At 62.6% G+C, this 48,727-nt stretch carries 39 protein-coding genes and 1 pseudogene (1 of these 40 running past the window's edge); 18 read left to right on the top strand and 22 right to left on the bottom strand.

Annotated elements, in window-relative coordinates:
• On the bottom strand, positions 1 to 834 hold the 5' portion of the coding sequence (gene prpB / locus ACTJJX_RS19000; protein ID WP_003085630.1) for a methylisocitrate lyase. 63 nt of this gene lie to the left of the window's left edge; only the first 834 of its 897 coding nucleotides appear in the window; its start codon is at positions 832 to 834; the stop codon falls past the left edge of the window.
• A gap of 10 nt (positions 835 to 844) precedes the next feature.
• Entirely contained in the window at positions 845 to 1,567 is a 723-nt protein-coding gene (locus ACTJJX_RS19005) for a GntR family transcriptional regulator (protein WP_003085635.1), read from the bottom strand.
• Positions 1,568 to 1,684: 117 nt separating this feature from the next.
• On the opposite strand from ACTJJX_RS19005, the gene ACTJJX_RS19010 reads away from it, so the two are divergent.
• A complete protein-coding gene (locus ACTJJX_RS19010) occupies positions 1,685 to 2,335 on the top strand; it encodes a class I SAM-dependent methyltransferase (protein ID WP_003118644.1) in 651 nt (216 codons plus the stop codon).
• Between the two features lie 13 nt (positions 2,336 to 2,348).
• On the opposite strand, the gene ACTJJX_RS19015 is transcribed toward ACTJJX_RS19010, so the two are convergent.
• Positions 2,349 to 4,340 (bottom strand): DEAD/DEAH box helicase, encoded by a 1,992-nt coding sequence (locus tag ACTJJX_RS19015; RefSeq protein ID WP_004353123.1) that lies wholly within the window; start codon positions 4,338 to 4,340, stop codon positions 2,349 to 2,351.
• A gap of 655 nt (positions 4,341 to 4,995) precedes the next feature.
• On the opposite strand from ACTJJX_RS19015, the gene ACTJJX_RS19020 reads away from it, so the two are divergent.
• The 5 genes from ACTJJX_RS19020 (at position 4,996) to ACTJJX_RS19040 (ending at position 8,511) form a co-directional block, all read left to right on the top strand.
• On the top strand, positions 4,996 to 5,292 hold the full coding sequence (locus ACTJJX_RS19020) for a DUF3649 domain-containing protein (RefSeq protein ID WP_003085639.1): 297 nt from the start codon (positions 4,996 to 4,998) through the stop codon (positions 5,290 to 5,292).
• Positions 5,289 to 6,809 carry a PepSY-associated TM helix domain-containing protein gene (locus tag ACTJJX_RS19025; RefSeq protein ID WP_003103038.1) on the top strand — a complete coding sequence of 507 codons (1,521 nt, stop codon included), beginning with the start codon at positions 5,289 to 5,291 and terminating at the stop codon, positions 6,807 to 6,809. Before ACTJJX_RS19020 ends, ACTJJX_RS19025 begins: the two co-directional genes overlap by 4 nt.
• A complete protein-coding gene (locus ACTJJX_RS19030; RefSeq protein WP_003103035.1) occupies positions 6,809 to 7,132 on the top strand; it encodes a DUF3325 domain-containing protein in 324 nt (107 codons plus the stop codon). The genes ACTJJX_RS19025 and ACTJJX_RS19030 overlap by 1 nt, the downstream gene beginning before the upstream one ends.
• An 85-nt stretch (positions 7,133 to 7,217) precedes the next feature.
• Positions 7,218 to 7,658: a VOC family protein gene (locus ACTJJX_RS19035; RefSeq protein ID WP_003085641.1), complete on the top strand. Its 441-nt coding sequence runs from the start codon at positions 7,218 to 7,220 to the stop codon at positions 7,656 to 7,658.
• A gap of 31 nt (positions 7,659 to 7,689) precedes the next feature.
• The gene (locus tag ACTJJX_RS19040; RefSeq protein ID WP_003123018.1) at positions 7,690 to 8,511 is read left to right on the top strand and encodes an aldo/keto reductase; all 822 of its coding nucleotides are present in this window, start codon (positions 7,690 to 7,692) and stop codon (positions 8,509 to 8,511) included.
• A 209-nt stretch (positions 8,512 to 8,720) separates the two neighbouring features.
• On the opposite strand, the gene ACTJJX_RS19045 is transcribed toward ACTJJX_RS19040, so the two are convergent.
• A complete protein-coding gene (locus ACTJJX_RS19045; RefSeq protein WP_003085644.1) occupies positions 8,721 to 8,948 on the bottom strand; it encodes a hypothetical protein in 228 nt (75 codons plus the stop codon).
• Between the two features lie 560 nt (positions 8,949 to 9,508).
• Here ACTJJX_RS19045 and ACTJJX_RS19050 point away from each other — a divergent pair.
• The 3 genes from ACTJJX_RS19050 to ACTJJX_RS19060 all read left to right on the top strand — a co-directional run bounded on the left by ACTJJX_RS19050 (position 9,509) and on the right by ACTJJX_RS19060 (position 11,840).
• Positions 9,509 to 9,904: a DoxX family protein gene (locus tag ACTJJX_RS19050; RefSeq protein WP_003106627.1), complete on the top strand. Its 396-nt coding sequence runs from the start codon at positions 9,509 to 9,511 to the stop codon at positions 9,902 to 9,904.
• Between the two features lie 626 nt (positions 9,905 to 10,530).
• Positions 10,531 to 11,298 carry an N-acetylmuramoyl-L-alanine amidase AmpDh3 gene (gene ampDh3, locus ACTJJX_RS19055; RefSeq protein ID WP_003106625.1) on the top strand — a complete coding sequence of 256 codons (768 nt, stop codon included), beginning with the start codon at positions 10,531 to 10,533 and terminating at the stop codon, positions 11,296 to 11,298.
• A gap of 68 nt (positions 11,299 to 11,366) precedes the next feature.
• A complete protein-coding gene (locus tag ACTJJX_RS19060; protein WP_003085649.1) occupies positions 11,367 to 11,840 on the top strand; it encodes an SRPBCC family protein in 474 nt (157 codons plus the stop codon).
• Between the two features lie 51 nt (positions 11,841 to 11,891).
• On the opposite strand, the gene ACTJJX_RS19065 is transcribed toward ACTJJX_RS19060, so the two are convergent.
• The 6 genes from ACTJJX_RS19065 to ACTJJX_RS19090 all read right to left on the bottom strand — a co-directional run bounded on the left by ACTJJX_RS19065 (position 11,892) and on the right by ACTJJX_RS19090 (position 18,553).
• Positions 11,892 to 13,208 (bottom strand): Nramp family divalent metal transporter, encoded by a 1,317-nt coding sequence (locus ACTJJX_RS19065; protein ID WP_016851957.1) that lies wholly within the window; start codon positions 13,206 to 13,208, stop codon positions 11,892 to 11,894.
• Positions 13,209 to 13,314: 106 nt separating this feature from the next.
• Positions 13,315 to 14,016 (bottom strand): haloacid dehalogenase type II, encoded by a 702-nt coding sequence (locus ACTJJX_RS19070; protein WP_003106623.1) that lies wholly within the window; start codon positions 14,014 to 14,016, stop codon positions 13,315 to 13,317.
• A 30-nt stretch (positions 14,017 to 14,046) separates the two neighbouring features.
• Positions 14,047 to 15,294, bottom strand: a complete 1,248-nt coding sequence (locus ACTJJX_RS19075; RefSeq protein WP_016851956.1) for an MFS transporter — start codon at positions 15,292 to 15,294, stop codon at positions 14,047 to 14,049.
• Positions 15,291 to 16,586 (bottom strand): 3-keto-5-aminohexanoate cleavage protein, encoded by a 1,296-nt coding sequence (locus tag ACTJJX_RS19080; RefSeq protein ID WP_003124233.1) that lies wholly within the window; start codon positions 16,584 to 16,586, stop codon positions 15,291 to 15,293. Before ACTJJX_RS19080 ends, ACTJJX_RS19075 begins: the two co-directional genes overlap by 4 nt.
• Before the next feature lie 288 nt (positions 16,587 to 16,874).
• Positions 16,875 to 18,122, bottom strand: coding sequence for an aminotransferase class V-fold PLP-dependent enzyme (locus ACTJJX_RS19085; RefSeq protein WP_012614471.1), 1,248 nt, complete (start codon positions 18,120 to 18,122; stop codon positions 16,875 to 16,877).
• Positions 18,119 to 18,553: a RidA family protein gene (locus ACTJJX_RS19090; protein ID WP_003116494.1), complete on the bottom strand. Its 435-nt coding sequence runs from the start codon at positions 18,551 to 18,553 to the stop codon at positions 18,119 to 18,121. The genes ACTJJX_RS19085 and ACTJJX_RS19090 overlap by 4 nt, the downstream gene beginning before the upstream one ends.
• 220 nt (positions 18,554 to 18,773) lie before the next feature.
• Between ACTJJX_RS19090 and ACTJJX_RS19095 the strand changes: the two genes are divergently transcribed.
• Entirely contained in the window at positions 18,774 to 19,727 is a 954-nt protein-coding gene (locus tag ACTJJX_RS19095) for a LysR family transcriptional regulator (RefSeq protein WP_003085661.1), read from the top strand.
• Here the strand turns inward: ACTJJX_RS19095 and ACTJJX_RS19100 are convergent.
• Entirely contained in the window at positions 19,700 to 20,584 is an 885-nt protein-coding gene (locus ACTJJX_RS19100) for a LysR family transcriptional regulator (RefSeq protein ID WP_003111828.1), read from the bottom strand. The genes ACTJJX_RS19095 and ACTJJX_RS19100 overlap by 28 nt on opposite strands.
• 100 nt (positions 20,585 to 20,684) lie before the next feature.
• Here ACTJJX_RS19100 and ACTJJX_RS19105 point away from each other — a divergent pair, with 100 nt between their 5' ends.
• Positions 20,685 to 21,110: a VOC family protein gene (locus ACTJJX_RS19105; protein ID WP_003158599.1), complete on the top strand. Its 426-nt coding sequence runs from the start codon at positions 20,685 to 20,687 to the stop codon at positions 21,108 to 21,110.
• A 30-nt stretch (positions 21,111 to 21,140) separates the two neighbouring features.
• Here the strand turns inward: ACTJJX_RS19105 and ACTJJX_RS19110 are convergent, their stop codons facing one another.
• The gene (locus ACTJJX_RS19110) at positions 21,141 to 21,413 is read right to left on the bottom strand and encodes a hypothetical protein (protein ID WP_003123013.1); all 273 of its coding nucleotides are present in this window, start codon (positions 21,411 to 21,413) and stop codon (positions 21,141 to 21,143) included.
• Positions 21,414 to 21,619: 206 nt separating this feature from the next.
• Here ACTJJX_RS19110 and ACTJJX_RS19115 point away from each other — a divergent pair, with 206 nt between their 5' ends.
• Positions 21,620 to 21,880 (top strand): hypothetical protein, encoded by a 261-nt coding sequence (locus tag ACTJJX_RS19115; RefSeq protein WP_049353825.1) that lies wholly within the window; start codon positions 21,620 to 21,622, stop codon positions 21,878 to 21,880.
• Positions 21,881 to 22,186: 306 nt separating this feature from the next.
• On the opposite strand, the gene ACTJJX_RS19120 is transcribed toward ACTJJX_RS19115, so the two are convergent.
• The 5 genes from ACTJJX_RS19120 to ACTJJX_RS19140 form a co-directional block, all read right to left on the bottom strand.
• Positions 22,187 to 23,029 (bottom strand): hypothetical protein, encoded by an 843-nt coding sequence (locus ACTJJX_RS19120; protein ID WP_023082737.1) that lies wholly within the window; start codon positions 23,027 to 23,029, stop codon positions 22,187 to 22,189.
• Between the two features lie 9 nt (positions 23,030 to 23,038).
• Positions 23,039 to 23,674, bottom strand: a complete 636-nt coding sequence (locus ACTJJX_RS19125; RefSeq protein WP_023082736.1) for a hypothetical protein — start codon at positions 23,672 to 23,674, stop codon at positions 23,039 to 23,041.
• Positions 23,675 to 23,686: 12 nt separating this feature from the next.
• On the bottom strand, positions 23,687 to 24,478 hold the full coding sequence (locus ACTJJX_RS19130) for a TIGR04255 family protein (RefSeq protein WP_016851929.1): 792 nt from the start codon (positions 24,476 to 24,478) through the stop codon (positions 23,687 to 23,689).
• A 215-nt stretch (positions 24,479 to 24,693) separates the two neighbouring features.
• Positions 24,694 to 26,529 (bottom strand): site-specific integrase, encoded by a 1,836-nt coding sequence (locus ACTJJX_RS19135; protein WP_023082735.1) that lies wholly within the window; start codon positions 26,527 to 26,529, stop codon positions 24,694 to 24,696.
• Between the two features lie 250 nt (positions 26,530 to 26,779).
• Positions 26,780 to 27,448: a hypothetical protein gene (locus ACTJJX_RS19140; protein ID WP_023082734.1), complete on the bottom strand. Its 669-nt coding sequence runs from the start codon at positions 27,446 to 27,448 to the stop codon at positions 26,780 to 26,782.
• 206 nt (positions 27,449 to 27,654) lie between these two features.
• On the opposite strand from ACTJJX_RS19140, the gene ACTJJX_RS19145 reads away from it, so the two are divergent.
• From ACTJJX_RS19145 to ACTJJX_RS19155, 3 genes are all read left to right on the top strand, one after another.
• A complete protein-coding gene (locus tag ACTJJX_RS19145) occupies positions 27,655 to 29,172 on the top strand; it encodes a hypothetical protein (RefSeq protein ID WP_023082733.1) in 1,518 nt (505 codons plus the stop codon).
• A gap of 48 nt (positions 29,173 to 29,220) precedes the next feature.
• Positions 29,221 to 29,448, top strand: a complete 228-nt coding sequence (locus tag ACTJJX_RS19150) for a helix-turn-helix transcriptional regulator (protein WP_023082732.1) — start codon at positions 29,221 to 29,223, stop codon at positions 29,446 to 29,448.
• Between the two features lie 765 nt (positions 29,449 to 30,213).
• On the top strand, positions 30,214 to 31,164 hold the full coding sequence (locus ACTJJX_RS19155; protein ID WP_023082731.1) for a YagK/YfjJ domain-containing protein: 951 nt from the start codon (positions 30,214 to 30,216) through the stop codon (positions 31,162 to 31,164).
• A gap of 150 nt (positions 31,165 to 31,314) precedes the next feature.
• On the opposite strand, the gene ACTJJX_RS19160 is transcribed toward ACTJJX_RS19155, so the two are convergent.
• From ACTJJX_RS19160 to ACTJJX_RS19175, 4 genes and pseudogenes are all read right to left on the bottom strand, one after another.
• The gene (locus tag ACTJJX_RS19160; RefSeq protein WP_178082933.1) at positions 31,315 to 33,567 is read right to left on the bottom strand and encodes an ATP-dependent helicase; all 2,253 of its coding nucleotides are present in this window, start codon (positions 33,565 to 33,567) and stop codon (positions 31,315 to 31,317) included.
• 218 nt (positions 33,568 to 33,785) lie between these two features.
• Complete coding sequence (locus ACTJJX_RS19165; RefSeq protein WP_003150525.1) at positions 33,786 to 34,592, bottom strand: hypothetical protein; 807 nt, start codon at positions 34,590 to 34,592, stop codon at positions 33,786 to 33,788.
• Positions 34,593 to 34,736: 144 nt separating this feature from the next.
• Positions 34,737 to 34,883, bottom strand: a pseudogene (locus ACTJJX_RS19170) (DUF4236 domain-containing protein); the annotation flags it as partial.
• Between the two features lie 103 nt (positions 34,884 to 34,986).
• A complete protein-coding gene (locus tag ACTJJX_RS19175) occupies positions 34,987 to 41,652 on the bottom strand; it encodes a DUF3320 domain-containing protein (RefSeq protein WP_023082728.1) in 6,666 nt (2,221 codons plus the stop codon).
• A gap of 357 nt (positions 41,653 to 42,009) precedes the next feature.
• On the opposite strand from ACTJJX_RS19175, the gene ACTJJX_RS19180 reads away from it, so the two are divergent.
• A complete protein-coding gene (locus tag ACTJJX_RS19180) occupies positions 42,010 to 44,166 on the top strand; it encodes a hypothetical protein (RefSeq protein ID WP_023082727.1) in 2,157 nt (718 codons plus the stop codon).
• Between the two features lie 127 nt (positions 44,167 to 44,293).
• Here ACTJJX_RS19180 and ACTJJX_RS19185 read toward each other — a convergent pair whose 3' ends face one another.
• Positions 44,294 to 46,183 (bottom strand): hypothetical protein, encoded by a 1,890-nt coding sequence (locus tag ACTJJX_RS19185; protein ID WP_440782015.1) that lies wholly within the window; start codon positions 46,181 to 46,183, stop codon positions 44,294 to 44,296.
• A gap of 128 nt (positions 46,184 to 46,311) precedes the next feature.
• Between ACTJJX_RS19185 and istA the strand changes: the two genes are divergently transcribed.
• Together istA and istB are read left to right on the top strand one after the other, a co-directional pair.
• Entirely contained in the window at positions 46,312 to 47,826 is a 1,515-nt protein-coding gene (gene istA / locus ACTJJX_RS19190; protein ID WP_146537839.1) for an IS21 family transposase, read from the top strand.
• A gap of 17 nt (positions 47,827 to 47,843) precedes the next feature.
• A complete protein-coding gene (istB, locus tag ACTJJX_RS19195) occupies positions 47,844 to 48,599 on the top strand; it encodes an IS21-like element ISPpu7 family helper ATPase IstB (RefSeq protein ID WP_045107743.1) in 756 nt (251 codons plus the stop codon).
• Positions 48,600 to 48,727 lie beyond the last annotated feature (128 nt).

Consider the following 48,727-nt stretch of genomic DNA (forward strand, 5'->3'; position numbering starts at 1 on the left):
GCGATCGTACAGCTCCATGCGGGTCTGCATGGTATCGATCACATTCTTCTGGGTGCCGTCGCGACGGATCGCGGTGTAGACGTTCTCCGCCGCCTTGTTCATGGCGCGGAAGGCCGACAGCGGGTAGAGCACCAGGGACACGTCGGCGGAGGCCAGTTCGTCGGTGGTGAACAGCGGGGTGGCGCCGAACTCGGTGATGTTGGCCAGCACCGGCACCTTCACCGCGGCGGCGAACTCCTTGTACATGGCCAGTTCGGTCATGGCTTCCGGGAAGATCATGTCGGCGCCGGCCTCGACGCAGGCGCAGGCGCGGTCGATGGCGGCCTGCAGGCCTTCCACGGCCAGCGCGTCGGTGCGCGCCATGATCACGAAGGAGTCGTCGTTGCGGGCATCGACGGCGGCCTTGATGCGGTCGACCATCTCCTGCTGCGAGACGATCTCCTTGTTCGGCCTATGGCCGCAGCGCTTGGCGCCGACCTGGTCCTCGATATGCATCGCGGCGGCGCCGAACTTGATCATCGACTTCACCGTGCGGGCGACGTTGAACGCCGAGGAGCCGAAGCCGGTGTCGACGTCCACCAGCAGCGGCAGGTCGCAGACGTCGGTGATCCGGCGCACGTCGGTGAGCACGTCGTCGAGGCCGCTGATGCCCAGGTCCGGCAGGCCCAGGGAACCGGCGGCGACGCCGCCGCCGGACAGGTAGATGGCCTTGAAGCCGGCGCGCTTGGCCAGCAGGGCGTGGTTGGCGTTGATGGTGCCGACCACCTGCAGCGGGTGCTCGGTGGCCACGGCTTCGCGGAAGCGCTGGCCGGGGGTAAGGGACGTCTGGCTCATCACGGACCTCTTAGACGGTGGAGGAAGCGGAGGCGAGCTTCGCCGGCTGGGGTTCCAGCTGGCGCTCGATATTGCGGCGCGACGCACTGATGTGGCGGCGCATCAGCAGCTCGGCCAGTTCGCCGTCACGGTCGGCGATGGCGTCGAGAATGCGGTGGTGTTCGGCGAAGGCCTGGCGCGGCCGGTTCGGTGTGGTCGAGTACTGGATGCGGTACATCCGCACCAGTTGGTAGAGCTCGCCGCAGAGCATGCGGGTGAGGGTGGCGTTGCCGCTGCCCTGGATGATCCGGTAGTGGAAGTCGTAGTCGCCTTCCTGCTGGTAATAGCCGCGCCCGGCCTGGAACGCCTCGTCGCGCTCGTGGGTGTCGAGCACCCGGCGCAGTTCGTCGATCTCGGCCTGGCTCATGCGCTCGGCGGCCAGTCGGCAGGCCATGCCTTCCAGGGACTCGCGGATCTCGTAGAGCTCGATCAGCTCGGCGTGGCTCAGCGACACCACCCGCGCCCCGACATGCGGCACCCGCACCAGCAGGCGCAGGCCTTCCAGGCGGTGGATCGCCTCGCGCAGCGGGCCGCGGCTGATGCCGTAGGTGCGCGCCAGCTCCGGCTCGGAGATCTTGCTGCCCGGCGCGATCTCGCCGCTGACGATGGCGCTCTGGATCTTGCGGAAGACGTGTTCCGACAAGGTCTCGCCGTCGTCATGGGCAATCTCGAGAGGGGGCGGGTTCTGGGTCATGGTACTGGCTGTCCGGGTCGATGTGTCGACAATGTTTGCGAAAGCTACCGCCTGGATTGCGTGGGGTCAATCATTCGTCGCTTGATTGTCGACAATCGTCTAATGCATCGCTGGTCTATGCTTTCCCCTCCAGCCGCTGTGCCAGGAGAGAGTTTCGTGGGCATCTATGACCGTTACGTGTTGCCGCGCCTGATCGACTTCGCCTGCGGCATGGGCGACGTGATGAAGCAGCGTTCGCTGCTGGTGCCGCGCGCCCATGGGCGGGTGCTGGAGATCGGTCTGGGCACCGGGCTCAACCTGGGCTTCTACGACGCGGCGAAGGTGTCGGCGATCGTCGGCGTCGACCCGGCCGCGCAAATGCAGGCGCTGGCCCGCGAGCGCGCGGCGCAAATCGGCATCCCGGTGGAAATGGTCGCCCTCGAGCTTGGCGAGATCCGCGCCGAGGCGGAAAGCTTCGACACCATCGTCTGCACTTTCACCCTTTGCTCCATCGCCGCGCCGCTGCCGGCGCTGGGCGAGATGCGCCGGGTGCTGAAGCGTGGCGGCGAATTGCTGTTCTGCGAGCACGGCCGCGCGCCGGACGCCTCGGTGCTGGCCTGGCAACGACGCCTGACGCCCTGGTGGAAACCGCTGGCCGGCGGTTGCCACCTGGACCGCGACATGCCGGCCTTGCTGCGCGAGGCTGGCTTTCGCATCGACGAGCTGGAGCAAGGCTACCTGCCGGGGCCGCGGCCGATGACCTACGTCTACCGCGGCGTCGCGCGCTGAATCCGGGCGGCGCTCAGAGCGCCTTGGGCAAGGGCGCGAACAGCGCGTCGATATCGGCCTCGTCGAGCTTCCAGCCGTCGCCGTTGCCTTCGCTGAACAGGCCGTCGGCGAGGGCGGCCTTTTCCTGCTGCAAGTGCTGGATCTTCTCTTCCACCGTGCCGCGGGCGATCAGCCGGTAGACGAACACCGGCTTGTCCTGGCCGATGCGGTAGGCGCGGTCGCTGGCCTGGTTCTCCACCGCCGGGTTCCACCAGGGATCGTAGTGGATCACGGTGTCCGCCGCGGTCAGGTTGAGGCCGACCCCGCCTGCCTTCAAGCTGATCAGGAACACCGGCACCTTGCCGCTCTGGAAGCGCTGTACCGGGGCGCGGCGGTCGCGGGTCTCGCCGGTCAGCAGGACGTAGTCGACGCCGCGCTGGCGCAGGGCGTCCTCGATCAGCGCGAGCATCGAGGTGAACTGCGAGAACAGCAGGACCCGGCGACCCTCGGCGATCAGTTCGTCGAGCATGTCGAGCAGGTAGGCCAGCTTGCCCGAGCTGAGCGCCCGGCCGCTGCGCGCGCCGTCTTCCTGGCGTTGCAGCAGGCGCGTGTCGCAGCAGACCTGGCGCAGCTTGAGCAGCGCCTCGAGGATCACGATGCGGCTGCGCGCCAGGCCGCGCCGGGCGATCTCCTCGCGGACCTTGCGGTCCAGCGCCAGGCGCACGGTCTCGTAGAGTTCGCGTTGCGCCTCGCTGAGTTCGACGAACTGGGTGAACTCGCTCTTCGGCGGCAGTTCCGAGGCCACCTGTTCCTTGGTCCGTCGCAGCAGGAACGGCCGCAGGCGCGCGGCCAGGTGGCTGAGGCGTGCCTCGTCGCCGTGCTTCTCGATCGGCGTGCGGTAGTCCTGGGCGAACTGGCGGGCGTCGCCGAGCCAGCCGGGCATCAGGAAATGGAACAGCGACCAGAGTTCGCCGAGGTGGTTCTCCAGCGGCGTGCCGGTCAGGCACAGGCGATGCCGTGCCGCCAGCTCGCGGGCGGCGACGGCGGCCTTGGTGGTGGCGTTCTTGATGTTCTGCGCCTCGTCGAGGATCAGCAGGTGGAACCGCCGCTTGCCCAGCTCGGCGGCGTCGCGTGGCAGCAGGGCATAGGTGGTCAGCACCAGGTCGTGCTCGTCGATGTGGGCGAAGTCACGGCGCCGGCCGGCGCCGTGCAGGGCCAGCACGCGCAGATCGGGGGCGAAGCGCTCGGCCTCGTCCAGCCAGTTGGGGATCAGGCTGGTGGGCATCACCACCAGCGCCGGCGTGTCGAGCCGCCCGGCCTGCTTTTCCAGGAGCACGTGGGCCAGCGACTGCAAGGTCTTGCCCAGCCCCATGTCGTCGGCCAGCACGCCGCCGCTGTCGAGTTCGCGCAGGGTCTGCATCCAGCTCAGGCCTTCGAGCTGGTAGGGCCGCAGTTCGGCGCGCAGGCCTTGCGGCGGGGTCGCCGGACGAGCCTGGAAACTGCGTAGGCGGCGGGCGAAGTCGCGCAGGTTGTCGCCGCCTTCCCAGGCCAGCGGCAACTCGTCGAGATCGGCCAGGCGCGCCGCGTCCGGCGCGCCCAGGCGCAGCTTGCGCTGCGGTTCGGGGTCGCCCAGGTAGAAGTCGGAAAGCGTCGCCAGCACCGGCTTCAGGCGGCCGAAGGGCAGCGCCACGCGCAGCGGCGGGTTGAGTTCCAGGCGCAGCACCAGTTGCTCTTCGTCGGCGTGCCGGGCGAGGGCGCGCGGATCGAGCAGGGCCGGACTGCGGCGGATCAGCTCGGTCAGCGCCGGCAGCAGGCTGACCCGCTGGCCGGCGACCTGGATGCCCAGTTCCAGCTCGAACCACTGGCGGTCGTCGGCTTCCTCGACCTCGGCGTACCAGGCGTCGATGGGCGTCAGGTCGTAGGCGAAGTCGGCGCGGATGTCGATGAACCAGCCCTGCTGACGCAGGCGCGGCAGGTCGTCCTGCATGAAGTGCAGCCAGGCGTTGTCGCCGGGCAGTTCGAACATCTCGCCGGCGCTTTCCTCGAGCGCGTCGCTGCGCCGAGTCGCCGGCTTGAAGCCGAGGCGGCGCAGGGTCTCGCGGTATTCCTGCTCGTGCGCCGGACGCCGTTCGATACGCCGCTGGGCCTCCCGTGGCTCGCTGCCGGGACGCCCGGAAACCGCCTCGCCGGCATAGATGAAGGCCAGCGCCGCACGGTGCCGGGAAATGCTCTGCATGCGTCCGCTGCGCAGGTCGTAGCCGCTGTGCACGTGGCTGCCGAGGGTCAGCCGCGCATACGGCCGGGCCGGGTCGATGGCCAGGCTGAGCTGGGTGTCTGGGGCGGAGGGTGAAGTCATCCGGTATGTCCTTCGGCGAAACCAGCCGAAACCGCAAACAGCCGATATTACCAAGCTCGGCGCGCTTGCGCAGAGCGGAGATGGACGTATGGCGCGGCGGACGAATGCGACGGGATACGACCCGCACTCGTCGGACCCCGGCAATCCCTGGCGCGACGCGACCTGGCGGTCGTCCGGAGTAAGTACAAATGCGAACGTAATTGAGATACAGTCGCAAACCTTCCGAATCGACGACCGCCTCGCCACCCGCGAGCGCGGCGTCGCCGTGCCAGCCAGACGAGGTAGCGACGATGCAAGGCCCTGTTTCCACCCGGGACGCCACCCCATGACCAGCCAGGCCCTGGCCGGCGGACTGTCCGTCACCGGCCGCATCCTCGTCGCGGTCCTGCTTGGCTACGCGCTGGCCTATGCGGTCACCGCCTGCCTGAGCATCTACCTGCCGCTGCCGCGTCCCGACCGGGTCTCGTTCGGCAGCCTCGGCTGCTTCGCCGTGTGGGTCGCGGCCATCGTCTACGCCTTCGCCGCGCGCAGCGCCTGGCGCGCCTGCTGGGTGCTGGCGCTGGCCAGCCTGGCGCTGGGCGGCCTGGCCTGGCTCGGCCTCGACTACGGAGCGCGTCCATGAACCTGCGTCAATCGATGTCCGGCCTGCATACCTGGTCGGGGCTGCTGGTCAGCTGGCTGCTGTTCGTCATCGTCTTCGCCGGCAGCCTGGCCAGCTTCGACAAGGAGCTGACCCGCTGGATGCAGCCGGACCTGCACCTGCCCGGCGCGCAGTCGCTGGGCGCCGACCAGGTGCGCGACTGGTTGCGCCAGCGCGCCCCCGATGCCCATGCCTGGTGGATGCTGCCGCCGAGCGAGCGGGCGCCCTACTGGAACGCCGGCTGGGAGCCGCGCGACGGCAGCGAGTTCAAGGTCTTTCAGCTGGACGCGGTGAGCGGCCAGCCGCTGCCGAAGACAGTCGGCGGCGAGTTCTTCTTCACCCTGCACTACGACCTGCACGCCGGCATGGTCGGCCTGTACATCGTCGGCATCGCCGGGATGCTGATGCTGGTGGCGCTGGTCAGCGGGACCATCGTGCACCGGCGGATCTTCAAGGACTTCTTCACCCTGCGCCCGCAGGCGGCGCGGCAGCGCGCCTGGCTCGACGCGCACAACGTGCTGGGGGTGATCGGCCTGCCGTTCCACCTGATGATCGCCTACACCGGCCTGGTGATCTTCATCGTCTACTACATGCAGGCGGGCCTGCAGGTGGTCTACCAGAACGATGGCGAGCGCTTCTTCCATGAAGTGCAGGGCTCCTACGAACGCGAGGAAGTCGGCCGCCCGGCGGGGCCGCCGGCGTCCATCGACGGCCTGATCGTCGAGGCCGGCAAGGTCTGGGGCGACGGCGGCGCGCCGGGCTGGATCAGCGTCCACCATCCCTATGACGAGGCGGCCACCGTGGACATCCGCCGGCGCGACGCCTCGCGCATCCTCGACGACCAGCGCACGGTCAACTTCGATGCCTCCAGCGGCGAACTGCTGCATGCCCAGCCGTCCTATGCGCCCGGCTACGCCACCTACGGCTGGCTGACCGGCCTGCACATGATCCAGTGGGGCGGCCAGTTGGTGCGCTGGATGTACCTGTTGCTCGGGCTGTCCGGGGCGATGATGATCTTCGGCGGGTTGCAGGTCTGGCTGGCCAAGCGCGAGGTCCGCGGCAGTCGTGGCGTTGGTCTGGTGCGGGCGCTGAACCTGGCGGTCTGCGGCGGCCTGCCGCTGGCCAGCCTGGCGCTGCTGTGGGGCAACCGCCTGCTGCCGACGCAACTGGCCGGCCGCGACACCTGGGAGATCCGCGTGTTTTGCGCCAGTTGGGCGCTGGTCGCGCTGTGGGCCATCGTCCGCCGCAACAGCGGGACCCTCGGTCGCACGCAACTGCGCCTCGCCGCCGTGCTGGCGCTGGGCCTGCCGCTGCTCGGCCTGCTGCGTAGCCCGGAAGGCAACCTGTTGGCCAGCCTGCAGCGCGGCGACTGGGTGCTGGCCGGCGTCGACCTCAGCCTGCTGGGCCTCGGCCTGCTCTGCGCCTGGCTAGGTTGGCGACGTCGGCAAGCGTCGAGCAAGCCCGTCCGGCGACGCCTGAACGTCCAGGAGGTGGCCTGATGCTGCTGGTCTTCGGCCTCAACCTGCTGGCTTTCACCGCTCTCTGCCTGGCCATGAACCGCCACCACAAGAACCTCCTCGGCCACGAGCCGTCGGCTTCCCGGGTGCTTCTGCTACGCGGCGTGGCGCTGCTCGACCTGGGCCTGGCACTGGCCTTCTCGATCCACCGGCAGGGCGTGGAGATCGGCATCGTCTTCTGGTCCTGCCTGCTGATGCTGGCGGCCGGCACGCTGGTCCTGCTGCTCGCCTGGCGGCCACGCTGGGCATTGCCTTGCGCCGCCGGAGTGCCGTTGCTCGGCGGGGTGCTGGCGCTGCTGCGCTGAAGGGCGCGCCGCCCATCCGTGCCTCGGGGGCGGTCCGGTCCAGCGTCTATGCTGGTGGTCGTGCTTTCCCCCGGAGGTATGCGCCATGCACACGCCCGCCAGCAACACCGTCGCCAGCGTCATTCCCTGCCTGCGTTACCGCGATGCGCCGGCCGCCATCGACTGGCTGTGCCGGACCTTTGGCTTCCAGCGCAAGCTGGTGGTGCCCGGCGAGGACGGACAGGTGCTCCACGCCGAGTTGACCTACGCCAGCCCGAACGGCGCCAACGGCATGCTGATGCTCGGCTCGAGCGTCCGCGACAACGCCTACGGTCGGCTGATGCGGCACGTCGACGAAGCCGGCGGCAATACCCAGAGCCTCTACCTGGTGGTCGCCGATCCCGACGCCCTGTTCCGCAGCGCCCAGGCCGCCGGCGCCGAGATCGTCATCGACATCAAGGACGAGGACTACGGCGGTCGCGGCTTCACTTGCCGCGATCCAGAGGGCCACGTCTGGAGCTTCGGCAGCTATGATCCCTGGGCATGAGGCCCCGTCCATTCACCACAGGAGACGCTGCATGAAAACGCTCACGCTGATCGATGGCCAGGAGGTCGCCGCCATCGGCCAGGGTACCTGGCATATCGGCGAGCAGCCCGGAGAACGCAAGCGCGAGGTCGCGGCGCTGCGCGAAGGCATCGAGCTGGGGATGACGCTGATCGATACCGCCGAGATGTACGCCGAGGGCGGCGCCGAAGACGTGGTCGGCGCGGCTATCGCGGGACGCCGCGAAGAGGTCTTCCTGGTCAGCAAGGTCTACCCGCACAACGCCAGCCGCAAGGGTCTGCCGGCGGCCTGCGAGCGCAGCCTGCGCCGGCTCGGTTGCGAAACCATCGACCTCTACCTGCTGCACTGGCAGGGCCGGTATCCGCTGGAGGAAACCATCGAAGCCTTCGAGCGGTTGCGCGACCAGGGCAAGATCCTGCGCTGGGGCGTGTCCAACTTCGACCTGGGCGACATGTACGAACTGGACGGCAGCGCCTGTGCCGCCAACCAGGTGATGTACAACCTGGAGGAACGCGGTATCGAATACGACCTGCTGCCCTGGTGCCAGGAGCGCGGCATGCCGGTGATGGCCTACTGTCCGGTGGGGCAGGGCGGCAGGCTGCTACGGCACCCGGCGCTCGGCGAGATCGCCGCGCGCCACGACGCCAGCAGCGCCCAGGTCGCCCTGGCCTGGCTACTGGAGCAGGGGGTGATCGCGATCCCGAAGGCGGTGACGTCCGCTCACATTCGCCTGAATGCAGCGGCGGCCGACCTGGAACTGAGCGCCGATGACCTGCGGGCGCTCGACCAGGCGTTTCCGCCGCCTACCCGCAAGCGAAACCTGGCGATCGTCTGAGTGGAGTACGGGAGAAACGGCCTGCGCTTGTTTCCCCTGGCCGCGGGAATATGACGAAGTTGGCGAGGAAATATTTAAAAAGGAATAAGTAAATATTTATTTCCTGCGTAGGAACTTTCTTCAACTTAACCTGTACTTTTCGCTGTCCCACAAAAAAGCCCCGTCGGGGACGGGGCTTTTCCTTGCATTCGCGCTGATGCTTGCATGATTCAGGCAGCCAGTGTTTTCTTGCGAACTCGATTGATCACTTCTTCCATTTTGCCGGAGTCGTCGTACTGCTCCGGATACAGGCGCTCGCTGTGGCAGGCCACGCCATGCTGGTCAACGATGGTGAAACTGAAGTTTCCTTTACGAGTTGCCTGGATCAGGCAGTCGAACGGCGCAAATGCGGCGGTTAGGGTGCGAATTGCATCCTGAGTACGATGTTGAATAGACATATTCTTATGTTCCTTTACTTTCACGCTTATGGAGCAGCGTATATTGCAAATGTTCCCGCTCCGTGACAGTGCCAAGAAAGCTTTGTGTCGGGGGAACGTACTGGTTATGCCGGCTTTTTTCGAAAAGAGCAAGCTGGCAGTTCAGGTACTAATCAGAGGATCGATTGGCAGGAAAGTTTCCAGGCCAGGATCCTGATCAATCTGCGGGTGGTATTGCGGGACGCCGGTCTTCCCATCGGCCCTGCTTGGCAGGGGATTGCTTCAGAAGAGTGGCGACCGAAGAACCATCGGAAGGCTGTAACCCTGATGGTAGAGCCCTTTTCATCTGTGGGCCCGGTCTTGGGGTAAAGCCTGATTGACTTTCAGTTTGGTACGCAGTCCCGGATTGTATGTCTTTCGACGAAGAAAGGCCAGGACATTTTTTGAGCAGATGTCGCCCCGGCGGCGGGAATGTTTGAGCATTTGTTTCGGCGGACGCCTGCCAACCGGGCAAAGGTTATGGGCCTGGCGTCGGCGGCGCGTGGCAGGATTGCCGTTCCATCGCCGCGCCGAGGTTATCCATGCCGTCGCCCGCTCGCACGCTGCTCGTGGCCTTCGTGTCCGCCTGGTTCCTGCTGGGTGGGCTGGGCCACTTCGTCTTCACCGATTTCTTCGTCGGCATCGTCCCGCCCTACGTGCCCTGGCCGCTGGCGGCGGTGTGGGTCAGCGGGGTCTTCGAACTGCTCGGCGCCGCCGCCCTGCTGGTGCCGGCATGGCGCCGGCTGGCGGCGTGCGGGCTGTTCATCCTGACCCTCTGCGTGACCCCGGCCAACCTCTACATGTGGCAGCACCCCGACCTGTTCCCATCCTTCCCGCCGACGCTGCTGGCCGCTCGCCTGGCGCTGCAGGCGTTCCTCCTCGGCTGCATCCTGGCGCTGATGCTGGCGCGGGACGAGGCGCCGCTGGCACGACGCTAGGCGCAGGCGAAAAAAAGCCACTGTGCGGGGGTGGACAGTGGCCGGGAATGCCAGGAGATGGAGGAGCAATCGGACCTGGCGTGGATAGAGTAGTAGTCACTCTGGCGAGGGTCTGTATGGCTATTGGTGAACTTTGTGAAGAAGTGCAAAGTAGAGCGGCCAACGGACGAACGGTGTTGCACGCGGCGGGACGCTCGCGGTAGTTTTTTCCCATGATCACGTTTCCCGTGGTCGCCCTCGAAGCCCGGCCCCAGCGCCGGGCTTCGTCGTTTCTGCCCGCCGCGCAACCGGACGCAGCGGGCGACGACCGGTGCGAAAGGCTCTGGGGTGCGCCCGCACGGCGTCCGGCCAACTTAAAGTTCGGTTGTGCCGGGTGCTGTCATAACGCCATCGTTCAGTGGCCTCGGTGAGCCCCCGCACCCCCAGTTCGCTGGGGCTTGCCTTTGGTGTATCCCTTTTGCCCGGCCGCGTGCCGGGCTTTTTTATGCCCGGTCTTCTTCCTTCCGGTTTAGCCGGGGTCCGCGTTTCCTTGGCCGGCCCCTGAACCTCATCGCTGCATCGACGTCCCTAGCTACAGGCGAGCCTGTGGCCGGGGGCTTTCCATCATCCGCAAAAAGGTGAAAACCATGCTGACCATCGACTACAACAGCTATCGCACCACTACCCCCTACGGCAAACGCGTGCGCTTCCTGGTGCTGCACTACACCGCGCTCGACTTCGCCGCCTCGGTCAAGGCGCTGACCACCGGCGCCGCCAGTGCCCACTACCTGATCCCGGCGCCGCATGACCCCAGCTACAAGGCCGCCGGCTTCAAGGGCCAGCGCATCTTCAACCTGGTCGCCGAGGAAGACCGCGCCTGGCACGCCGGCGTCAGCGGCTGGGCGCGCCGCGACAACCTCAACGACACCTCCATCGGCATCGAGATCGTCAACCTCGCCCGCGACGACGACGGCGTGTTCACCTTCCCCGACTACGAGCGCTCGCAGATCAACGCACTCAAGCAACTGGCGAAGAACATCCTGCAGCGCTACCCGGACATGACCCCGAAGAACGTGGTCGGCCACTCCGACATCGCCGTCGGGCGCAAGTCCGACCCGGGTCCGAAGCTGCCCTGGAAGGAACTCTACGAGGCCGGTATCGGCGCCTGGTACGACGACGCCACCCGCGATCGCTATCGCGAAGGCTTCGAGCGCGACGGCCTGCCGCCGCGCGCCGACCTGCTGGAGGCGTTCCGCCTGTACGGCTATGCGCTGCCGGCGACGGTCGACGATGCCTACTTCACCAGCCTGCTGCGCGCTTTCCAGATGCATTTCCGCCCGGAGAACTACGACGGCGCGCTGGATGTGGAGACGGCGGCGATCCTCTACGCTCTGAACGAGAAATACCCGGCCTGAGCCATTAACCGCGAGCGGCCGCCCGATGCGGCGGCCGCTCCCTTGCCCACCCCCATGGAGGACTTGCCATGACTGCCGTCGCACAGGTCGTCGCCAAGGCGGAAATGCTGATCCGCCGCCCCATCGCCGAGGTCTTCGAAGCCTTCGTCGATCCGGCCATCACCGCCAGGTTCTGGTTCAGCCGCGGCGATGCCCGCCTCGAAGCCGGGAAACGGCTGCGCTGGCACTGGGACATGTACGGGGTTTCCCAGGAAATCGAAGTGAAAGACCTGCAAACGAACCGCCGCATCCTCATCGAATGGCCGAATGGCGACAGCAATCCTTCCCAGGTGGAGTGGCTGTTCGAGGAACTGCCCGGCGCCGGGACCTTCGTCAGCATCCGCAACAGCGGTTTCGTCGGCACCCCGGAAGAGGTCATCCCGCGGGTGGTAGACGCCACCGAAGGTTTCACCCTGGTGCTGGCCGGGCTCAAGGCCTGCCTGGAGCACGGCATCGCCTTGAACCTGGTGGCCGACCGTTTTCCCCGCGGTCTCGATGGCTGAGCATTGCCTGAGTGCGCGTCCCGCACCGCGCAGCGTGCCCTCAGGCAATGCTCAGCCGAACGCGAAGTCGGCCAGCAGTTGCAGGTTCAGGCCGACGATCGCCAGCGCTACCGCCCAGGCCAGCCACCGGGTCCCGGCGCCGATCGCCAGCGGGCCCATCAGGCGCCGGTCGGAAACGAACTGTAGCAGCGGGATCACTGCCAGCGGCAACTGCATCGACAGGATCACCTGGCTGAAGATCAGCAGCCGCGCGGTGCCGTCCTCGCCGTAGAGCAGGGTCACCAGCAGCACCGGCAGCACTGCGACGCCCCGGGTCAGCAGGCGCCGCGCCCAGGGCGCCAGGCGCAGGCGGAGGAAGCCCTCCATGACGATCTGCCCGGCCAGGGTGGTGGTGACCGTCGAGTTGAGGCCGGACGCGAGCAGCGCCACGGCGAACAGCAGCGAGGCGAGTTCCAGGCCGAGCAATGGCGAGAGCAGCGCGTGGGCCTGCTCGATATCGACCACTTCGGTGTGCCCGTTGCGGTGGAACACGCTGGCGGCGACGATCAGGATCGCCGCGTTGACCAGCAGCGCCAGGGTCAGCGCCAGGCTGCTGTCGGCCACCGCCCAGCGCAGCGCCTGGCGCTTGCCGGCAAGGCTGCGCGGGTAGGCGCGGCTCTGCACCAGCGAGGAATGCAGGTAGAGGTTGTGCGGCATGACGGTCGCGCCGACGATGCCGATCGCCAGGTACAGGGCAGCCGGGTCGCTGAGCACCCGCGGGCTCGGCAAGAACCCTTGGAGCACCTCGCCGAGTTCGGGACGCGAGAGCAGCAACTGTACCGCGAAGCAGGCGAAGATCAGTGTCAGCAACGCCACCACGAAGGCCTCCAGCGGCCGCTGGCCACGTCCGATCAGGACCAGCACCAGCAGCGCGTCGCCCACGCAGAGCAAGGCGCCCCAGGCCAGCGGCAGGCCGAACAGCAGCTTCAGGGCGATGGCGGTGCCGATCACCTCGGCCAGGTCGCAGGCGATGATCGCCGTCTCGCAGGCCAGCCACAGCAGGCGGCAGGTGCTCGGCGAGTAGCGTTCGCGGCAGGCCTGGGCCAGGTCCAGGCCGCTGGCGATGCCCAGGCGCGCGGATAGCGCCTGCAGCAGCATCGCCATCAGGCTGGAGAGCAGGATTACCGAGAGCAGCAGGTAGCCCAGTTGCGCGCCGCCGGCGACGTCGGTGGCCCAGTTGCCCGGGTCCATGTAGCCCACCGCGACCAGGTAGCCGGGGCCGGCGAAGGCCAGCAGGCGGCGCCACCAGTGGCCGCCGCCGGGGACTTCGACCGGCTGGGCGCGAGCGGGCTCGGCGGCCTGGGGGGCCGGGGTATCCTTCGCGGACATGACGAAGCTCCTGCCGGACGCGTGCCGGCGCTGCGCGCGCCTTTCCCGGCGCGCCGTGGCGCGCGGGTTGGGCGAGCGGTTCAGGGGGCAGGAAGGAGGAAGTCGGTCAGGCCGAGGCCGCCAGTTGCCGGTGCAGGTCCAGCAGGTCGCTGGCGATCAGGTCCCAGTCCTGCTCGGCGGCGAGGTCCTGGGACTGGCCGGGGCCGTATTCCAGCGGCCGGGCGATGAACGCGGTCTTCAGGCCGAGGGCGCGCGCGGCCTTGAGGTCGTAGTTGTGCGCCGCGCAGAGCATCACCTCCTGCGGCGGCAGGTCGAGCAGGCGGCAGGCGCCGAGGTAGACCTGCGGGTCGGGCTTGTAGTGGCCGAACAGGTCGGCGCACAGCAGCATGTCCCAGGGCAGCCCGGCGTGCCGCGCGACGTCGAGCATCAGCGCGGTGTTGCCGTTGCTCAGCGCGGCGAGCCAGTAGTCGGCCTTCAGCGCGTGCATCCCGGCGAGCGTGTCCGGCCACGGCCGCAGGCGGTGCCAGAAGCCAGTGATGCGTTGCAGCAGGGCCTCGTCCAGCGCCAGGCCGAACTCTCCGGCCAGGGCCTCGAGACTCTGCCGGTGCAACTGGTCGAGGTGCTGCCAGGGCGCCTGGCCGTTGCGTACCCGGTCCATCGCCGGCTTGTATTGCTGGCGCCAGCGGTCGGTCAGTTCCACGCAGGGCAGGGTCCCGCCGAGTTCGCGCTCCAACGCCTGGAACTGCTCGATCAGGCTGGAACGCCAGTCCACCAGGGTACCGAACACATCGAACAGGATCGCGCGCATCGTGCCTCCTCGGCCGTGGCCGTCATCGCTTCAGTGCTTCTGTGGCAGCGCGGTGGGCAGGCCGCGGCCGCTCCAGGCGGTGACCACAAGGGCTACCGCCGCCATCAGGCAGAGCGCCAGCCAGCCGGGGACGAAGCTGTGGCTGAAGTCCTTGAGCAGCCCCAGCGCCGGCGGCGCGAGAACGATCGCCAACTGGTTGATGGCCATCGCCAGGCCGAGGGCGAAGCCGGTCTTGCCGACCGGCGCGGTATCCGCCACATAGGCCACCCAGGGACCGTACCAGCCGAAGCCGAAGAAGCCCAGCCAGGCCACTACCAGGCCCATCCCCAACGGCGATTGCAGGGGCAGCAGGACCAGCGCCAGCAGGCCGAGGATCACCGCGCCGAGGCAGACCATCACCGGGAAGTAGCGCCCGGCGGGGCAGCGGTCGCTCCAGGCGGCCAGCAGGATGCGCCCGGCGACGCCGCTGCCCTGGGCGACGAACAGCAGGGTCGCGGCCATGCCGATGCCGATCTCCAGGGTCTCGTGCAGGTAGAGCACGGTGAACACCAGGATGCCGTACTGCACCGAGATCAGCGCCACCCCGGAACAGACGATGTTCTTCATCGCTGGATCGGTGATCATCGCCAGCCGCGACTTCACCACCGCGCCCAGGTCGCGTTCGGCGGGGTTCGCGCCGGGCGCGGGGGCGTCCGGCGGGGTGCGGTAGAAGAGCATGAAGGCCAGCGCGCCGAGGAACGCTACCAGGCCGCCGGCGAGGAATGCGCTGCGCCAGCCGTAGATCCCCGCCAGGTACGGCAGCAGCGCGGCGGACAGCGCGCCGCCCAGCGGCAGCCCGGCCTGGCGGATGCCCATGGCGAAGCCCAGCTGGGTCTTGGCGAACCAGCGTGACACCGACTTGCTGCCGCCCGGCTGCGCCGTGCTGTAGCCGGCGCCGACGACCACCAGGAACAGCAGGATGGTCAGGTAGTCGGTGGCCCACAGCGAGGCGCAGAGGGCCAGCGCGACGATCAGCGTGCCGAGGCCGACCACCAGCCGCTCGGAGTAGCGGTCGAGCAGCTCGCCGGCCACCAGCAGGCCGACGATCGGCACCAACTGCGCCGCCGACACCAGCAGGCCGATCTGTAGCGACGAGAGTTGCAGGTCGTTCTGGATGAACACGGCGATCGCGCCGATGCCCTGGACGAAGAAGCAGGCGCAGGCCTGGGCGAAGGTGGCGATCAGCAGGATGACCCAGCGGTAGCGCTGGGTGGGGTTCGCGGCGAGGGCGGCGGTCACTGGACGAACTCCCGTGCGAGGGTGAAGTTGGCTTCGCCGAGCGGATGCAGGCGCTGCAGCGACAGGTATTCGCCGAGGGTGCGTTCCATGCCCATGCGCTGGAAGATCCGTTCGCCGTCGAGCTCGGCCTCGGCGCCGTTGGCGCGCAGTTCGTCGAGAGCCTGGCGCAGCAACTGGCAGTTGTCGCTGAGCGTCACCTGGCCGTCATCGTCCACCGCATAGGGCGTGTCCTCCATGCCGACCCGCAGCACGTCGACCTGGCTGTCCGCCTGCGCGGCATAGGCGGCCAGCCGGCGCACCGCGCAGAGCGGGGTGCCGGCGCGAGGGCCGACGTCGAGCGGCCGGAAGTGCTGCGCGGCATGCTGCGGCATCACCGCCGCGCCGACCGTGATGCTGACCTTGCGCTTGCGCACGCCGGGTTCGCCGATATCGTACTCCAGGCTCTTGGCGCTCTCGATCACCGCGCGGAACTGCTGGTAGGTCTCCGGGAACGGCAGGCGTGGCGAGAAGCCGAACAGCAGGATCACGTTCAACTGGCCGGAACCGCCCAGGCGCAGGCGCGGGTGCTCCACGGCGAAACGGGTCATGGCGTAGCTGCGCACGTGCTGCACCCACTCCACCTCGTGGAACAGGCCGAGCTTCTGGCGCGCCTGGATGGCGTTGCGGTAGACCTGGAACTGGGTCATCGGCGAGGTCACCCCGTAGTCGGCGCCCTTGCTGGTGGAGTGGGTCTGCAACTCGGCCTTTTCCAGCGCCGTCGACGGCTGGTAGTCGCGCAGGTCGGCGAGGAAGGCCGGGCTGGAGGCATAGTCGAGGTCGAGCTTGCGCCTTTGCTTCTCCAGCTCGCAGATCACCTGCAATTCGATGGCCGCCTGGATCGTCACGAAGTGCGCACCGCCCAGGTGCAGCGGGATGGCGCAGTGGCTGACCCGCTCCCACTCGCCGAAGCGGCGGATGTTCTCCTGCACCTCGCTGCCGTTGCGGCTGGCGCCGAAGCTCAACATCAGGTCGGGGAAGCGGTTCTGCAGGGCGCGGCTGACCGCCTGGTAGATGTCGTTGTCGGTGGTCTGTTCCTGGGTCAGCGGGTTGCGCGCGTGATAGTGGTAGTAGCGGCAACCCATCTCGTAGAGCTGGCGCGCTTCGTCCAGCAGTTCGCCGGGGGCGGTGCGGATGGTGGCGCCGGTGCAGATGCTGTCGAGCAGGCGGTCGCCGGTGGCGGCGTGGTTGCGCGGGGTGAACTTGGCGCCGGTGGAGGCGCATCCGAGAATCAGGGTTTTCCGGGATCCGGTCATGGTCGTCTTTCCTCCATTCATCATTCCATTGAGGGCGGAGCGGTCCGCGGGGGACCGAAAGGCTGCCCAGGGCGTCGAAAGTCGTCGGTGTCTCAGGCAGGTGAAAGATGTCGCTGGCGGGATCGTTATGCGTTGTTCTACGAGAGGGATTTAAACCGCATGGCGGCGGCCGTGCGCGGCGCATTCGGCAACGCTCGTTGCCGCCGGCACAAAGACCTTGCGCAAATCGCCCGGCGTTGCGCCAACCGCTGGCACGGCGGCGCAACGTTGCCATTCGCGCAAGGTCGCTCAACTGGCGGCGCGCTGTCGCAGGCAATCCTCCAGGGCCTCGCCGAGGCGCTCGATCTCGCTGTCGTCGGTCAGGTAGTGCGGAGTCAGGCGCAGTACCCCCGGCAGCGCCTGCTCGCGCAGCGCCCAGCGGGCATACTGCGGGCCGATGTAGGAGGCGTTCACGCCGCGCGCGTGGAGGCGCTTCAGCCATTGCTCGCCGCTCAGTTCGGGGGCCGCGTAGGTCATCAACGCGCTGGCGTGCGGCCCTTGTTCCAGCGGCGTCCAGCCGAGCCGGCGGTAGAGCTGCTGGGCGATGCGTTCGCGCAACTGGCGGTTGCGCCGGGCGATGCGCTGGACGTCGGTCTGCAACAGGTAGTCGCAACTGGCCTTGAGCGCCAGGCGCAGCCCCGGGTTGAACTCCGAGCATTCGAAGCGCCGCGCGTCATCCCGTGCCTGCAAGGCGAAGGCGTCGCTCCATTGCGCGCCGCCGACGTCCAGCCCGTCGGGCAGGGCCAGGCGCTCCAGGGCGCGTTCGCCGAGATAGAGCACGCCGAGTCCCTTTGGCCCGCGCAGCCACTTGCGTGGCGGGAACACCAGCACGTCGCAGCCGATCGCCTCCACCGCCAGCGGCAACTGGCCGACCGCATGGCTGGCATCGAGGAAGAACAGCCCGTCATGGGCGCGGATGCGCTCGGCCACGCCCTCCAGCGCGGTAGCCGCGCCATGCCCGGTGGGCACCGCGCTGAGCGACAGCAGCGGCGTCTGGCCGGGGGCGAGGTCGTGCAACTGCTCGTCGAGCCGTTGCAACAGCTGTGCGGCGTCGCCGCGTGCGTCGATCAGGCGCAGCTCCAGCCCGCGCTGCTGGCGCGCGGCGAGCAGGCACAGGCTGTTGGAACCGTATTCGTCGAAGCTGCTGATCGCCCGTATCCGTGGATGGGCGGCCAGGGCCGCGGCAAAGGCCACCGACCAGGCGCGGCTGGCGCAGTCGAGCAGGGCGATGTGCCGTGGCTGGGTGCCGAGCACTCGCGCGACGCTGTCGCGGACCGCCAGCAAGGGCTCGGCGAAATGCTCGGCGGCGCGCTGCACGCCCCAGCGCCGCTCGGCTTCCAGCCAGCTGTCGAGGGCGTCGTAGAGCACCTGCGGCGGCAGGCTGGCGGAGCCATGGGCGAAGTGCGCGTAGCTGCCCCAGGCCGGGGTCTCGCGGCGCAGGCGCAGCAGTTCGTCGGCACCGAAGGCGTCGGGGGCGGCGGGGAAGAGCGCGCTCATGGCCGCACCGCCGCGATCAGTTCCACCTCCACCGCGGCGCCGCGCGGCAGCTCGGCCACGCCGACGGCGGCGCGGGCGTGGCCGCCGCGCGCGCCGAGCACCTCGTCGAAATATTCGCTGGCGGCATCGATCACCGCCGGCTGCTGGACGAAACCCGCCGCGCTGGCGACGTAGCCGGTCACCTTGAGCAGCCGCTCGACCCGTTGCAGGCCGCCCAGCGCCTCCTCCAGCGCCTGCAGGCAGCGCGCCGCGCAGAGCCGGGCGGCCTGGCGGGCCTGTTCCAGGTCGAGTTCGCTGCCGACCTTGCCGGTCCAGCGCAGCTCGCCGTGCTGGCGCGGCAACTGGCCGCTGACGTAGGCGATGCCGGCGTGGAGCACCACCGGCTGGTAGGCGCCGCCGGCGACGATGGCCGGAGCGGGGGATGTCTGCATGGTCCTGTCCTCGTGGCGGACCCGCCCGGCCACGATGCTCGGGCGGGTCGATGGCTGGAAAAGCGCGACCTCACTACTGTGGGCCGGTTTTCCCGGTCTGTTTTGCGGGAGTCGACGAGCTGCTTGCCAAATCGGCAAAACAAACCGAACTTTAGCCTTGCAACAGGCACCGCCGCGCGAAGTAGACTGAAAACGCCCGACCGTTGAGGAACGCGCAACGATGATCGACCTGGTGATGCTCAAGGACTTCCTCGTCCTCTGTCGGATCAAGAGCTTCAGCCGTGCGGCGCAGGAGTGCCATGTCTCCGTGTCCGGGCTCAGCCGGCGTATCCAGACCCTGGAACAGTGGCTCGGCGCGCCGGTGTTCGAGCGCCACAAGCACGCCCTCGAACTGACCGAGGCCGGCCGCCAGTTGCAAGGCGTGGCGCAGGACGCGGTGCGCGCCCTGGACAACCTGCGCCAGTCGATCCGCGAGCGCGACGAAGACGCCCAGCGGCGCATTCGTTTCTGCGCCCCGCACATCCTCTCCTCGGTGTTCTTCCCGCACTGGATTCCGCGCCTGCAGGCGGACTTCCGCAGCGCCAAGTTCAGCGTCGACTGCGATTACCTGCCGCAATGCCTGTCGCGCCTGCGCGACGGCTCGGTGGACTACGTGGTGGCGTTGCTCGACGAAGGCGAGGCGGTGTCGCGCCGCCTGGGCATCGACAGCGAAGCCGAGTTCCAGCGCCTGGAGCTTGGCCACGAACAACTGGTGGCGGTCTGCGCGCCGGACGCCGCCGGCCAGCCGCTGTTCAATCTCGACCGCCTGCAGACCGAAGCGCTGTCGTTCCTCGGCTACTCCGAGGAATGCCACCTGGGCTGGGCCCTGGAACCGCTGCTGCGCGACAGCGGCCTGTTCCTCCAGCGCCATCACAGTTCCAGCCAGACCGAGGGGCTGCGCTTCTTCGCCCAGTCGCGCCTGGGCGTCGCCTGGCTGCCGCATACCCTGGTCCGCGAGGACCTCGCCAGCCGTCGCCTGGTGCGCGCCGGCGGCCAGCGCTTCGACGTGCCGTTGCGCTACACCCTGATCCGTCGCCGCCTGCCGCTACCCGGCGAGGCCGAACGCCTGTGGACCTTCCTCGGCGAGCTGGCGCGCCCGGCGCCGCGCTACGCGGTGGTCGGCGCGGCCTCCTGAGCCGCCGTCTCGGCCAGCAGGGCGCGGCGGAATTCACCGACCAGGTCGTCCTGCGCCGAACCGCTGCGGCTGACCATCACCAGCTCGCGCTGGAATTCCAGCGCGCCCAGTTCGATCACCCGTACCCGCGCCGGCTCGCGTAGCCACAGCCCGGCCCGGGGCAGCAGCGCCACGCCGAGACCGTTCTCCACCATCCGCGCGATCGCGTCGATCTCATCCAGCTCCATCACCTGGCGTGGTCTGAGCTGTTGCGCCTCGAGGAAATCGCCCACCAGGCGACCGCCGAAGGACACATGGTCGTAGCGGATGAACGGTTGCGTGCGCAGCAATTCCAGCGCATCCGTCGCAGTGCATTGCGGCGGCGCGATCAGCACGAACGGCTGGCGCTCGACCCGTTGCGCGGAGAGCCCGCGCGGCAGGTTGAACGGCGGGCGGATGAGGATCGCCAGGTCCAGTTCGGCGGCGTCCACCTGGTCCAGCAGGTGCAGCGAGACGCCCGGCACCACCTGCGGCTCGATGTGCGGCGCCTGTTCGGCGAGGCGCTTGAGCACCTCCGGCAGCAGCCCGGTCTGCGCCGTGTTCACCGCGCCGATGCGCAGGCGCCCGCGCGGGCTGTCGCCTTGGCCGATGCCGTCGAACAGCGCGAGGATCTGCTCGGCCGTACGCACTGCCTGCCGCCCGGCCTCGTTCAGGTGCGCCGCGCGCGGCGTGCGCTGGAACAGCTCGACGCCGACGCTGCGTTCCAGCGCACGGATCTGCGCGCTCACCGCCGACTGCGTCAGCCCCACCTGTTCCCCCGCCGCGGCGAAGGAGCCCCGGCGCGCCACGGCGACCAGGGTGCGGAGTTCGCGGATCATCCAAGCCTCGAAAAAAGTGTTGCTCAGGCGAAATATTATGCGCTTTCCATCGAAATCGGCACGGCAAATAATCCCGGCACACCCACAGAGGAACCGCGCCATGAGCCTGATGCCCTTCCACCTCGCCATCCCCGTCCACGACCTGCCCGCCGCCCGGCGCTTTTATGGCGAAGTCTTCGGCCTGAGCGAAGGCCGCTCCGCCGAGCACTGGGTCGACTTCGACTTCTTCGGCCACCAGTTGGTCATCCACCAGCACCCGCAGACCGACTCCCAGCGCCACGCCGGCAGCAACCCGGTGGACGGCCACGACGTGCCGGTGCCGCACTTCGGCGTGGTCCTCGCCTGGGACGACTGGCACGCCCTGGCCGAACGCCTGCAGCAGCGCGGCACCCGCTTCGTGATCGAGCCCTACATCCGCTTCAAGGGCCAGGTCGGCGAGCAGGCCACGCTGTTTCTCTTCGACCCCTGCGGCAACGCGCTGGAGTTCAAGAGCTTCCGCGACATGGACCAGTTGTTCGCCAAGTGAGATTGCCGGCGCTCCGCCTGGAGGCTGCGCTTACTGCGCGCAGTCCGTGCAGAACTCCAGCGCCGCGCAGCTGGACTGCTCATCCGGCAGGATCGACGTCGCGCACTCTTTCTTGCGCACCACGCTCCCCAGCGGCGCCAGCTTGAACCGCTCCGGCGGCGGGCTGGCCGGCTTTGCGCTTGTCGTCCCGTCGAGGTCGGGCTTGAAGGCGTGTTCAAGGTCGCCCAGGCGTTCGTCCAGGGTGGCGGAGGAGGCGAGGGCGGGCGTCAGGGCCAGGATGAGCAGGAGAACGCGGTAGGGCATAGGGTTTCCGGTGTGGGTGGCGATGCGCTGGAGCCGGGCACGGCATCCCCGCATGACGAGGAATCGAAGCGGCCATTCAAGGCGATTGCGTGTTGGCGATGGGATGCGCTCGCCCTCTGTTTGGCATTTTGTGAAGCGCTTCGCACCTTGCCCGGGCGGCGCTTTGTCCGGGCAAAACCGTCACCGCACAGTCCCCTTCCACCTTCATCCCCCTGCGACGCACCTCGCAATGCAACCAGCATCCCGGCTGCGCCACCCTCTACCTAGACTGCAGCGCAGCCAGCGAAGATCTGTTCGACACCGCCCGCACCCGTCTGGAGTCGGCGATCGGAACGCTGAGCGTCCTCGACCTGCTCGACGAAACCGAAGACCGGCGAAAGCACCGCCGCATCACCGGCTCCTTGCTGTCGTTGCTCAGCGACGCCCTGTCGCTGTTCGAGGCGGAATACGCACGCAGACAACGATAACCGACGGAGGCGGTGCCCCCCGGCGAGGCCGGGGGTTAGAGGAGTCTCTATGTGAGCCGGTATGTTCATTGAGCCGAATTCACACAGGCCTTAACTATGAGCGTCTGTGCCGTACTATCCGCCTTGTCTGGCTAGGCTGTTGTGGTGAATTGGGCATACCTTTTCGCTACATGCCTGACGGTCTCTCAAATGGGTATTGAGGTTTGAGAGGGCTGAGCTCCAAGAAGCAATGCTGTGTTGACGAGTTTCCTGAGTCCAATCGCTCTTGATTTCGCTGCTGGATCCTAGGTGGGCTAGGTCTGGGGTCTATTCGGCTAATACGGGCTGCTGGGGATCAGCTGCCAGACTCAAGTGCTCTAGTCTCCAGCGCTTAAGCTGCTTGAACTGTTGGTAGGTTAGTACCGACTCCGATACCGCGTCACAAGATCGCAGCTCAATGTGTTGCCACGTACTCGTGGGGGAAAACAGTTTTTCCTTAAATGCCTGGGTGATGGTGGCAGCTGCACTTTCTGCGGCTTTCTCCGCTTCTTCGAAGTTGGGATCGGCTGAGTGCATGATAATTATATCAAGGGTATAGGTGTCGTCCGCTCCGTTGCGGTTGATTTCTACCCCTTCGTCCACATCGAAGAATACGCCGGCAATGAGATCGCCATGAGGCTTCACAGCCTTAGATATCCGCTCGTGAAGTTTGAAGTCCTTTGAGGTCAGGCGCCGTTCGAATTCGTCTGGGAATGCGGACCGTCGGTAGCGGCTGGCCAGCCACATTTGAAAGACGGCATGGCACTCTGGGCTCAGTGTGGCCCCTGAGCGGGGGGCATGCCTGTTTAGCTCAAGCTTGCCGACTTTCGACTTTGCTGTTGCTTCGAACTCCGCCCAGAAAGTATCGGCACCCGTGAACTCAATATGCAGCTTGCGGGCGTTCTTCGCGTGGGTGCTGTTGCCGTCTTTCTCGAGAGCAAGGCGTCCTATGACAACCTCAATATCTGGTTCTTTCTCAGGGGATTGCGCAAGGTCGCAATCGTGGCTGGCTACTATGACGAGTGTTCGTTCGGGAGATTCCGGGTGGTGAAGCCCCAGGGCTTCCACCGCATCACTAGCAAGGAGAAGCCCCTGGCGCCATAAGGTTTCGTTACGGTTCCACTCCGCCATTTATCAACCTCAGGAAAGATCGTTGGAGGCTGGTAAGTCGAAATCTGCGCTTGCTGGTGTCTTTGCCCTGGTTGCGAATCGGGCATTCATGCGTTCGCGCTGAGCAGTTTCACGCTTGTGAATCTGTATCAGCATGAGTGCGGCGTCCCGGGCAGACTCTCCAGCCTGAGCCATTTGTAGTAGTGTGCGGCCATTGGCAAATTTGCGCTTCAGAAGAGAAGCTGAGATTGGTATGCCTTCATGAGCCAATACGTCTGCAGCTTGAGCAAGGTCATGAAGCTTTGCGGCATTCTCCTCTGCAACGGGCTCTCCATTGAGCCAGTTGTAGATAGATTGCCGCGACACGTTGAGTGTGGCTGCTAGGTCGGAGACGGCTGGGTTCAATACCTCACGGATGCGCAGCAGGCTCCCGCTAGGTGTTCGAGAGACTTTGGTTTCTGCAACCTCCGCTGCACGGGTCACGTGCTGGGCACTTTTAGCGCTCTGTTGTAGGTGCTCGGGTAACAGCTCTCCTCCGGTGCCGATGCCTGCAATCGCCACACCGGCAAAGGCCATCCATCCCGCAAGGCGAACCAATGTGGAAGTCGATCCGGTTGAAGTTGGCCGCTCGGCAAACCAGCCACCGTATGGCATCGCTGCGTTCATTGTGTCCTCCTTTTATGCCCAAGAGGCCCAGGCGTGGTCAGTGATTGTCGCTTTGAAGGCTTTGGCGACTTCGTCATGGAGCGCGATGAGTTGTGCTCTAACCTTCTCTAAGTCGAAAGCCTCCCGCAGATTGATGGATGCATCGCTATCGATGATGGCATGCAGGCCTTCGCGCTGTGTAAAGCGAGGATCAATTGCCGGTGCTGAGCCGGCAAGCTCCATGGGAAGGCCGACATGCCCGTGGCGAATGAGGACTCGCGAAACTAACTGTCCTGCTCCAGTCGAGAGCACGCTTTCGCTTAGCGAGTGTTGAAGTGTGCCGTCTATTCGGGTCGCAAGGCCTAGCACCTCAGGTATGAGGAAGTCCTGTAGTGTTTCCCCGTCGGCGGGCTGAACAGCGTCCAGATAGCGCAGGCCTATGCGTGCAACAAAGTCCAAGCGCAAGGCCTCATTCAGTATGCCCAGCCCCTTCAAAAATGACTCGGAAAAGGTTTCGTAGGTATCGTAGCTGGTGGTCTGAAGCGACAGCGAATTTGTCTCCAGTATGAATAGAGAGCGTCCACCAATATCCCCAAAACGATAGCGAGATTGCGGTGCTACAGTCGGTGGGGCCATTTGCCCTTGCTCTGTTCCGCTGAACGGCAGAACAAGCTGCTGGAAGACTTCTTTCTGATAGTCAGGAAAATGCGCCTCGCGCATCTTGGACTGAATGGCAGGAATGTAGCCTTCCAGGTCCAGGACTGGATTGAACTGCACTTGGACGACCGTGTAGTAGACCGGCGCGCTGGTCAGTTTCTTTCCCATGGAATCCTCGGCTTTATGCTTTACAGTCAGGTTGACACTTTACACCAAGATTGACAGTCCATCGTGTGGGGGACGTCTAAAATTTTTCTATCGATGCGCGGTGTTTGAGCTGCCGGATGCATTGCTCTCTCTGCCCTGTTGCGGAGGCGGGCTTGCTAGGCCCTAGGTCCGCCGCCTCTCGGCGGCGAGTAGGTAGGTCAGCTACTTTGGTGTATTCAGATCATCCTAGGGTGCCGGCTTCTGTGGCTCTCGATGCTCTTGCTGAGCGTTGCGCCAAATCGAGATGCAAAGTCAACTTCGTAGCTAGTAAGCCTTTGGACTGCATCCGGCACGGGTAGAAGCTTGAGTGCTGCTAGTTTCTGCTCAATCGTGGCGCCGGCATCGTAGTGCTTGCCAGCAATGGTCTCAGGTGCATGGCCGGTAATCGCATCGATTACGGTCTGATCAATCGGCTTGCCGTCGCGTTTGGCATGGCCCAGGTTCGTCTCAAGCGTATGCCGAAATGAGTAGAGACTTTTGCCGTCATGTGGCACGTGGACGCCTACCTCGACGAGATAGCCTTTGGGGCTCTCGTTGAAGAATTTGCTAGCAGCTTTCGCCCATCCTTCTTTGTTGTGGTCGGTCTCGTCGTTTCTTGGCGGTAGGTAAGTGAGTCCGTCGCCGAACAGCTTCTTCTGCTTGCTCTGGAGTTGGCTGTTTACGTAGTCGAGAAAGCCCAGCTCAATCAGGCGTGGGTGAATCGGAACCTGTCGGGCCTCCTCGGTCTTAACTCGTTTGGCCTCGAAGGCTTTCGGGTCGTCTGGGCAGAAGTCGAAGCAGGGATATCCGTCAATCTCGCGAATGTCGGCAGTGTCGAGCTGGGCAATTTCGTTGGTGCGGGCGCCGGTAAAGTAGCCAATGAGGGGGAGCCAGAACCAGAAAGGGTAAGCCTTGGTTCGGTTGGCTGGTGGAGTCCCTTGGTAGATGTAGCCGGAGAAAATGCGTTCTACCTCTGCCATCGTGAATGCTTGGCCACCTCGTGTACGTGGCGTCTCACGTTTCTGCACGGGCTTGATTATCAAGTCATCCGGCCTGATGTCAGTCAGGTCAAGGTGGCGAGCGTGTTCCTGAATCTGTTTCATGGATCCGATAAGGGCGCTTACTCGCTCATGCCCGGTCATCTGTGCAGGATCGTCGGTTAGAAACTCGCTAAGCGGCGTCGGCGGATCAATTGATGCTTTGGCTCCTGCCTTCATTTTTCGAGCAGCGTCGTATGCTGCCTGCCAGTCGCTTTTCTTGAGTAGGCATACAGGCTGATGTTTTGTCAGCACAGTCATTACGCGGGCTCGCCGCTCGCGCTCCTCCAGCGTCCCGCCATGTTTGGCTTGGCCGCCCCTTGCAGAGCTATCGGCTCTGTCACGCTCTAGCTGATGCTGCCACACCTGATAAAGCGTCCAGCTAGCCATTGTGGGGTCAATGCTTGCTGCTGGTGCCGCGCTGGTGCTCGTAGGGGCGAGGCTTCGTAGTGCTAGCTCATCTCTGAGCTTTGGCAGAGCGGCCCGCAGCTCTGTCGTTTGGTAGGGGCGAGCAAGTTCAAGTAGTTGTTGCGCTGTCTGCTTAAGTTCGACCGGGATCGGGCGACCATAGGCGCCAGTTAGCAGGCGCTCTACTTCCCTGCGGCGCTGGCGGGCCTCGACTTCCTTCTCGGAAAGAATGGGCTCGGCTGGTTGGTTTTTGTCCTGCGGGCTGGAGAAATCCGGCGTCGGCTTTGTATCGGGGAGGAGTTCCATCAGCTCCTTGTAATCGGCCTCGGTCAGGCCGAGTTCATCACGCTCAACCATGTTTACTACCTTGTCAAAGACGGCTTCGTAGCGCGCGACATATTGCCGGGCACGCTTACGCGCCAGCCTTTCGCTGTCTGTTTTCAGGGTACGTCTGACTTCTCGCTGGCCATGGAGCAAGGCTCGCAATGGTCGTGGGATCACGATGCGGAAGTAGAAGGTTCCGTGTCGGTTGCGTGTGAGGTAGGAGGGGGAAGGTTTCATGCTGGGCACCGAAGCGATGCCCCACATGAGTGTCACACCTCAGTGTCACACCGGCCAGGAACGGCCGGTAGACTGAGCACAAAAGCCTGTGAAATCAAGCTTTTGTGCGGTTGATGGTGGGCCGGGGTAATCTGAAATGACTTTCTATCTGCATGAAATTTAAATAAAAAACCCGGTTAATAAATTCTGTGGAATACCATTTGGAATACCTCTTAGCTGGATTTGAACTGGAGGCACCTGACACGGCTTGGTGCAGGTCTCTAGCTTTCACGGCTCGTTAGGTCGGGCGTTCAGTGGTCAGGCGGTCTCTGAGGTCCATGTAGGCCAGCGCGCTTTTAAGGTCCTTCATTCTGGCCTCAATACGCTCGTTGATGTCGTCGTCGCTGTCAGAAGAGGGTATTCCGTCAGGGTACTTCCGCTCCCACTGGGCGAGAAGCCTCAGGTATCGCTCTACGTGTTTTAGTGCTTCGTCCCGTTGAGCGCTCATGGACGCCGTTATCTGGCCGGCAATTTTGCGCTCCCTTGAAATTGATTCCTTGAGCTGTTTTTCGTAGTTCTTCTCGGCTTCGGCCGCTTGCCCTGCCTTATCTATAAGCGCGGTGATTACGGCCGTTTCGCTTGTCTCATGCCGCTTGGCAAGATGCTTCAACCTAGAGATGGTTTCTTTGCTAAGGGTGAACGTCAGCGGCTTCCTGCCGTTGCTATCGGACCGGTACCGACGTTGCCGTACAGCGCCCTGCAGTCTGATGACAAGCTCAGGGTCATTCTTCCGGATTTTTCCGATGGCAGAAACCACGTTTTCGTAGGTTCCCAGTCGATTGGTCGGATTGGGCGCTATCGACTTTATGTACTCGGAATCGAGTCGTTGCACCAGGTAGTCAGCTGCCCACTCCCACTCACCATCCTGCCGGCGCAGCCACCTCAGCGGTTTCTCATTCTCTGACATTACATCCTCCAAAGAGGGCGACTCACGCCTAGCTAGAATTTTTGAAAATAACCGTTACGGTTGCGATATGCAAGATTTTACAAAACCGTTATTAGTAACGTTTTGATGTTTAGTCGGTTGTGTTGTGATGTGTTATATGAGTTGATATTGTTCGTATGTATGAATAATACAGGGTGTAAAAACCGTGCATTGGAGAGAAATTTGAAATGGCTCTTCTCTTCGAAAGCCTATTGGATGCAGATTCTTCTTTTTCACCTGATACTCGTTTCATATTAGAAGTCATAGCCAGAGATCCAGGGTACTGGCGAGATGCAGCGAGCAAGCGGAGCGTGAAGCCGTTTGCGAAGACGCTCCATGTGGAGGAGAAAGTCGTCTCTGCCGCGTTGAACGAGCTAGTCGATGCCGGTGTCATGAAGCGTCATGTTGTCCCACGAGCGGGAAGCGCAGGGCGGGCATCGGTTGCCTACACGCTAGGTTCGTGTCATGTGGACGCATTGATAGGGGATGACTCCTACCCTCAACATGCCGAGCTGTTACAGGTGCTGTTCTCGGGCGCGGACATGGCTTTTCCTATGCTCGGACGTGAGCCTGATGAGGGTGACGAACAAGACGAAAAAGGCGAACAAGGCGAACAAGGCGAGCAAGACGAGCAAGACGAGCAAGACGAAAAAGACGAAAAAGGAGGGGGGAAGATGGCTGCGGAGAAGCCTAAAAAGAAGAGGCATCCGCCGCCAGGTGGTCGTGGGCGGCTGAGCATCCGTAATCGTCTGCTTTTTGCGGTTTTGCTCTCTCGCTCTGATCAGTTTGGTGAGGTACAGATCGGATTCCCTGAACTGGCCCAGCTCACGGGCATGAAGCCTACGCAAGTTAAAAATCGCCTCTTTCGCCTGATGCATCTTGGGCTGATTCGTCGTTATGTGGCGGGGCTTTCGAGCAAGGTTTTCGCCTTGCGCAAAGTCAACAGCACCTACTTCCTGAATATCGATGCCCTCGGGCCGCAGGGAAGTATTGCCATACACATCGCACGTGACCCGGAGGCTAAGAGGTTTATCCATGCTGACCTTCTTCAAGGTGATTGTGCGAAAGCCATGAGGGGCGAGTCCGACGGAGTAAGGACACCCAGCAGCCTTCTCCAGCTCTTGGCTGGGCAGGAATGGGGAGTCTTTTCCCTGTTCCAACATCTGCTCTCCAGGTACGCCTCTCATCTGCTATCTCGCCACTGGCAAGATTTGGGTTCTGGGGTGCAGATTGAAGACGCGGAGCTGATGACGTCTATTAAGAAGGACTTCATCAGGGAGCCACAGCTTGGGGCGGTAAGTGAAACCGATATTGAGTCAGAGGAGGGAGCCAGCAGCGAAGCTCCGAGTAAGCTGAAAGATGGAGCAGGTGGTGATGCCGAGCAAACCTGCGAGAGCATCTACTCGCTGGCGATGGATATCGCACGTGAGTACCGGGAGCGATTTGGCCAGGCTAACTGGGTGGACTTCGAGTCGGCGGATGTTCGAATTCTTCCGGCGAAGCGGCGGACCGGATACAGAGCCATTACGCTCATGCTCCAGCCGGCGCCTGTGGATCTCGGCCGCTTCACGGTGTTTTTCGAGGGCCCTCGGGGAAGTTTGAAAGTAGGGCTGGCGAATGATGAGACCGAAATAACCCTGAAGAGTCGATTGCGGTTCGGGTTGGCCACCTTGCCGCCCAAGGCGAGAAAGGTTCGGGCGCAGTAAAAAAATCCCCGGTGTGCAGATCTTCTGAGCTAACAGAGGAGCTTGCTCATGAGGATCATCCGCCTGAAAGAAGTCATCGATTCGACCGGCCTGGCACGGTCGACCATCTACAAGTACATCGGGGAGGGTACCTTCCCGAAACCCGTCTCGCTGGGTGACCGTTGTGTCGGTTGGGTCGATAGCGAAGTGTACGACTGGATCTTGGCCAGGATCGAGGAGCGCGACTCGGTCAGTGACTCTCCCGTCCGATTTGGCCGCTTGGGTGTGGCCGGCTAATCATTAAGCATCGGCGCCATGACCGGCTGCGGCTGGTCATGGCGTTTATGCCGAATGGGCGGCAGTGTGCCTTAGCCTTCCTGGTGGGCCGTCAATGTTGCTCCTCATTGCCGGGGCCATCGGGAGGGTACGCAGTTTGATTGCTGGCTGTACCAAGATGGATGATCGATGGTTTATTTCCGGAGTAAGTGCAGAGAAGAATTTCCCGGTGTGCCCGGTGAGAAACACCCTTCGATCACGGCGTATCCGAGAGGATCCTGTGCGGTGTGGGTAATATGCTTTTACTAGCTATTCACTACCCTTGGATTTGAGCTGCTCCTGATCTTTCTGTCTCTAGATTTCTACCCATAGGCTCGGATGCCCACTACACCATAGAGCAATAGCATCTCCTGCCTGTAGGGGCTCTGGACGGCATCGAGGGGAACAGCAAGTACCTGTTGGACTGGTGCCATTTCTCAGATAACACCCAGTGTCCTGTTCTGTTATTTCTTCCGGTTACGTTTGATATTCTTCGTCTGGATGCTCGATGGCGCTTGTTGTTTTGCAAGCAGGGTAGAGGGGTTTATTGATATACCTACTAACTATCTCTATCAACCTATCCAATCCATTCACCTATTCCACAAACTATCCCTCCAATAATCTACCTCTAATCCACCCACTTCTCTTCACTCATGGCTAGCTACCACAGGAACCTAGCTACCCACTCTCCAGTTTAAAAATACCCACTCCGTACTTGGTATGCCCTAAACCAACCAGGTACACACCATGATCAATCAAACAGCAAAACACCTCTCCCAATCCGACATCGCTATCCAGATCGAACGACTCGTGAATGCAGTGATCCGTCACGATGGTCCTGCATTCAGGATCAGCTACGACGCACAGGGGGATGAGCTCATCAAGAGAACCAGGCTCTCTCGGTACTTCGATCACATTCGGCAGATGTACCACCTGGTGCATGACGAGACGTACGCCTTGAGTGAACACCTGATCGCGTTCAAGGAGGCGTGCTACGACATCGGCATTGAGTTTGGGATGTTCGGGATGACGTGCATGGACGAGAGCGAGGGAGGGCTCCTGTCAGAGGCCCAGACCTACAACTGGCTCGTGGAGAGGATCCGGGTGCACGTGCAGACCAAGTGGTTCAAGCGTGGGAAGCATGACCGTGTTTGCCGGGAGAAACGTAATCGGCAAGCCGTCACTGAATACGTAGAGCGGGTGATGGATAGCCGCTCTCGTACTGTGGTGGTGAGGGTGGATCTGTACTACCGGGAAGCAGCGCGTGCTCGCCTGAAGGTGGAGGACGTCTTCGAGGACCTGGACAGGCTGATCCGGGCCAGGGAATACGATCCGGTCTTCCAACACGAGACGGGCTACATCTGCGCAGTAGAGCAAGGGGAGGACATGGGCTATCACATCCACGCAGCCTTCTTCTTCGATGGCCGGAAGGTGCGCAGTGACTATGCCAAGGCTGAAGCCATCGGTGAACTGTGGGAGAGGACCACGAAGGGGTGGGGGTACAGCCATAGCTGCAACTATGACAAGGCACGGTACAAGGAGAGGTGTGGGGTCGGGATGTTCAGCCGTAAGGATGCAGTTGGGAGGCGCAATGTGATCAAGGCCTGCCACTACCTGATCGAGGATGGGCAGTCGTTGCGGGTGAAGCCCGTGGGGGGCAGGACGCTCCGGGTTGGTCGTATCCTTCGCGGTTACTAAGCCCTAACCCATGAGTTGCCCGGCAAGATTCGAAGTTTTCAGCCCTTTTCAAACTGCCCGTGGAAATGGGATAGAACTCCGCGCAATGTGATGCCCATTGGCTTGTACATGGGTGTCGAGTGACGCCCCTACTGACCTAGAATACCGCCTTTATGCCGACGCTATCTCCATCGGCGCCATGCTTGCCACCAGTAGACGCGTATCCCCATCGTCAAAAACGACTCGCAGAACACGATCGTCGATCCATCTGTCGATGGTTCCACTCCCGAAGATGGCATGAATTACCCGCGTTCCTTTTGCCGCGCCGAAGATGTTTTGGTTTGCTCCCATGGACGCGGGTGAGGACGGCTGTGGGCGCTTTGCATAGCGCCAGTCTTTAGAGAAGGGAAAGGTCGTGAAATAGGTATTCGCGATCTCGGGGCGGTCTACCTCTCCAAGGGCCGCGAAGCATTCTTCTTCGACAGCGGCTCCTGCATGCCGAGCCAAGGCAATATCCATCTCCCAAAGAAAGCGAGATACGGAGCTCGTTTCCGGATGCGTTTCAGTGATATCCGGGCGCTCCAGGCTCCGCTGAAACTCCGGGTCGTTGGGGTGAGCAATGAAAACCTCATCGACGGCGCGCGTGATGGCCACGTAGAACAGCCGGCGCTCTGCCTCGATTTCATCGGCGCTTAGGTCGTCCCTGGGAAAGCCGCTTCTCACGACTCCAGGTACGAAGACCCTCGACCACTGTGCCCCTTTCGCTCGATGAATGGAGCTGATCCACACGTGTGGCGTTGTGGGGGGCTCCATGGCCGATGAGTCGATGAGCGGGTCGATGCTATCCAGAAACGCATCGATGCTGCCTTCATGCCGGCTGGCAATGAGCCGGAAGGCCTGGACGTTCGCCATAACGGCAGCCGCCTGATCCGCGGTGGGGGACTGCTTTTCGATATTGCGTTCGAACTCCGTTGCCAGCAGATAGCGATCCAGGACGGTGAGCACCTTCTCCTGCGGATCGGTGGCGGTCGCCAGGATCTCAAGCAAATCCGCACGGTCACGAATCTGGTTGGCTTGATAGTCTTTGGTTTGCAGTGTGATGGTCGAGCGGATGGCTTCAACAAGGCGTTCTGGCTGACGCACGACGAACTCTACGACGCGGTTTATTGCTGCCTTGTCCAAGTAGAGGGTAGGGCGGTACAGCAAACTCTTGATGACGTATCGGAGCTGGTCGGCATCCAAGGTTTTCCAGCGGCCACTGGCCAACTGGAGGACACCGAGCAGCGCGCTGATCTCGGGAATACGCATCAGCGGCGGCCGGCCATAGACGTGATAGGGGATGCCGCGTTGGTGCAGATCCAGCTCCAAGGTGACGCTCAGGTCGTAGGTTCTCACCAGCACCGCGATGTCCTGGAGCTTCACCCCGGAGGTGAGCCGCTCTGCTACGTGTTCTCCCAGGTCAGCCAGCCCGAGGGCCAGCGGCAGGCAGTGGATACGCGTGCGCGGTGTGCCCTTGGCAGAGATGCTGATCTTGGGGTTGCGATTGGTGTTGCAGCTGATCACCTGGCTGGCCGCGATCGAAAGCATGTGGCCAAAGCGGAACGTGTGCGGCAGGGTGTATCGGGTGGCCTCTGGAAAGTCTTGTTCAAAGCCCCGGATGAGGTAGTCGGGTTCGGCACCACGCCAATCATAGATGGCCTGGTCTTCATCCCCGACGAGCATGACCTTGGCCCGGTCACCGGCGAGGATTTTCAGCAGAGCGATCTGGATGCCGTTCATGTCCTGAGCTTCGTCGACGATGAGGTGATCAACCCGGTTCTGAACGTATCGCTGTGTCGCGGGTTGCCTCAGCATCAGCTTGACGGGGTCGTACAGCTGATCTTCAAAAAACCTGACCTTCAGCTGCGCCCGGTGCTCTTCATAGAGACGAAATGCCTCGACGTACCCTTGGGTTATCGACCCGTACTGGCGTGTTTCGAACACCTCCTCGGGGCTGTGCGTGCTCGACTTGACCAGCAGCAAGAAGGAGATGAATCCATCGATCAACTCCTTGTCCGGCGTGACGTTGCTGCCGTTGATAGCTTTAAAAACCCGGGTGAAAGCGTCCTTGGCAATCTTCGTCCGCAGATGATCCTTGGGTTCTATCCTGGCTTCTGGAAGCAGCCCGTTCTGGACAAGTCGATTGACGATCTTGTTGCCCATCGAGTTGAACGTCCTGATTTCAGGCGCAGTACCTTGGACTGCCTGCTCGAAACGCCGCCGGAACGATAGGGCGGCGTCCCTGTTGAACATGACGACGGCGATATGGACTGGGCTGATGTCGCGCAGAAGATGCCGGACGCGGCCAATCAGCGTCTCGGTTTTTCCCGAGCCTGCCACTGCCGCCACAATTGCATGGGCACCTGCGTGCTCGATGACCTGCAATTGTTCCTTCGTGTACGTCCGCTCCGACATCGCCCACTTTCCAATTTGAAACGAGGAAGCCCATTCTATCTGCCAGAGAGCTGAGCGCCGCCTGGTCTGCGAGAAAACGTTGGCCGGTCGTGGCCAAGCCCTTTCAGCGGCGCTCAATCAGCACGCTGAGTGGCTACATCCCGCTCCTTCGTCTCGTCGCTGCGGACGTGGTAGCAACTACGCAATGGCTACTGGCGCTCGCCTTTTGCTCTGCCGATGCTGCCGATAGCTTGGGCCAAGCTGGATGTGCGTCCTACGCAGGAGATCTGGATGCGCTCGAGTAAGCCGGTGTTGCTCGAAAACTGAACCTCCTCATAGCGCACAACAGGCAGTTCTCGGTTGTTCTTGAAACGCCTGTCTGGGCCGCCTTTTTTGTTCACAAACTTCCAAGTTCTGCTGACGATCTCGGCGTCTTTCGGGACGGCGCCGTCTTCGATGAAGTTCGTCGTAGAGATGTCGATTCGCAGGTTTTCATAGGACACCGCGCCGACCCCGTTGGCTTCGAACACGAGCACCTTGTCCGGGAAAAAATAGAGGGTCTGGCGGCCCACGGGGATGCTGGGGGTGGCAACGTTGGTTTTGACGAAGGGCGGGTTTTGCAGTCCGAGTGCGATCGAGCTTCTGGTCACCAGGTGACTGGCGCCGGCGTGGTACTTGCGATCAAGCACCTTCCCTTGAGCCTGAAGATGCCAGGTTGCGCGACAGCTTCGAACGCCGTCGAAGGCGGTATGCAATTGCTCGACGACACCGGCGAATTCCGACTCGATGTCGTAGAGCATGACCGTCGTTTTTCTCAGCAGATCCCAGTAGTACGTTACGGCCATTAGCAGGCCGCCAATGATGAGCAGGGTAAGCAATGCCCAGGGTGGCAGCTGCTTCGCCGAGAGGACAAACGCGCCGACGGTGAGGGCGGCGACGAAGGGCCAAAGGCGCAAGCGCTTTCGCTTGGTATTCAGCTCGTCGACGAGGGCTTGCGATGAGGAGTCCACCATCAAGCCAATTTCGCCACTGTCGATTTCCTTGAGGGGCTCGTGCGTGTGCGATGGGGTGTCGGCTACTGGGGTGGGTGCTCTCACCGGCTTGGGTGGTGCAATGGGAGGGGCCGAGCTATTGGATGGAAGGGTTTGGCGGTAGTAAAAGCCTCCGCGTCCCATGTGGATGTAGTTGCCCCTGGGCCCGGTTCCAACCCGGAGGCCTTTGATGCCGGCGGAAACACCAATTCCAGACTTCGAGAGGTTGAACCTAAACGGGCCCACTCTCACTGACTTACGCACTGACAATCCCATGTTCCCTCCGGGCTTTGAAATTGCCCCCTGGCAGTGGGGGCATCCCTCGATCGTACGGTCTTCTTGCGCAGCTAACGCTGTGCCCAAGTGATCGACCAACTGCTCAGGAGAACAGCTGGTCGATCGCTCCTTGGATCCTGGTTCGGGTTGATGCCGAGACTTTGCTCAGTCCGAGCTCTCGTGCCATGGCGTAGAGCAAGCCTTCGCCGATGAGGCTTTGGTCTGCCAATGCACGTGCCAAGGCAAGGAGCTCCAAGCTGCAGATCTCATCGACTGGCCGAGTGTTATCGGCGTCTGCCGGTCGGCGATACACCACGGCTTCGCAGTTTGGTAAGCGGCTGGGCCAATAGAAGTGCCCAGCGTCCTCTTCAACCTTGCGGTGTACGCGATCGGCCACGCTGACGACACGATCACGAATGCGTGCGCCAGTACGAGTCCAGCCATGTGCCCGGGCGATTCGGCGGGCGAGCGAGGTATCGAGGACGGGGCCTTCCTCGTCGATCACATGTTTGATCATCATCGCCAGGACAGTGTCATAGCGCGCATCGAAGAATGCATCCGGATCCACGCCTTCCACGGCGCTCAGCGGGTCGCTCCCTCGGTAGTAAGGGAAGGTAGTCGAGGTGCGTGTGGCGTCTGCCTGCGTATCGGCGTAGCGCACGCTCGGTATTTCGATCGCCTCGGTCTCGGCGTCGAGTTCCTCAGACTCATCGGGCGTTTTGAGCTGGGGGCGGTCGAGAGGGAGTTCTCTAACGTTGTCGTTCAGCGAAGCTTGGTATTGCGCGGCATTCGCGACCAATTGCTCCTCGGCTTCACGGGCGGCACGTTGCTGGCGGCTTTCAACCAACAGGGCCTCAAGGTGCTCATGGGTTTTCTGTGCAGTGCCCGGGGCGTCGATCCACCAGTCGGTCGACCAGATGCGCAGAATCTCCCAGCCTAGACCTCGTAGCACTTGCTCGCGCAGCTTGTCCCGATCACGGGCTGTTGCGCTGCGGTGGTAGGTCGCCCCATCGCACTCGACGCCGGCGAGGTAGCGCCCAGGCGCATCGGGATCGACAACCGCCAGGTCGATTCGGAACGACGACACACCGACTTGGGTGACGACCTGCCAGCCCTTGCGACGAAGCGCGTTCGCAACGGCTTCCTCAAAGGGGCTGTCGTATCCGCCCAGGCTTCCGGTATCGGCTCCTGCAAGTGCGCGAGCACCGCGGTCGGCAAATTCGAGGAAGTGCTTGAGATCGCGGACGCCCAAGGCCTGTGTGCGTGCTAGATCGATCTTTTCGGCTCGCAGGGTGCTGAAGACGCGAAGTTCATGGCGAGCCCGGGTGACGGCGACGTTGAGCCGACGCTCACCTCCCGTGCGATTGAGCGGGCCGAAGTTCATGGCAACGTTGCCTGCAGCATCGGGGCCGTAGGTAATCGAGAAGTACATAATGTCGCGCTCGTCACCCTGAACACTTTCCAGGTTTTTCACGAAGACGGGTTCAAGCTCGCTCTCCGAGAAGTAGCTTTCCAGCGCCGGGTCTTTTCGGCGTTCGGTGTCGAGCAGATCCTCGATCAGCTTTTGCTGTTCGCCGTTAAATGTCACGACGCCGATGGTCAGCTTGCTCTCTTTGAACCCAGGGCTACGCAACCGGCCGATCAGGTCAGCGACCAATGCCTTGGCCTCTGCAGGGTTGGTACGTGCAGAGCCTTTCTCGTACACCCCGTTGATGACGTGCAGGCTGACGGCACGATCATTTGTAACAGGGGAGGGGAAGGTCACCAGCTTGGACTCGTAGTAGCGCTGGTTCGAGAACGCAATCAGGCTTTCGTGTCGACTACGGTAGTGCCAGTTCAGGTTGCGGATCGGCAGGTTGGCACTGATGCATTCATCCAAAATGCTTTCGAGGTCGGCCTCGACATCAACGTCATCCTGGGTGGATTCAGCACGATCGAAGAAGGAGGTCGGGGGGAGCTGTTTGGGGTCGCCAACCATCACCACCTGCTTGCCACGAGCGATGGCGCCGATCGCATCCCATACCGGAATCTGTGAGGCTTCGTCGAAGATCACTACATCGAAGACGCTGGAGTTCGCTGCCAGGTACTGGGCGATGGAGAGCGGACTCATCAGCAAGCACGGCGTCAGCTTGGTGAGGGCATCGGGGATTTTGGACATCAGCTCGCGCAGCGGAAGGTGGCGCGTTTTCTTCGTGATTTCGTGCCGAAGGACGCCCCATTCCGAGTTCTTGCTCACCGAGTCCTGTGTGGGGAGCTCGGCACACAGGCGTGCGCGCAGCAAATCACGGGTCAGCGCGGTGAAGCGGTCGTCCAGGGCACGGAAGTCTCGAATGCGCTGCTCGTGTTCTACGCTCACGAATGTGCGAATGACAGGCTCGTGATCAACGGCCGTGTTCAACCACCAACGGGCATAGTTCGTTTCGAATGCCTTGCGCACAGAGCCTTGTGGAACCTGCCCTGCTTTCAGCGCATCGACCAGCGGAAGCAGGCCGAGAGCGGATGCTTCATCGCATGCTTTCTTCCAGGCGCACCAGGCGTGCAGGCCATTGCCGGATTGCACGATCTGCTCACACTGCACATGCTGCTGACTCAGCTCCTGCTCCGTGAAGTCGGCCGCGTCCTCGGCCAAGAAATGCCCGGCGTCGACGAGCTTCTGCGTATGCGCGACGTACTTATCAAGCGACTCCAGCAACTGCCCGCCGGCCTGGGCCAACTGACCCTCGGGCTCGAGCAGGGCATTGGCGTCACCTAGCAAACGCCCCAACGCTGATTTGACGCCCTCGACATGTTCTGGTGTTTGCACAAGGGCAGAGATGGCGCTGGCGAGGTGGGCGTGGAACTTGAGTACGCGGGAGACCGTGTCTTCCTTCGTATGCAGGCCCAGCCACAGACCGGATGTCAGTTCTCGCAGGTCTGCCAGGTCGCTTAGTTCTCGCTCGATGGCTTCTCGCTGCCGGAGAATTTTCAGCTCACCTTGGAGCCGCTCTCCACAGGCGCCGCTAGCAACGAGCTCATGCTCGTCCTCCAGGCGTCCTTCCTGCTGGATAGACCGTCTTGCGCGCTGGAAGGCCAGCGCAGCGTTGAGCGCTTTGGTTTGGGTCTGCAGTCCGGCCCAAAGCGATCCTGTCGCGGGGGTGAGTGGGTTGAGTGTGGAAATCTCACCCTCGAGCGCCCGGACGTCTCGCATTCGCTCTAGCGTTTCCTTCAGTGCGAGGCCCGCCTGCCCCTGACTGATGAGGTCGAAGCCGTCGTCTGACCAAGCACGGCCTTCAACGCACGCAGCGAGCGAAGCCTGCAGGCGCATGACCACCGACAGAAGGGCTGGGTCAGTGTTGTGACCCTTCCATACAGCGCTGGAAGAGGGCCCTGGATCAATGGCGTCGAGGCGAGCGCGGAGTTCACGAATGGTGGTCCAGAGCTGAAGATCTTCCGCAATGGTCGTAGGCGCCGGCGTCGATTGAGTGCTCACCACGTGCCCGCGGATTCTGCGTTGGACAAGCCAGGATTTCGGCCACATCGATTTGCCGGCTTGATCCCACTCCTGCAGCAGAGCACGGACATCCAGTGCCTCAATGGCATCGGAGTAACCCACGGACAGCGTCTGCGTGACTCGTGCAACCTCTGCAAGGGTCTCCAGGCCCTGGTTGAGCAGAATCATGCTCGCTACTGGCCAGGGTTGGGGCAGACCAGATCTGAGCTCCGCATGCCGGGCCAGCAGTCCCAGTCCGCGTTGGCACTCCTCCAGCGTACTGGATGTCCAGAATGCGGGGAGCGTCTGGTTGAGCGTGCGGTGTTGCTCGATGAGTTTCAGGCCTGCATCCAGACGTTGCCCGATTGCACGGGCATCGGGACGGAGCACGAAGCTCCAGTTCTGTCCTGCGGCGGCGGGAAGGATCTTCGCCAACGCGGCCAGTCCTTTGAGCGTCCTGATATTGGCTGGCAGCGAGGGTAGGCCGGACATTTGGATGTAACGCTCACTGGCCTTTTGCACCGCATGGATGGCAGGGCCGAGCTCACGTGCCGCCTCGATCACCTGGTGCTGCCAGGTTGGAGACCAATCGTTGTTACCAATCAGATGCAGCGGGTGTTGGTTCAGCGTGCCGAAACCGACCGCCTGAGCATTGACTTCCAGGCGATCGGCGATCTCCCGCTTAGCGAGTAGATCCGCGGACTGATGCTGCGTGTGCGATGTCCACGCGAGATTAATCGGAGCGACATCCTGATTGGTGCTGACGATGCCGATGGCATCATAGATCGTGTACCCATTGGGGTAGCGCTCGTGCAGTCTCTCGGCATACTGGTTCAGCACATCACGATGCCCTTGCAGGCGTTGTGCCTCGGCCTGCCATGTGTCTGCGTCAGCAGTGCCACGGGCCTCCCAGGCGGAGTGCAGCTGGGCAAGGACTTCGGTTTTCTTCGACTTGCTCGAGTGAACCTCGAGGCAAAACTCACCCAGGCCTACCTCGCGTAGGCGCCGGTATACAACATCGAGCGCGGCGATCTTTTCTGAGACGAAAAGTACGCGTTTTTGCTGCGCAATGAACTGAGCAATCATGTTCACGATCGTCTGGCTTTTGCCGGTGCCGGGTGGCCCGATCAGAACGAAGTCGCGTCCCTGTGCTGCCGACAGCACCGCGGAGAGTTGTGACGAGTCAGAGGGAAGAGGGCAGAAGACCTGCTGAGGGCTGTATTGCGTGTCCAGCTTCCGCTCTTCCGGGAATGCCCCACCACCGCCGCCGTTGAATGCATCGCGTGGGGTATCCAGCAGATGCTTGACCACGGGGCTTTGGCGCAGCGCATCAGAGCGCTCCGAGAGGTCCTTCCACATCAGGTATTTGGCGAACGAGAACATCGACAGGACGACATCTTCGCTGACCTCCCAGCCCTTGATGTCCTTGATCGCGTGGGCAACCGTTCTCCAGATCAACGCGACATCCAGACCTGAGTCGTCTTTCGGCAGCGCGCCATCTCCGATGCCCAGACTTAGCTCAAAGTCCTGACGGAGCATTTCCTGCAGGGTTGGGTTGAAGCGTGGCTCGTCGTCGTGAATCACCAGAGTAAAGCCTGCACGAGCGCTCTTTCGCTCAAGCGTTACCGGTACCAGTATTAGCGGCGCTCGATAGCGTTGGCTTTCTCTGTCCTCACGTGTCCAGGTCAGGAAGCCTAGCGCGAGGAACAGCGTGTTGGAGCCGCCTTCCTGCAGGTTCGTGCGGGCTCCCCGATAGAGTTCGGTGAGGCGGGCATCGAGCTCAGTGACCGGCAGGCCTACGAACACTTCATTGCGCTTCAATGCATCCAAAGCATGCTGACGTCGAAGGTCTTCGCGTTCCCTTTCTTCGTGCAAGGCTTGATCGCGCGGGTCAGCACCATCCATCAGGTCAGGGCGTGTGTGCAGCTTGAGCTGCTGTCCGCTGGCGAGGATGTCCTCAAGCGCCGCGGCATCTGGTGCCTCCAAGCGAACCGCTTTCTTGCCGGCCTTGAAGTTCAACAGGTTGTTACGCAAGGACAGATCGAGCAGCTTGCGTTGCCAGCGGGCGAGGCGATCTTTGGGATCTAGTGACGCAACGTCAACTTCAACCGGGGCCTCGTCAGGCAGTTCGGGTGGCAAGTCGATGAGTAGTTCCTGGCCAGCCTGGTTCTGCTCACTACTAGCGGTACCAAGAGCAGGAGCTGCCTCTGTAGTGGCCAGTGGTTTGATCCGCTGCAGCCGGGCACGCCGGATGTCCAGGGCGAGCTCAAATTCCTGCTCCTGGCCCTCAGCCAGATGTTGGGCACCGCGCTCTATGGCATAGGACAGTGACGGGATGTTGGGTTGGGTGATCAGTGTGGTCTCAAACAGCTTCAGCTCGTTGAGCTTCATGCGTTTGCGCAGCGCGGTGATGTCATCGACGGTACTGTTGGAGAACTCCTCGGCTTTGAGCCAGAAGCCCGAGAATGCGTGGCCTCGAGTAAAGATCAGCAGCGGGTTCAGGCCTGCTTGCTCTAGCGCTGCACAGAACAGCAACGACAAGTCGAAGCACGTCGCCAGGCCACTCTCGAGGATGTGGCTTGGACTGCGCACTTTCTGGCCGAACTGCTCGAAACTAGCTGGGGGGAGGGCGTAGTCTAGTTTTAGGGACGCGACCGCGGCCCAGATCGCCGATGCAATCTCCCAGGCGTGCGCTGAGCCGCTGGAGTAACCGTTCAGCGCGGGGTTCTTGCCTTGGTCGCGCAGTAACTCCGCGGCCTTCTTCAGCAGCCGCTCAACCGCGAGGTCGTTAGGCTGGACGAAGGCCGCGGTCATGTCGGGAAGATGGGATAACCCGCCCCATTGATTGCGAGGGAGTAGCTCCAGAGTGAGTTCAAGACGGGTGACTTCTTGGCGCTCTTCGTCACTATTGCCCAGGGACGTCAGAACAAAGGTGACGGCCACGCTCTCTGCTTCAGTAAGCCGGGCAAGCAGGGCACCATCGATCTGCAGATCAAGCCCTGGTATGGGAAGGAATGTGCCAGGGCCCAGCGCGTCGATATGCCAGGTCTTGGGCTTGAAGACGAGAGGGTCGGAAAGGAGCTGAAGCTCCAGTCTGCTGTACTTCTGATCACTGTCGTTGATCAGGCGCAGCTCTCGAATCACCGGTACCGAGTTCTGGAAGTCGGCCAGGTTGAGCTTGGCGACCAGCGTCGCTTGAATGCGGACGGTCTTTATCGCCTCCGGCTCGATAGCCTCTACGATGGCGTGCGAATCCTGAGGCAGCTCGCTACCTGGCTGCTGAATAACCTCATCACTCATTTCGATCTCCTTGTCCAAACCTAGCGAAGTGGCCAGGCGGCGGAAAACTCTCGTGACGGGCCTACCCCCGGCGCGCGCTTCCCTACATCGCTTCATCCTATCTGGCTTGGACGGATGATGGCGAGTGGCCAAAGGGTTGAGTTGACGAGCTGTATCGCGTGGCAGTTTGAACTGGCTATCTACCATTCGTGAGATTCGGCTGTAAAGGCTATGCACCGACACTCCCAAGCGCTCGGCTAGTTCCGCAACATGCAGTCTGCGCCTAGTCACTTGAGAGGCATTGTTTCTCCTGGAGTCCTGGTCGGTCGGTGGTTTAGGCTCTGGCCAGGAATCTGAAGCTGGTGCGAGTGCAGTGGGATGACTGAGAGAGGGAAACGATGCCGGCAGCATTACCAGTCGGTATATGAAAGGAATCAGCCGGCACTCAGCAAGGGGCGTGCTCTTGATGAAAGCCTGCATCATTTCCTGGATCAACGGCCTGCAGGTAAAAACCTCTCTGCACTTGACCGCGCGACTGGCCTGGCTTCAGCACCGTTCTGGCATGATGCGGAGGCGGTCGCTCGCTCCGAGCTGGCAAGCCTTGCCCTCAGTCGGGTGCTGCACTTCGACAATGCAGTCAGCGCCGAGCTACTGCTGGAGCTGGCCAGTCATGCCCCGGACACGCTCAGATGGGCAATCCGCTACTCGAAGCTGTTTGAGCGTACTGCTTCGCCGCTATGGCTTGCGCTTCGTGCAGCGCTCGTGGGGGGAGAGTGGCAGGTATTCTTCGGTGTCTGTGACCGTTTGCTGGATCAGCTCAAGCCCTTTGATGAGCTGATTGGTAACGCTGAAAAACAGCTCGAGCACTTGTCCCTGCTGGAGCTGATTGCCTACCTCAGCGTGCTGGCCTATCAGGCATTTGCCGAAGATGCCCCCGATGATCGCTCCGGCCAGCAGTGGCAGGTCTACAACCGCATTATCCTGAGGAAACTCCGGGCTTGTCCTGAGCAGGACTTCCGCCTGAACGAGTCACGACTCGGGCAGTCGCTGAAGCGCCACCTGTCACCGGTCATTTTCCCTGAATCGTCCACCGCGGACGCAGCCAGGTGTCGTGAAAACCTCGAATGGCTAGCTGTTCTGATTGCGGCAACCCAAGAGCGGATCGACTACGAAGGTTCGATTGACTGGTTCTGCTTCGATCCGGAGTGCCGTTACCAGCTAAAGCCGGGCGAGTTGGTTATCTATAACCAGTCGGAGGCGGGAACAGAGCGGTGGCAGCGAACCGGGCGCAAGAGCGATCTGCTTTGGCACTACTGGATGAGCCGTGCCGTGCAGGCATTCGTCAACTCCGGCCTGGCCGAACAAATGATCGGCTCGCCGGAGAATCATGAGCTGAATCAGTTGGCCTACATCAAGGCGATGCGCAGCGAGCTGCAGTTGCAGCAGATTTACGGCCTGGGTCATCGGCGTTCTCTCAGTAATGGTACCCAGGTTCAGCTTCATCACGTGTTGCTGGCGAGCGAGCTGACCTCGGTTTTCTTTCAGAGCCAGTTCATTCAACCATTCCAAGACTACCTTCGAGAGTCGGGCGTGCTTGCCCATGCGCTTGGCCGCTTGGCCATGGATGGCATGCTGTCGGGGGAAAACAGGTTCCCCATGACTTGGTCCGAGGAGGAAGAGAAGATCCGCAGGATTAAAGGCTGGACGGTCAGCGAGGAACATCCGCGAGGCAGCGCCGATTCAGCCAAGGCCATTCTCAGATTCTGGACCAGCGACCTCAGCGCGTTATCTCAGCAACTACTGAAGCAGCAGCCAGGGATGCCTGCGCCGCGCCTATATGAGCAGCCCTTCTACAAAATCGGCCGCTACAGCTTTCAGTTCCCCTGGGTTGGCGCGCAGCAGAACAACCTGACGGCAGCCATCAATAACCTGCGGCGGGTGAATGCCCGCAGAGCCGATGTGCAAGCAGAAACTCAACGAGTGGAGCTGGCGCTGGCCGAGAGCCTTCGGCAACGAGGTTTTGCTGTTGAGGTGGGATATCGGCCGCCTGTGACAGAAGAGGATGACGCCGGCGAGGTGGATTTGATCTGCCAGCGTGATGGCGTACTGCTGCTTATGGAGGTTAAGTCGGGGTATATCCGCTCGACCACTCATGAGGTCTGGTTGCATCGCACTAATACTTTGCGTAAGGCCGCTTGGCAGCTGCGACGCAAGCGTACCGCGGTAGCAAGGGCGTTGGTGGCTGATCAAGATTTGCGCTTCAGGTTGGGCTACAGCGGCCAGTGCACTGAGACTGATCTGCGGGCTTGGATAGTCGATACTTCTATTGAGCTCGATGGGCAATCAGTCGATGGGTTCAGGGTGCTATCTCGTGAGGCACTGGAGGTAGTTCTGCGGGACGAGAAGCAACTCCTCCGGCCGGTGGATCAGTTTGATGACGAGCAAGGTCGGTGCTCATTGTTCCCTGACGGATTTACTGCTGGCCGATTCATAGCTGTTGTCGAGTCTGATGAGCTGTGGCGAGGCATCTGCTAGTGCTTGAGTAGCAATAGCTTATGCGGGGGGCGTTGGCATCGCGCATCCTAGGGGCGACCATAGCCTGCAAAGACGATGCTTTGCAGGCTATGACCTACACTCTGCCTACTTCTGGCACCTGATCCGCTTACGCTTTCGGCTGGCAGATGTAGTTGCCACTTCGCAGGAAGGTTTCATGCTTGTTCGGCGAGTAGACGCTCAGGGTGCCTTGCTCGTTAGCGGCGATGTGTTTCCAGGTGCCTTCTTCGAGCACCAGCTCCGCAAAGGATTCCCCTGTCTGGCTTACGTAGAGCGTTTCGCTGCCCCAGCGTGTCGAAAATAGGCTCATATTCTGCAAATGGGCGCAGGTACTGATGCGGATGTCCTTGGATTGAAGCTTCCACTCGTAGCCATTTTTTTCGGACGCCATAACGTGGTCCGAGTAGAAGCACAACAGCTTCAGGCCCATACGTGTGATGAGCGGTGCATCGTAGTTATCGTCTTCGCTGGCCCACGTGCAGGTTCGCCAGCCTTTTCCGGCAATAAAGTAGCTGACGAAGGAGGATGCGTTGTTCTTCTTTTTCGACGTCTTGTAGAGCCAATCGTACTTACAGAACGCGAGCAGGGTGTTTCCGTTCGGTAATGACTGGAGGCTCTCCACCACGACGCCTTCCGGAAGGCTCGGTGTGTCTTCCCAGCGCTGCCACTGATTGTCGAGATTCGCAGTGCAGAAGACGGCTATCTTGTCGTAGTTGCCGGTCTTGGTCGAATCGAAGATCAGGCCTTTTTCAATGTAGGAGTATTCCTTGCTCTCCTTGAAGCGCCAGAGCCAGAGGCCGTTGAAGTAGCAGACTTCTTCGGTGCGGGTGAATTCGTAGCCAGGTACGTCCGGGAAGTGACTCTGTTTCCAGTTTTGCGCATCGTGGGAGTAATAAAAGCCTTCGCTATAGCCCGCCACGGCGATCCACATGCCGCTCACAATATCCAATTTGCTGATGCGCGGTGAGTCTTCGGAAGCGCTGAGACGCACGGTGTGCCAGTGCTCACGGTCGAGGCTCCGATAGAGCCGGTCGTCGTTGTCAACTATTAGCCAGGTGGTGCCATCGGTCTTGATGTGCTGAATCTTCTCGGGATCACAGGGCGGGTGCTCTACCTGGCGCCACTCAATACTGAACAGATGATCATGGCCGTCCTTTTCGATAACGACCGACTGTTTGGCCAATTTTTCCTGCTGTTGCTGGTCGAGCCGTTCGGCGTGCTGTTTTTCTTTGCGTTCAACCACTGATTCGTCGAATCGACCTTCCGCGAACAGGTCGAGCTGGTTGGCAACATCGGTGCAGGCTTCGGAGAAGGAAGTCAGTGTGTCGTCCAACTGGCGTTCGAAGTGACTGAACTGGTCGTACCAATCCTCGTTCGTGGCGGAATTATCCAGCTCGAAATCGGCATAGCCGGACTCGTCCTTGAACGTAATTGAGGGCAGGCCCCATCGCGTCAGCACGCGATTACCCTGATTCAGCGTGCTTGAATGCCCAGAGATGAGTTCACTGATCTTCTTGCGCATCTCGTTAAGTGAGGAGAGGCAGGAGCTGCGGCCAATCGTATACGCCGTGCCGCCCACTTTACTGCTGACCTTGCTCAGGAACGAGTCATCCCAAGCTTCCATAAAGTACGAATAATCCGAGGCTTTCATGGTCGCCTTTGTCAGATCGAGCGAAAGATGCACAGCTTCAAAGCTGATCTTGCCCAATTGGGTACTCATATCGGCGAACGCTTTTTCGAAGCGCAACTCGCGATAGCGCACGATGTTCTTCCAGCCGTGAGTTTGCTGCTGCAACTTCTCGGCTGCAGCGAGTACGTTTTCCTCGTCCTGCTCGGTGAGCACCGCCAGCACGCGGGGGAATTGCTCCTTGAACTGCGCGGGCTTCAGCGCGTTCAGGATGCGCAGCACATGCGGCCCTTCGATGCGGATTCCACGGTCATCTGGCCACCCATTCCATGAGCATCTGACCACCGATTCCACGGTGATCCGGCCACCCATTCCACGCGCATCCGGCCACTGATTCCACGGCCATCCGGCCACTCAACCGGGCAGGCAGTAACGCAGGATTTCTTCACTACCATCGACCTCTTTTTCGAAGCAGAGAGGTCGTCGTGGAGCGTTTATCCATGCGTAAGATTCGCGAAGTACTACGTCTCAAGTTCGAGGTCGGACTATCGGCTCGCCAGATTGCGGTCAGCGTGCAGGTCGGTCGTGTCACCGTCGGCGACTACCTCAATCGTTTTGCCGCCAGCGGTCTCAGTTGGCCCTGTTCGTTGTCCGATGCCGAGTTGGAGCAGCAACTGTTCCCGCCGGCCCCGGCGGTTGCCAGTGAGAAGCGGCCTTTACCCGATTGGGCATGGGTGCATGCCGAACTGCGCCGCCCCGGGGTGACCCTGGCGCTGCTCTGGCAGGAGTACCGCCTGAGCCAGCCTCAGGGCTTTCAGTACAGCTGGTTCTGTGAGCACTACCGAGCCTGGCAGGGCAAGTTGGACGTGGTGATGCGTCAGGAGCACCGCGTCGGCGAGAAGCTGTTCGTCGACTATGCCGGCCAGACGGTGCCGGTTATCGATCGCCACAGCGGCGAGATCCGCCAGGCGCAGGTGTTCGTCGCGGTGCTCGGCGCGTCCAGCTACACCTTCGCCGAAGCCACCTGGTCGCAGCAGCTGCCGGACTGGCTAGGCTCCCATGCCCGCTGCTTCGCCTTCCTCGGCGGCGTGCCGGAGATCGTGGTGCCGGACAACCTGCGCAGCGCGGTGAGCAAGAGTCACCGCTACGAGCCGGACATCAACCCCAGCTACCGCGATCTGGCCGAGCACTATGGCGTGGCGGTGGTGCCGGCGCGGGCACGCAAACCGCGCGACAAGGCCAAGGCCGAAGTCGGCGTGCAGGTGGTCGAGCGTTGGATCCTCGCCGCACTGAGGAATCGGCAGTTCTTCTCCCTGGATGAACTCAACACGGCCATCGCCGGGCTGCTGGAGCGGCTCAACCAACGCCCGTTCAAGAAGCTGCCGGGCTCCCGGCAGTCGGCCTTCGACAGCCTGGATCGTCCGGCGCTGCGCCCCCTGCCGGAGCAACCCTACGTCTACGCCGAGTGGAAGAAGGCGCGGGTGCACATCGACTACCACGTCGAGGTCGATGGGCATTACTACTCGGTGCCGTATCAACTGGTGAAGAAGCAGCTGGAGGTGCGCCTGACGGCGCGCACCGTCGAGTTTTTCCACGCCAACCAGCGAGTGGCCAGCCACCTGCGCTCAATGCACAAGGGCAGGCACAGCACGCAGGCCGAGCACATGCCCAAGAGCCATCGCGAGCATGCCGAGTGGACGCCGCAACGGCTGATCCGCTGGGCCGAGCAGACCGGGCCGAACACCGCCGGCGTGATCCGGCACATCCTCGAACGGCGCATCCATCCGCAGCAGGGCTACCGGGCCTGCCTGGGCATCCTGCGCCTGGGTAAAACCCACGGTGAGGCGCGTCTGGAGTTGGCCTGCCGTCGCGCCATCAGCCTCGGCACGTGCAGCTACAAGAGCCTCGAATCGATCCTGCGCCAGGGGCTGGAAAACCTGCCGCTAGCTCAAACCAACCTGCCGCTGCTGCCGGACGACCACGCCAACCTGCGCGGATCCGCCTACTACCACTGACCCCAAGGAATCCCACCATGCTGCCCCATCCGACCCTGGACAAGCTGCAAACCCTGCGCCTGCACGGCATGCTCAAGGCGCTGAATGAACAACTGAAAACCCCGGACATCGACAGCCTGAGCTTCGAAGAACGCCTCGGCCTGCTGGTCGACCGCGAGCTGACCGAACGCGATGACAAGCGCCTGAGCAGCCGCCTGCGCCAGGCCCGGCTCAAGCACAACGCCTGCCTCGAAGACATCGACTACCGCAGCCCGCGCGGACTGGATAAGGCGCTGATCCTGCAACTGAGCAGTGGCCAGTGGCTGCGCGACGGCCTCAACCTGATCATCGGCGGCCCCACCGGTGTCGGTAAAACCTGGCTGGCCTGTGCCCTGGCCCACCAGGCCTGCCGGGAGGGCTACAGCGTGCGCTACCTGCGCCTGCCACGTTTGCTGGAAGAACTGGGTCTGGCCCATGGCGACGGCCGCTTCGCCAAGCTGATGAGCAGCTACGCCAAGACCGACCTGCTGATCCTCGACGACTGGGGCCTGGCCCCGTTCACCGCCGAACAGCGGCGCGACATGCTGGAGCTACTGGACGACCGCTACGGCCAGCGCTCGACCATCGTCACCAGCCAGATGCCGGTGGACAACTGGCACGAGCTGATCGGCGACCCGACCCTGGCCGACGCCATCCTCGACCGCCTGGTGCACAACGCTTATCGGATCAATCTGAAGGGTGAATCAATGCGCAAACGGACGCAGAAATTGACGACGCCGGGCACCTCAGACTAACAATGCCACCCCTGCGTCGCTGCGCTCCGACTGCCCGGCCGGATGGCCGTGGAACAGGTGGCCAGATGGCCGTGGAATGCCTGGCCAGATGAGCGTGGACTGGGTGGCCGGATGGTGTGGAATCCGCA

It is taken from the genome of Pseudomonas sp. 22490, from assembly GCF_052044465.1.
In the GTDB taxonomy this organism is placed as follows: domain Bacteria; phylum Pseudomonadota; class Gammaproteobacteria; order Pseudomonadales; family Pseudomonadaceae; genus Pseudomonas; species Pseudomonas aeruginosa.

Bases quoted from the DNA above. Each gene is read 5' to 3' on its own strand.
- ACTJJX_RS19005 (WP_003085635.1), bottom strand. From the start codon at position 1,567: ATGACCCAGAACCCGCCCCCTCTCGAGATTGCCCATGACGACGGCGAG.
- ACTJJX_RS19010 (WP_003118644.1), top strand. From the start codon at position 1,685: ATGCTTTCCCCTCCAGCCGCTGTGCCAGGAGAGAGTTTCGTGGGCATC.
- ACTJJX_RS19015 (WP_004353123.1), bottom strand. From the start codon at position 4,340: ATGTTCGAACTGCCCGGCGACAACGCCTGGCTGCACTTCATGCAGGAC.
- ACTJJX_RS19020 (WP_003085639.1), top strand. From the start codon at position 4,996: ATGACCAGCCAGGCCCTGGCCGGCGGACTGTCCGTCACCGGCCGCATC.
- ACTJJX_RS19025 (WP_003103038.1), top strand. From the start codon at position 5,289: ATGAACCTGCGTCAATCGATGTCCGGCCTGCATACCTGGTCGGGGCTG.
- ACTJJX_RS19030 (WP_003103035.1), top strand. From the start codon at position 6,809: ATGCTGCTGGTCTTCGGCCTCAACCTGCTGGCTTTCACCGCTCTCTGC.
- ACTJJX_RS19035 (WP_003085641.1), top strand. From the start codon at position 7,218: ATGCACACGCCCGCCAGCAACACCGTCGCCAGCGTCATTCCCTGCCTG.
- ACTJJX_RS19040 (WP_003123018.1), top strand. From the start codon at position 7,690: ATGAAAACGCTCACGCTGATCGATGGCCAGGAGGTCGCCGCCATCGGC.
- ACTJJX_RS19045 (WP_003085644.1), bottom strand. From the start codon at position 8,948: ATGTCTATTCAACATCGTACTCAGGATGCAATTCGCACCCTAACCGCC.
- ACTJJX_RS19050 (WP_003106627.1), top strand. From the start codon at position 9,509: ATGCCGTCGCCCGCTCGCACGCTGCTCGTGGCCTTCGTGTCCGCCTGG.
- ampDh3 (WP_003106625.1), top strand. From the start codon at position 10,531: ATGCTGACCATCGACTACAACAGCTATCGCACCACTACCCCCTACGGC.
- ACTJJX_RS19060 (WP_003085649.1), top strand. From the start codon at position 11,367: ATGACTGCCGTCGCACAGGTCGTCGCCAAGGCGGAAATGCTGATCCGC.
- ACTJJX_RS19065 (WP_016851957.1), bottom strand. From the start codon at position 13,208: ATGTCCGCGAAGGATACCCCGGCCCCCCAGGCCGCCGAGCCCGCTCGC.
- ACTJJX_RS19070 (WP_003106623.1), bottom strand. From the start codon at position 14,016: ATGCGCGCGATCCTGTTCGATGTGTTCGGTACCCTGGTGGACTGGCGT.
- ACTJJX_RS19080 (WP_003124233.1), bottom strand. From the start codon at position 16,586: ATGACCGGATCCCGGAAAACCCTGATTCTCGGATGCGCCTCCACCGGC.
- ACTJJX_RS19085 (WP_012614471.1), bottom strand. From the start codon at position 18,122: ATGAGCGCGCTCTTCCCCGCCGCCCCCGACGCCTTCGGTGCCGACGAA.
- ACTJJX_RS19090 (WP_003116494.1), bottom strand. From the start codon at position 18,553: ATGCAGACATCCCCCGCTCCGGCCATCGTCGCCGGCGGCGCCTACCAG.
- ACTJJX_RS19095 (WP_003085661.1), top strand. From the start codon at position 18,774: ATGATCGACCTGGTGATGCTCAAGGACTTCCTCGTCCTCTGTCGGATC.
- ACTJJX_RS19100 (WP_003111828.1), bottom strand. From the start codon at position 20,584: ATGATCCGCGAACTCCGCACCCTGGTCGCCGTGGCGCGCCGGGGCTCC.
- ACTJJX_RS19105 (WP_003158599.1), top strand. From the start codon at position 20,685: ATGAGCCTGATGCCCTTCCACCTCGCCATCCCCGTCCACGACCTGCCC.
- ACTJJX_RS19110 (WP_003123013.1), bottom strand. From the start codon at position 21,413: ATGCCCTACCGCGTTCTCCTGCTCATCCTGGCCCTGACGCCCGCCCTC.
- ACTJJX_RS19120 (WP_023082737.1), bottom strand. From the start codon at position 23,029: ATGGCGGAGTGGAACCGTAACGAAACCTTATGGCGCCAGGGGCTTCTC.
- ACTJJX_RS19125 (WP_023082736.1), bottom strand. From the start codon at position 23,674: ATGAACGCAGCGATGCCATACGGTGGCTGGTTTGCCGAGCGGCCAACT.
- ACTJJX_RS19130 (WP_016851929.1), bottom strand. From the start codon at position 24,478: ATGGGAAAGAAACTGACCAGCGCGCCGGTCTACTACACGGTCGTCCAA.
- ACTJJX_RS19135 (WP_023082735.1), bottom strand. From the start codon at position 26,529: ATGTGGGGCATCGCTTCGGTGCCCAGCATGAAACCTTCCCCCTCCTAC.
- ACTJJX_RS19140 (WP_023082734.1), bottom strand. From the start codon at position 27,448: ATGTCAGAGAATGAGAAACCGCTGAGGTGGCTGCGCCGGCAGGATGGT.
- ACTJJX_RS19145 (WP_023082733.1), top strand. From the start codon at position 27,655: ATGGCTCTTCTCTTCGAAAGCCTATTGGATGCAGATTCTTCTTTTTCA.
- ACTJJX_RS19150 (WP_023082732.1), top strand. From the start codon at position 29,221: ATGAGGATCATCCGCCTGAAAGAAGTCATCGATTCGACCGGCCTGGCA.
- ACTJJX_RS19155 (WP_023082731.1), top strand. From the start codon at position 30,214: ATGATCAATCAAACAGCAAAACACCTCTCCCAATCCGACATCGCTATC.
- ACTJJX_RS19175 (WP_023082728.1), bottom strand. From the start codon at position 41,652: ATGAGTGATGAGGTTATTCAGCAGCCAGGTAGCGAGCTGCCTCAGGAT.
- ACTJJX_RS19180 (WP_023082727.1), top strand. From the start codon at position 42,010: ATGACTGAGAGAGGGAAACGATGCCGGCAGCATTACCAGTCGGTATAT.
- ACTJJX_RS19185 (WP_440782015.1), bottom strand. From the start codon at position 46,183: ATGGGTGGCCGGATCACCGTGGAATCGGTGGTCAGATGCTCATGGAAT.
- istA (WP_146537839.1), top strand. From the start codon at position 46,312: ATGCGTAAGATTCGCGAAGTACTACGTCTCAAGTTCGAGGTCGGACTA.
- istB (WP_045107743.1), top strand. From the start codon at position 47,844: ATGCTGCCCCATCCGACCCTGGACAAGCTGCAAACCCTGCGCCTGCAC.